The sequence below is a fragment of the Paraburkholderia sp. GAS333 genome, from assembly GCF_050435665.1.
In the GTDB taxonomy this organism is placed as follows: Bacteria; Pseudomonadota; Gammaproteobacteria; order Burkholderiales; family Burkholderiaceae; genus Paraburkholderia; species Paraburkholderia fungorum_A.
Genome location: NZ_JBNDKS010000010.1, coordinates 112,327 through 168,022 on the forward strand (window position 1 = coordinate 112,327; position 55,696 = coordinate 168,022).

Sequence of the window (55,696 nt, forward strand, 5' to 3'; positions counted from 1 at the left end):
CAACGCGACGCTTGTTTCGATTTGACCTCAAGTGACGTGGCTGATTCGAGGGGGCACGACTTGGTTGTGAGGCGTCAATTGTCGCTTTACGCTTTGTATTGAGCGTGCGACTACACGAACATCGGCCCATTGAAACCGCGCCCCGGCGCTACATCACACCGATGCGCCGCGAGCCTTCAGATAATCCAGCGCCCCTCTGCCTGCCACCAGGCCGCTAGCGAAACAGGCTGTCAGCAGATAGCCGCCCGTCGGCGCTTCCCAATCGAGCATCTCGCCCGCGCAAAACGCGCCGGGCAACTGCTCGATCATCATTCGCTCGTCCAGCGCCTCGAACGGAATACCACCTGCCGTGCTAATCGCCTCGGCGATTGGCCGCGTGCGCACGAGCTTCACCGGCAGCGCCTTGATCGCTTGCGCGAGAACGTCCACGTCCGAAAACGCTTCCTTCGACAAAATCTCGTGCAGCAACGCCAGTTTTACGCCGCCAATCCCGATTCGACCGTGCAGGTGACTCGACATCGAACGTGACCCGCGCGGACGCGTGACCTCGGCGATTACTCGCTCGAGAGCCAGGCCTGGCGCCAGATCCAGCGAAATCGTGACTTCGCCGTCGGCCAGAATCCGTTCGCGGATGAACGCCGACATCGCATAAATCAGGCTTCCTTCGAGGCCCGTTTCGGTCAGAAGTATTTCACCTTGTCGATTGTGGACTCTATTGTCTACATCGGTGACGGTGATAGCCATCGGCTTGACCGGCTGACCCGCGAAACGCTCGCGCAGATAAGGGCTCCAGTCCGCGTCGAAGCCGCAGTTCGCGGGGCGCAAGGGTGCGATGGGAATGTCGCGCGCGGTCATCAGCGGGACCCAGGCGGCGTCCGATCCAAGGCGCGGCCAGCTTGCACCGCCGAGCGCGAACACTACAGCGTCGCAAGTCACGGTTTGCACGCCTTCGGGCGTTTCAAAGGTGAGCGCGTGCGTGGTGGTGTCGTTGTCGCTGCGGGAAGAGGGCGATGTCCAACCGTTCCATCTGTGCCGCATGTGAAAGCGCACGCCGGCTTCCCTCAATCGATGCAGCCAGGCTCGCAACATCGGCGCTGCCTTCATGTCGGCGGGGAAAACCCGTCCCGAACTGCCGACGAATGTCTCGACACCCAACCCCTGCAACCAGGCCCGCAGCGCGTCGGGCCCGAAGGCGTCGAGTAGCGGCGCGATCTGCTCACGACGCGCGCCGTAGCGGCCGAGAAACGGCTCGAGCGGCTCCGAATGCGTGATGTTCATCCCGCCTTTGCCCGCCATCAGGAATTTCCGGCCGACGGACGGCATCGCGTCATAGACGTCGACCTGCAAGCCCGGACGGGCGAGTGCCTCGGCAGCCATCAAGCCAGCAGGACCGCCGCCAATGATGGCGACACGGACGAAATCGAACGAGGATGACATGCGGACCTGCGAGGTAAGCGGAAGAGGCGGCGCGTCGGCGGGATCGGATGATCAGGCGGCGCGGAGGGCGCTATTTTTACATCGCGGACAGCGCAGGGCAAACGGGTGGGCGGTTGGGCAAGCTGCAAAAGCGGTGATTTGCAGCGCGATCTAGCCGGTACGCTGCGCTGTGTCGTTGCGATTACGTTGCATTGGCGGCGGCCGCCGAGCCTTTGCTGGACTTGGCTATTACCCTACGCGACCTATACTTTTCAAACACCTTCCATCCGACGCGACTCGCGTATTTTCTCGCGCGTTAAGTTAAACCCGCCCGCCGTTTTTCTCGTTCGTCCAGCCTGAGTGGCTAATCGCCATCGTTTCCGCAAAGCCGTTGGCGGTTGCGTCCACGACTGCCGCAATAACTTGACGGACGATCCAGCGAAATCCGCGCGTCGCCCGTTCGCATGGAAATCCGATAGCTGCTCGATACCGATCAAGGAGACTGTCATGACCCGCAAATATATCGATTGCCGCGAGTTTCCGAGCGACACGAACTGCACCATCGCCTTATCCGCCGACACGGAGAGCGAGCTTCTCGACGCCGCCGTCCAGCACGCGGTGACCGTGCACAAACACACGGATTCGCCGGAACTGCGCGCGCAACTCAAGACGCTGTTTCACGACGGTACGCCGCCCGTCGAAGCACCGCGCGCCTGAAGCCGCCGCCAAAAACAACGCCGCGACCCGCGCAAGCGGTACGAAACCGCTTTTGCAAATCGCGGCGTTGTCGCCGTTTGATCTCTATCCGCATCGACGGAACTGCAAAACCAAAAAACTGGAACGAAACCTATCCAGGATAAGCCTCATCCACCTTCAACCCCGCCAGCTTGAAAATAACGCGCAGCGTTTGCGGCTTGATATCGCGCCGCGACGCGAGCGTCGTCATCACGAAATCGAGCACCTTCGCGTACTTGAGCATCGTCAGACACGTTTCCATATCGACGCTGCCATCGCGCATGACTTCCGCCAGACGAAGCATTTCCGTGGAGATGTCGCGCGCCATCTCCAGTTCCAACTGCTGCTTCTCCGACCAGGCCGGCGTCGCGATGAGCTTCGCCAGCATTTCCTGAAACTTCTGTTCTACGTTTCCGTTGGGTACCGTATCCATTGCCGCCTCATCTATCCGAGCGCGCGTCCGGTTAGTGTCTCGGCGCGCTGCTGGTTACGTAACGTTCGGCCCGTGTTCCGGGACCGCCCTCCCCACATGCATCCGGTTCGCGTGAACGTGTCACGGCCGCTAGCCTATTGTTATCAGCGACATGGCTTGTGCAAATTGACTTTGCCCGATGCGCAAGCTGTCTTCTGCTACTCCCCGGAACGGCCCGCGTAGTTCAAATCGAGCAGGAAGTGTTCCAGGTTGACGGCATTTCTTGCATGGTCAGCGCGGCTCCTTCGGTAAGCGCGCCGCACTTTGGGTAAACTGGCAGCAACTATTCCTTTTTTCCGTCATCTGTCGCACGTTCGTACTGCAATTGATGGCGGTCCCCCATGATGTCCAGCAAAACCCACGAAATCCGCCCGAATCAGTCCGTCGAACTCCTGAAGGAACTCCACATCCTCACGCGCGACGGCAAAATGAATCAGGACAGCCGCCGCAAGCTGAAACAGGTCTATCACCTGTTCCAGTTCATCGAGCCGCTGCTCAAAGACCTCAAGGAGAACCAGGGCAACCTGACCCTCGTCGATCACGGCGCGGGCAAGTCATACCTAGGTTTTATCCTCTACGATCTTTTCTTCAAGGAGTTTCAGGACGCTGCAGGTGGGGCTTCGCACATTTACGGCATTGAAACGCGCGAAGACCTCGTTACGAAGTCCGAAGAATTGGCCGCGCGACTCGGCTTCAAGGGGATGTCGTTCCTGAATCTGTCGGTGGCGGAGTCGATCACGTCGACGCGTCTGCCCGCCGAAATCGACATCGTGACGGCGCTGCACGCATGCAATACCGCCACCGACGACGCCATCCGCTTCGCGCTCGAAAAGAAGGCGAAGTACATCGTGGTCGTGCCCTGTTGTCAGGCTGAAGTGGCGGGGGTGTTACGGCAGAACAAGCAGAAGTCGCTCGCGAATGCGTTGACCGAAATCTGGCGGCATCCGCTGCATACGCGGGAATTTGGGAGCCAGATCACGAATGTGCTGCGCTGTTTGCAGCTCGAGGCGCATGGGTATCAGGTCAGCGTGACCGAACTCGTGGGCTGGGAGCATTCGATGAAGAATGAACTGATCATCGCGCAGTACAAGGATTTGCCGCGGCGCCGGCCGGCCGAACGGCTCAATGAAGTGATGGAAACGCTCGGAATCGGCGAGTTGAAGGAGCGGTTTTTCGTCGAAACGAGCGTCGCCTGATCTGCCGCGCCGGTTAGCGCTTCATCAACTCGTTCCAGCCCGCGAGGCCGATACGCCGTAGCGTTTCCTGATTGCGTTCGTAGATATCTTCCGCATCGGGGAACGCGTCGACGGCTCGCTCGATGCTGTCCTCGCGCAGCAAATGCAGAATCGGGTAGGGCGCGCGGTTCGTGTAGTTTTCGATGTCGTCCGGCTCGGTGTCTTCGAATTGATAAGCCGGATGAAAGCTGGCGATCTGAACAATCCCTTCCAGCCGAAGCTGCTTGAGCATTCGTTCGGCGAAGAACAGGCAGTCGTTGTAGTCGAGAAAATCGCTGAGCGTGCGCGGCAGGATCAGCAGTGTAGTGTCGATGGCGTTCGGATCGGCGGCGACCAGCGTCTGAAGCTCGGCTTCGAGATCGGTCAGGACGCCTTCCATGTCCACTGCGTCGCTGACGGCGTAGCGAATTTGCCCCTTTACGTGCACAGCCTTCGCGAACGGACACAGATTCAGGCCGATCACGGCCTCGGTCAGCCAGTGACGGGTGGCGGCGATAACGGCTTCGTGGGATTCGGCGGGCAACGACGACATGGCGGGGAAATGCTGGAGGAAAAGCGTCATTTTACCGGGCTAAATCAGGCGGCCCGCGTTACACGGTCTGCTGCGTCGCTCGTTCCCCGCAAGCCGCCGCGATCAACTGCGCAGCCACCTTCGGTGCGACCCGAATAGGTCCGCATCCCGGCCCATAGGTCTGACTCGCCGCGTACACCCCTTCGATCAGCAGCCCCAGCGCGTCGGCCAGCGCTGGCGGATCGTCGGCACTCGCGGCGGTCGTCAATTCAAGCAGCCGCGCCATCAAACGCTGCTTGTTGCCGAAGACGAACTGTCGCGCCGGATGCGCCGGGTCGGGAAACTCCACCGACACGTTCACGAACGGACATCCGCGATAGTCGTCAATCGACGCACGCTGTGCGAGGTCGTCGAAATACTGTTGAAGCTGTTTAGTTGGTTCGCCGGGATGTTGCGCGAAACTCTTCTCGACGTAGCCGAAGAACTGCTCGTCTTTCCGCTCCAGATACGCCATCACCAGTTCGTCTTTCGAAGAAAACTGGCGATACAAACTCATCTTGTTCACGCCAGCCCGCTCGACCACCGCATCGACGCCGACCGTGCGTACCCCTTCGCGATAGAACAGCTCGCCCGCAGCCCGCAACAAATTCTCCTGCGCCTGCGGCCCGGCCGTTTGCGCGCCGCGCGTGCGCCTTGCGCGGACCGGCTTGTCGGTTTCACTATCGGACATGGGACCACCTGAATTGAATTGACGCCTTGACATGTTACCGACCAGTAACTAAGATCGCAACCACAATTGTGACAGATCTGTCACAAGTCTCTTACTGAAGCAGTAACAATGGATGCGACGCGGCTGATCGGTCAGGCGTCGATGGGAGAACCGATGAACTGGGCAGCGAGATTGATTGGCGGGCGTTTCCACTACGGCTGGTTGACCGTCGCGGTGGTGTTTCTGGTGCTGCTGGCGGCCGCCGGCACGCGCGCCACGCCGAGCGTGATGATGGTGCCGCTGGAGCATCAATTCGGCTGGAGCCGCGCGACGATCTCGCTCGCCATCTCCGTGAACATCGCGCTTTACGGGCTGATGGGGCCGTTCGCGGCGGCGGCGATGCAGCGCTTCGGTATTCGTCCCACCTTGCTGGCCGCGCTCGGGACGATGGCGGCGGGTGTCGCGCTGTCGTCGCTGATGACGCATCCGTGGCAGATGGTGCTGATCTGGGGAGTGATGGTCGGCGGCTCGACCGGCGTGGCGGCGCTGTCGTTGTCGGCGACCGTGGTGACACGCTGGTTCACCACGCGCCGTGGTCTCGTCATGGGCATTCTCACGGCGAGTTCGGCCACCGGCCAACTCGTGTTCCTGCCGATGCTCGCCGCTATCGCCGAGCATTACGGTTGGCGTCAGGTCGTGTGGGTGGTCGCGCTCGCGGCGGCGGTGGTGATTCCGCTGGTCGCCTTTCTGCTGCCCGAACGTCCGGCCGATATGAAACTGCGTCCGTACGGCGAGCCGCACGACGCGCCGGAAGCCAGCGCCGTCAAGAAGCAGAATCCGTTGGCTATCGCTTTCGGCACATTGGCCATGGCGAGCAAAACGCGTGATTTCTGGCTGCTGTTCTTCAGCTTTTTTATCTGCGGCGCGAGCACCAACGGTTACGTCGGCACCCATCTGATCGCGATGTGCGGCGATTACGGCATGACGGAAGTGCAGGGCGCGTCGCTGCTCGCCGCGATGGGCATCTTCGATCTGTTCGGCACGACGTTGTCGGGCTGGCTGTCGGACCGCTTCAATAGCCGCGTGCTGCTGTTCTGGTACTACGGGCTGCGCGGCTTGTCGCTGATGTATCTGCCGCACGCCTTCGGGATCGACTTCTTCGGTTTGCCGCTGTTCGCCGTGTTCTACGGTCTCGACTGGATCGCGACCGTCCCGCCCACCGTGCGTCTCGCGACGGATGTGTACGGCAAGGAATCGGCGCCCGTAGTGTTCGGCTGGGTGGTCGCGGGTCACCAGCTCGGGGCAGCTTTCGCGGCGCTCGGTGCGGGCATGTTGCGCGCGAGCCTCGGCACGTACACGGTGGCGTCGATGATCTCCGGCGGTTTGTGCCTGGTCGCGGCGGTAATCGTGTTGCAGATCAACCGGCCGGCCAAGGTTCCTGAGACGCAGGCGGTGTAATACACGTGCTGTAAAAGAACGGAAAAGTCTGACGAATCGAACGGTCGACGGCCCTCTGTGCAGGGCCGTTTTTTTTCCACGCCGTGCGAAGACAAACTGCCCGCCAGTTGGACCACGAGCGCCGAAGCCCGGGTATGCTATGTGGCCCCGGGCGCCCGCCCGGCGATCATGAATTTCGACCGAGAGAAGCGCATGACCAACAAACCCGCCCCTACCGCAGTTGCCATCCACGAGCTGCTTGCAGGCCGCTGGAGCCCGCGCGCGTATTCGAGCGAGCCGGTGAGCCGCGAGAATCTGCGTGCCGTGCTCGAAGCGGCTCGCTGGGCACCGTCTTCGTATAACGCGCAACCCTGGCGTTTCCTCGTATTCGACCGCAGTGTCGATGAAGTTTCGTTCAAGCAGGCTTTTGCCACGCTGGTGCCGTTCAACCAGGGCTGGAATGCGCCCGCGCCGGTGCTGATCGCCGTGACCACGCACACGCTCAACAACAAGGGCGAAGTGAACCGCTGCGCACCGTACGACGCGGGTGCTGCGGCCATGGCTCTGGTGTTGCAGGCGCATGCGCTCGGTCTCGCTGCGCATCAGATGAGCGGGTTCGATCCGAACGCATTCCGCACGGCCTTCAATGTGCCGAACGACGTCGATGTGATCGCGATGATTTCGATCGGTCATTTCGGCGATGTCGACAAGCTCGACCCGGTGCTGCGTGAGCGTGAGAAGTCGGTGCGTCAGCGTTTGCCGCTGGCGGATATCGCGTTTGGTGGCGGCTGGAAGAAGGCGCTTTGAGCGGCTGGTTTATTTGAAGCAGGCGAAACGCGCGGCGCTGACCGCGCGTTTTTTTATTACGCGGCGTTCTCGCTGCGACCGTCACCATCGGTGACGCTCGACAACGGTGCCGCCACGTTTTCCAGCGACTTGCGCTCTGCGTCCACGCCCCAGATCGCCGCGACGATAGCGGCTGCGAGCATCAACCCCGAGCCGACCAGGTAGCCCGAGAACACCGCGCTGCGTTGATGCGTGTCGATCAGCCGTCCAAAAAATGCAGGTCCGACAATGCCGCCCAGCGCCGTTCCGAACGCGTAAAAAACCGCAATTGCCAGTGCGCGGATTTCGAGCGGAAACGATTCGCTGACCGTCAGATACGCCGAACTCGCCGCGGCCGACGCGAAGAAGAAAATCACCATCCACGCGATGGTCTGCGTGACGACGGTGAGCATCTGCTGCTCGAACAGATAGCCGCTGGCCGTCAGCAGAATCGCTGACAGGCCGTAGGTCGTCGCGATCATCTTGCGTCGCCCGATCACGTCGAACAGGCGGCCGAGCAGCAGCGGCCCAAGGAAATTGCCGAGCGCGAACGGCAGCAGATACCAGCCGATGTGATCGCCCGGCACGTGATAGAAATCGGTGAGCACCAGCGCATAGGTGAAAAAGATCGCGTTGTAGAAAAACGCCTGCGCGGTCATCAGCGTCAGGCCGACTAGCGCGCGTCGGCGGTGCACATTGAACAGCGTGTGGAAAACCTCTTTCAGCGGTGTGTGGCCGCGTGCGCGCAATCGCAGGCGGGTGAGATGCTCGTCGGAAAGCGCGTGGCCTTCCGCGCGAAAACGCGCTTCGATACCTTCGACAATCGAGCGTGCATCGCGCTCGTCGCCGTGCGTCAGAAGCCAGCGCGGACTTTCGGGCACCCAGATGCGCATCGGCAAAATCGCCAGCGCCAGCACCGCGCCGATGAAGAAGCACGCGCGCCAGCCCCAGTCGGTGGGCAGCAAATGAGGATCGAGCAGCACCAGCGACCCCGCCGCACCCAGCCCCGCGCCGACCCAGAACGTGCCGTTGATGCCGAGATCGGTCCAGCCGCGCACCCGCGCCGGCGTGAACTCCTGAATCGTCGAATTGATTGCCGTATATTCGCCGCCGATGCCTGCACCGGTCAGGAAGCGAAACAGCAGGAAACTCGCCAGATTCCACGACAGCGCGGTCGCGGCGGTTGCCGCCAGATACAGCGCGAGCGTGATGAAAAACAGTTTGCGTCGTCCGAGCCGGTCGGTCAGCCAGCCGAAACCGAGCGCCCCGAGCACCGCGCCCGCGATGTACGCACTGCCCGCGAGACCCACGTCGGCGTTGGTAAAGCGCAACGCCGGACTGGTTTTCAGCGCACTCGCCACAGCCCCCGCCAGCGTCACCTCCAAACCGTCGAGCAGCCACGTCACGCCTAGCGCTACGACGATCAGCGAGTGAAAGCGGCCCCACGGCAGACGGTCGAGCCGCGATGGCAAATCCGTTTCAATCAGGCCGGCATTTTTTTCGCGGACAACGGCGGTAGGCGGCGCCCTCATTGCTGGAGGTCTCCTGAATAAAGAAATTTGGCGGCGTATCCTGTCCGAAAGAGCAATATTCGTTCCGTTGAGCGCAGCTTTTGCGTTTTTCGCAGCTATCCGAGGGCGTTAGTTGATGCTGATCGAGCTTTCGTGTTACAAAGCCGCTCCCCTTTCTGTCCGCGCCAGCCGTGAGCGGCGATTCCTGCCATGAACTATTGCGCGATTGACTTCGGTACTTCCAACTCGGCCGTAGCCGTGCCTGATGGCGCGCAGCTCAAGCTCGCGCCGGTCGAAGGCGCCTACACGACGCTGCCCACCTCGGTCTTTTTCAACACTGACGAAGACACCCGCGAGTTCGGGCGGGCGGCGCTTGCGGCCTACATCGACGGTTTCGACGGCCGTCTGATGCGCTCGATGAAAAGCATTCTCGGCTCGCCGCTTGCCGAGAATTCCACCGATCTCGGCGACGGTACGGCGATCAAGTACACCGATATCATCGCGATCTTCGTCGATCATCTGAAGCGCTCGGCCGAAAAGAGCACGGGCGGCGCGATCAATCGCGCGGTGCTGGGCCGGCCAGTGTTTTTCGTCGACGACGACCCGCGCGCCGATCTGATGGCGCAGCAGCAGCTCGAAGCGGCGGCGCGCGCAGTCGGTTTGCGGGAAATCCACTTTCAGTATGAGCCGATCGCGGCCGCGTTCGACTACGAGTCGCATCTGACGGAAGAAGGGCTCGTACTGGTTGCCGACATCGGCGGCGGTACGTCGGACTTTTCGCTGGTGCGGGTGGGGCCGGAGCGGATGAAGCGTGTCGAGCGCAAGGACGACGTGTTGGCGCACCACGGCGTGCACGTCGCGGGCACGGACTTCGACCGTCGCGTCGAACTCGCGACGATTCTGCGCGAACTCGGCTATCAGTCGCTGGATTCGGAAGGACGTGAAATCCCGAACCGGATCTATTTTGATCTGGCGACGTGGCATCTGATCAACACGGTCTACGCGCCGAAACGCGTCAGCGAACTCACGCTGATGCGCCACCTGTTCACCGAGACGAAGCACCACGACCGGCTGATGCGCGTTGTGGACCGCCGTCTGGGTCACGCACTGGCCGCGCACGCGGAAGAAGCGAAGATCGGCGTGGCGGCGGGCGGTGAGACCGTGATCGATCTCGACGAAGTGGAAGACGACCTGCGCCTCGCGTTCGACGAAGCGCAACTGATTAAAGCCGGTCATGACGAAACGCTGCGCATTGTGCAAGCCGCACGCGACACGGTGCAGGCGGCAGGCGTCGCGACCCGCGCCGTCAGCGCGATTTATTTCACCGGTGGATCGACCGGCCTTTCGTTTCTATCGGGTGCATTGGCGGCGGCATTTCCGGACGCTAAAGCGGTATTCGGCGATCGACTCGCCAGCGTCGCAACGGGACTCGGTATTCACGCACGCCGTATCTTCGGATAAACCCGAACTTAATCAATCGCGTATCGCGAAGATAATCAGCTTATTCAATTGATTCAATTGAGCTGGATATAAAAAAACCCCGCCGAGGCGGGGTTTTTTTGCGTCCAGAAGGAAGCTTGTCTGCTTACCTGGCCACTTAAGCCGGCTTGATGTTAGCAGCTTGCTTGCCCTTCGGGCCCGTCTTGACTTCAAACGTGACCTTTTGGTTTTCTTGCAGCGTCTTGAAGCCTTCCGTGCGGATTTCCGAGAAATGCGCGAACAGATCTTCGCCACCGCCGTCCGGCGTGATGAAGCCAAAGCCCTTTGCGTCATTGAACCACTTGACGGTACCGGTTTCCATATTACTTGTTCCTAAAGATGGTAAATAAGGCCGAAGCCCAGAAAGTGCATGAAAATCAAGGAAGGGGGTAATGGGACAACCGGAGTACCGTTGATGGGCGACCTACGAAAGACCAATTCACTCGCCGCTTGAAATCCTGCCCGGACGTTATACGGCGATTTTGAGAGAAGGTCAACACTCTCCCTAAAACTTTACGAATATTTGACTAACGGGCGCGGAATTTGCTTACAAAGCTTGCTGCGTATCTCATAAATTTGCCAGGGAGAACCCTTAGTTTCGCTGCATCCATGCGGTGCAACCGTTAAACTACGCGCCGCGCGTCGGTTGCACCTGTCTAGAATGGAACCCGTCGCGCATGCATGCGCGTCACCCCGTCTCCAGCGCCCCAAGCGATGTCACGCGGTGCCGACATGGTTCTGAAACAGGAGAAGACGTGAAAAGTTCTATACAACGGAACATCGGGCCGTTCGCGCTGATGCTGACCGGCCTGGGTTCGATCATCGGATCGGGCTGGCTGTTCGGCGCGTGGAAGGCCGCAAAAATTGCAGGTCCGGCTTCCATTTGTGCGTGGATTATCGGCGCAGTCGTGATTCTCGCGATTGCGTTGACCTATGCCGAACTCGGCGCAATGTTCCCGGAGTCCGGCGGGATGGTGCGTTACGCGCGCTATTCGCATGGCGCGCTGGTTGGCTTTATCAGCGCGTGGGCCAACTGGATTGCCATTGTCTCGGTGATTCCAATCGAGGCTGAAGCATCCATTCAATATATGAGTACGTGGCCCTATCCATGGGCGCATGCGCTATTCGTGAATGGGTCATTAACGACCAACGGGTTATTACTGTCCGCGGGTCTCGTGATCATTTACTTCCTGCTGAACTACTGGGGCGTGAAGTTGTTCGCGCGCGCCAATTCGGCGATCACGATCTTCAAGTTCCTGATTCCTGGCGCAACGATCCTCGGCTTGATGCTGACGGGTTTCCACAAGGAAAACTTCGGTGAAGCGAGCAGCTTCGCGCCGTACGGCTGGTCGTCGGTATTCACCGCGGTTGCGACGAGCGGCATTGTGTTCGCGTTCAACGGTTTCCAGAGCCCGATCAACCTCGCGGGTGAAGCGCGCAATCCGGCCAAGAGCGTACCGTTCGCGGTGATCGGCTCGATTCTGCTGGCGTTGGTGATCTACGTGCTGTTGCAGATTGCCTATATCGGCGCGGTGAACCCGACCGACGTGATGAAGGGCTGGAGTCACTTCAACTTCGCGTCGCCGTTCGCGGAACTGGCGATTGCGCTGAACCTGAACTGGCTCGCGATCCTGCTGTATGTCGACGCATTCGTCAGCCCGAGCGGTACGGGTACCACGTACATGGCGACCACGACCCGCATGATCTACGCGATGGAGCGCAACAACACGATGCCGAAGATGTTCGGCAACGTGCACCCGTTCTACGGCGTGCCGCGTCAGGCGATGTGGTTCAACCTGCTGGTGTCGTTCATCTTCCTGTTCTTCTTCCGTGGATGGAGCTCGCTGGCGGCCGTGATTTCGGTCGCGACCGTGATCTCGTACCTGACGGGCCCGATCAGCCTGATGGCGTTGCGCCGCGCGGCAACGGACCTCGATCGTCCGCTGCACATCGTCGGCATGAAGGTGATTGCGCCGTTCGCGTTCACGTGCGCGTCGCTGATCCTGTACTGGGCTAAGTGGCCGCTCACCGGCGAAATCATTCTGCTGATGGTCGTCGCGTTGCCGGTGTACTTCTACTTCCAGGCGAAGTCGGGTTTTGCCGGCTGGGGCCGCGATCTGAAGGCGGCGTGGTGGCTGGTCGCGTATCTGCCGGTGATGGCGGTGTTGTCGCTGATCGGCAGCAAGGAGTTCGGCGGTTTCGGCATCCTGCCGTACGGCTGGGACATGGTGGTGGTGATCGCTTTCGCGCTGGTGTTCTACTACTGGGGCGTCCAGAGCGGCTACCGCTCGGAATACCTCGAAGAGCGTCAGACGCACGACGAAGTGCTCGAAGGCATGGGCGCGCATTAACTTTTTGCTGCGCCGAATGCTGGATACCGGCTCCTGATTAGAGTCGGCGGATAAAAAAGCCCCCCTGAGTTTGCGCTCAGGCGGGCTTTTTGTTTGCCGACGGCTCGCGCGGCGGCGTCGGTCAGGCGGTGCCGAACACGTAGTTCGTCATGGCCAGCGACCGCTGGAACGTGCCGAGCGACTGGATGCCGAGCGAATAATCGTCGTCGGCGGCACCTAGCGCAGCGAAAACGGGCAGCAGATGTTCGTCCGTCGGATGCATCAGCACCGCGTACGGAGCCTGGCGGCGGTAGTCCAGCAGCGCGTCGACGTCGTGCGCGGCGAGCCTGTCTTCGAACCAGTCGGTGAACTCCGTAACACGCGGATCGGCGTCTTCCGGACGCGCTGAAAAATCGGCGGCACGCAGATTGTGCGTGATCTGGCCGGAGCCGATCACCATCACGCCGTCGTCCTTCAGCGCACGCAACGCGCGGCCCACGTGGAAGTGGTGCGCGGCGTCCATGTGCGGCTGGATCGACAACTGGGCGACGGGCACGTCGGCGTGCGGGAACATCAGCAGCATCGGCACCCACGCGCCGTGGTCGAGCCCATGCGGCTGGACATCCGCGAGGATGCCGTTGTCGCCGAGCAGCGCGGCGGCGCGGCGCGCAACGTCGGGCGCCCCGGGAGCCGGATATTGGATCTCGTACAACTGACGCGGAAAGCCATAGAAGTCGTGAATGGTCTCTGGGGCCGTTGACGTGCTCGCCACGGGCTGCGCCGTGCCCCAGTGGGCCGACAGCATCAGGATGGACTCCGGGCGCGGCAACTGGGCGCTCAGCGAGCCGAATTCGGCGGACGGCATGGACGGATCGATCGGCAGCGTGGGCGCGCCGTGCGAAAGGAAAAGCGAAGGAAGGCGGTTCATGGCAGCAACGCAGCCGCGTGGATGCGGCGCAGAAGTGGGGTTGCTATCAATATAGGCCTGCACTGAGGTTTGATAAACGGGCGAAATCAGAATTGATTGTGTCGCCGTTGTTATTAATCGGCGCTCGCTGATTCCGACCAGAATCGGTCGGCCCGTTATTCCTGAGGACCGCGCAACCCCGCCCAGGCAGGCGACAACGCGGGTCCGAGTGCGAACAGATCCAGCACGCGTGCGACGGTGTGGTCGACCATCTGATCGATTGAGGTGGGCTGATTGTAGAAAGCAGGCAGGGGCGGGAAAATTACGCCACCCATTTCGGTCACCGCCGTCATATTCCGCAGATGCGCGAGGTTGAACGGCGTTTCGCGCACAAGCAGGACGAGCCGGCGGCGCTCTTTCAGCGTGACGTCGGCGGCGCGGGTGATCAGGTTGTCCGAAAAGCCATGTGCGACGCTTGCGAGCGTTCGCATGGAACAGGGGGCGACGACCATGCCGTCGGTGGCAAACGAGCCGGACGCGATGCTCGCGCCGACGTCGCGCACAGAATGGACGACATCCGCGAGCGGATGCACGTCTTCTTTGCTCAACTGGAGTTCGTGCTGGATATTGAGCCAGCCAGCGCTCGAAATCAGCAGATGGCTCTCCACGCCGCCGAGCCTGCGCAGCGTTTCAAGCAGCCGGATGCCGTAGATGGCGCCGGTTGCACCGGTGATCGCGACGATCAGCCGGCGGGGCGCCGCAGCGCGTGTTTCCATGGCTCGCGGCGCCTTATCGGGAAATGCGGGGGAACAAACGTCCGGACGAGGCCGATCAGGCCGCGGCGAACAGCTGCTGGAGTTCGCCCGATTCGTACATTTCCATCATGATGTCCGAGCCGCCGATGAACTCGCCCTTCACGTAGAGCTGCGGAATGGTCGGCCAGTTCGAGAACGTCTTGATGCCTTGACGGACTTCGTCGTCCTCGAGGACGTTGACGGTTTTGATTTCGCCGACGCCGCATGCCTTCAGGATCTGGATGGCACGGCCGGAAAAGCCGCACATCGGAAACTGGGCCGTGCCCTTCATGAAGAGGACGACGTTATTTTCGTCGACGATTTGCTTGATGCGTTGTTGCGTATCCATGACTGACCTTGCGGTTCCGTGATGTGTAGGGGTAGGGTAGCCCCCCTTCCTCGCGGAAGAGGGGCCCCCTAAGAACTGTACGTGCGAGTTTCCCCGCATACAGCTCAAGCCTACGGCAAATCCCTGCTTAACGCAGAGACGGTTTAGTTACTGCGATTTTACCAGCGTGTACCAGTTGGTGGCATTGGGGGTGAAGCAGTACCCGATTAGACAGCGCGTCTGACCCGCCATGCATCCGATATTCCAGATGATGGTCGTGCCAACCCGTTTCGTCCGTTAGGGCACAGTTGCAGTGCGCACACAACCCGCTCTGCGATAGATACAGCGTGGCCCACTGCTTTCGATAACGCATCGAATTCACCATGCGTTCCTGCCGCAGTTTCTCGCTGTATTGCTCCAACATTGGATCAAAGGGGTGGTAATCCCCTCGAATCTTCTTATGCCTTTTGATAACCGTACCGCTGATTTCGTACAGGTCAAAAAGCCCCTTACTGCCGTCTTCGCGAGTTATTGGAGCGGCGAACACCCAGTGTCGATCACCAATGGAGCAGAAGTATTTCTTCTTTATCCAACTGGTGCTCTTCTTAGGATGACGCCGCTTCGACCACCGCCAAAGCCTCTTGAAAATCAGATGCTCCATGCGGCTGTACGCTTGCTTGGCAACCACGGGACTGTGGTACTGCGCCCAGCCCCGTAGCATCGGATTGAGCAAACGAATCAGATCCGCCTGCTTCACCGTCTTGTTGCCACTGATCGTATCCGCCACCTTGCGATAGAACGTTTGCACGTTCTTTTTGCTCGGCTTGATGAGTAGCTTTCCCGAGTACTTCCGGAAGTTCCACCCAAGGAAATCAAAGCCTTGATCAATGTGAGTGATCCGCGTTTTCTCCTCCGACAGTTGCAGTCCTCGAGTTGCCAGGAATGCTTCCACCCAAGGCTTCACTTCGTTTTCCAGTATCTCTTTCGAGTCGCCGGTTATGACGAAGTCATCCGCGTATCGCACCACATTCACCTTCAGCTTCTTTGCTTTTGCGATCCCAAATTTCGCATCAAGATGCGCAATCAGTTCACGTTCAAGCCCGTTCAGCGTCACGTTCGCCAGCGTAGGGGAGATGATCCCGCCCTGTGGCGTACCGGCCTCAGTCGCCTGTAACTGTCCTTTGTAAATCAGGCCAGCCTTCAACCATTTTCGGAGGATTGCCCTGTCCATCGGGACATGGTTCTCCAGCCAGTCATGATTGATGTAGTCGAAGCAGCCCTTGATGTCCGCCTCCAGTACCCAGCGGGCCGAACCGTGCTGAGACATGGCGACGAAAATCTGGGACATTGCATCAGCCGTCGAGCGACTTAACCTGAACCCATAAGAGTTTGGGTCACTCATCGATTCCGACACCGGTTCCAAGGCCAGCAGATACAAAGCTTGCATCGCCCTGTCCCGCATGGTTGGGATGCCCAAAGGGCGCTCCTTCCCATTGGCCTTGGGGATAAAGATTCTCCGTAAAGGCAGAGGCTTGTATCCACGTCGCGTCAACCGGTTGACGGCCTGCCATCGACTTTCAGGTGAATTCCAAAGCTCGCGATCGACTCCCGCCGTTCGCGCACCCTGGTTTTGCGTAACACGTCGTACCGCGTGCAGCTTTGCGGACAACGTGCGGGTCAACATCCGTTGCAGGGCTTTCACCCTGCGCCAGTCGCGTTCCCGCGTCGCCTTCGCAATTCGAATCTGCATCCCTCTCACGTTCCGTTCAACGCGACGCCAATCGATGGCGTGCCAGTTGTCCGGCGCGTGGGAAAGCGCAGATCGATCCTCGCGGATAGATACTTTCATGCTGCTCTCCTGCTCGAAAAAAAAGTGAGACCCGAGCGAAGAACAGATCGCCCCTTGCGGGAGCTATCTGCTCCCGCAAGGGGGTTAAATACATACACTGACGGCTAGAGCAGCCGCCAACGATCACCAGTTTTTAGCGAAAGGTCCGTCAGCCGTCTTGCGACGGTAGACCAAACGGAAGTCTGCCCGCTTTCGCGTGGGGCAATGTCTCAGCCCCTATCCAAACCATTACAGTCTGGCGTTCGCTTTTTCCGTCCTCCCATACCCGCACAGTCAACAGCGTTCCTTGCGGTCCACCTGCCTGCAATGTTCCGCAGGCAACCATACGGGCTTACCACGTTCCCGATCCGTCACACGACTGATTTAGGTCCTGCCTCTTCCCCGGCGGCACCGATGACGACGTAACCCGTCCTACCAGCGAGTTAACCGGCCGCACACCTTTTGGTTGTTGCCTGTCAGCAGCTTTGGCAACGCCATTTTTACGAGGTTTATCAGCAGTTCACATATGTTGACCGTGTCAGTCAGCCAGCTCCTCAACCCCTTTTGCTGCTAGGAGTATCCAAGTGATCGCCTCACGGAGATCACTTGTCCGAGAACATCCGGAGGCTACTTTGTCAGAAGAGCTTCACACCCCACCGTTACCAGTGACGCATGTCTTCGTAGGCTACTGCTAGTCGTATAACAGGTTCTCTGCCACAGCCGTACCAGTCGATAAGAACTATCCGACAGGCAGACCGAGGTTGAACAATGACGGATCGAGCTTGTCGCTCGCATCGAAGTGAGTGCCCCTTCCAAAAGAAGGGGCAATTAGTAGACGCCACTCCGCTTTGTCAGCGGTTTGGTGCCGCTGACGAGGCGGAATCCGAGGATAATCGGATTAATACATAGCATGCGGCGTAAAAGCCGATGCACTCACGCAGAAAAATTAAGGACAAAAGTCCCCCAAACCCCCAGAGAAAAGTGGGTTTGATTGTCGATGCTCGTAACGTGAGCGAACGGTGCGTGTCGCACAATAGGCTGAAATGATAGCGGATTTCGCTTCGGCCGGCCGAGGGCCGGTTTGAGATCCGCCGGTTCTAGGCGGCAGCGCTCACGCGGCCGCCGCTGATCCGCTCGATTCCGGCGAGATCGCGCTCCGAGCGAACCTGCGCGAAGCATTGCGCCGTCAGCAGTTCGCGGACGGCTTTGGCCTGATCGTAACCGTGCTCGATCCACAGGACGCCGTTGGCGGCGAGCCGCGCGGTCGCACCAGCGACGATTTTGCGGATCGCGCTGAGGCCGTCGGCTTCGTCGGTAAGCGCGCCGCGCGGTTCGAAGCGCAGATCGCCTTCCGACAGATGCGGGTCGCCGTCCGCGATATACGGCGGATTGCTGACGATCACGTCGAAGCGCAACGCCGGATCGAGCGAGTCGTACCAGTCGCTCCGGCTCAACGCGACAGCGCTGCCCGGCCGTTTTGCATCCAGCAGACGGACGGCATTGCGCGTGGCAACCGCCAGCGCTTCGGCCGAACGGTCGAGCGCCCAGACTTGCGCGTCGGGCCGCATCGACGCAATCGCCACGGCAATTGCGCCCGTGCCAGTGCCGAGATCGAGCACGCGCGGACGCGAAATGCCGTCCATGGCAGCCAGCGCGGTTTCGACCAGCAATTCGGTTTCGGGACGCGGAATCAGCACGTCGCGCGTCACCTCGAAATCCAGTCCGAAAAACTCGCGTGCGCCGACCAGTTGCGCGACAGGCTCACCGGCCACGCGCCGCGCTTCGAGCGCGCGGAATTGCTCAACATTCGCGGCATCGAGCGCTTCGTCGCTGCGGGTAATCAACTGCGTGGGCCGCCAGCCGAGCACGTGTGTGAGCAGAATCCGCGCTTCGAGCGGCGGCAATGGCGAGCCGCGCAACAGCGCGGCGGGCGTGACCGGAGTGGCAGAAGTCATCGGCTTGCCGGTCAGTCCGCGTCGCCCAGCGAAGCCAGCAACTCGGCCTGATGCTCGCTGACGAGCGCTGCGATCAGTTCGTCCAGATCACCGTCCATGATCGCGTCGAGGCGATACAGCGTGAGGTTGATCCGGTGATCGGTCAGCCGTCCTTGCGGGAAGTTATACGTACGAATTCGCTCGGAACGGTCGCCCGAGCCGATCAGGCTCTTGCGCGTCGCGGCTTCCTTCGCCTGCTGCTCGTGCGACTGCTTGTCCTTGATGCGCGCGGCCAGCACCTTCAGCGCGCGATCCTTGTTCTTGTGCTGCGAGCGGTCGTCCTGACATTCGACGACGATCCCCGTCGGCAAGTGCGTGACGCGCACCGCCGAATCGGTCTTGTTGATGTGCTGACCGCCCGCGCCCGACGCGCGGAACGTGTCGATGCGCAGATCGGCCGGATTGATCTCGACCTCGCCGATTTCATCGGCTTCCGGCATGACAGCCACCGTGCACGCCGACGTGTGAATCCGGCCTTGGGTTTCGGTGGCGGGCACGCGCTGCACGCGATGTCCGCCGGATTCGAACTTCAGCTTCGAATAGGCGGCTTCGCCGGCGATCCGCACAATTACTTCCTTGTAGCCGCCGAGGTCTGATTCGCTCGCCGACATCATTTCGACCTGCCAGCGATTACGCTCGGCATAGCGCAAATACATCCGCAGCAGATCGCCCGCGAACAGCGCTGACTCGTCGCCGCCCGTACCCGCGCGGATTTCGACGAAGATATTGCGGTCGTCGTTCGGATCTTTCGGCAGCAGCATCTTCTGCAGCTCGGCACCGAGTTGCTCCATCCGGTCACGCGCCGCGCGAATCTCCTCTTCCGCGAAATCGCGCATCGACGCGTCCGTCAGCAGTTCCTGCGCGGTTTCCGCATCGTTCATCGCGTTGCGCCACAGCGCGTAATGCTCGACCACCGGCCCAAGCTCGGCGTGTTCGCGCGTCAGCTTGCGGTATTGGTCGAGATTCGAGGTGACGTCCTCGCGGCTCAACAGGTCGTTCAGTTCGGCCAGCCTTATGGTGAGCTGGTCGAGCTTGCGTTGCATGCTCGTTTTCATCGGACGGGTATCGGTATCGGAGCGGACTCCGCGGGACGGCGACTAGGGGAGTGGGCGGATGCCCTGTCAGAAGCACGTCGCGCGCCACTCGTGCGAGGCGCGGACAGCGCGGCGCAGGCTGCGCCGCTAACGCTCGGTGGAACCGGAGTGTTTGTAAAAACCGCTCATCAGTTCGATGAGCGTGTCACGGCTTTCGCTGCTCGCGTGATTGAGCGCATGCGTGGGACCGTGGATCAGCTTATTGGTGAGCGACTGCGACAACGCTTCGAGCACCGCAGCCGGATCTTCGCCACGCGCGAGCATTTTCTGCGCACGCTCGACTTCAGCGCGGCGCAGCACGTCGGCTTGCGTATGCATGTGGCGGATAACCGGCACGATGCTGCGCGCGTCGAGCCACTGCATGAAATTCTGCACGCGCGTTTCGATGATCGCTTCGGCCTGCGCGACCGCGGCTTGCCGCGAAGCATTGCCTTCGCGGACGATCGCACCGAGGTCGTCGACGGTATAAAGGAACACGTCTTCGAGCTGACCGGCTTCGGGCTCGATGTCGCGCGGAACGGCCAGGTCGACCATGAAAATGGGCCGGTGACGACGCGCCTTCACCGCGCGCTCGACCGCGCCGAGTCCGATGATCGGCAACGTGGACGCCGTGCACGACACGATGATGTCGAATTCATGCATGCGCGACGGCAGTTCCGACAGCGGAATAGCACGGCCGTTGAAGCGCTCAGCAAGCCGCGAACCGCGCTCGGCGGTACGGTTTGCGACCACCAGTTCACGCGGATGCTGCGCGGCAAAGTGGGTCGCGCACAACTCGATCATTTCGCCCGCGCCGATGAACAGCACGCGCTGATTCGAAATCTTGTCGAAGATGCGCTGTGCGAGCCGGACGGCCGCGGCCGCCATCGAAACCGACTGCGCGCCGATTTCCGTCGTGCTGCGTACTTCCTTCGCGACCGCGAAGGTACGCTGGAACAACTGGTTCAGATACGTACCGAGCGCGCCGGCTTCGGATGCGGTGCGCACCGCATCCTTCATTTGTCCGACGATTTGCGTTTCGCCGAGCACCATTGAATCGAGCCCCGACGCGACGCGGAACGCATGGCGCACCGCTTCAGACTGCGGCAGTGCGTAGACGTGCGGCGCGAGTTCGTCGATGGGGAGATTGTGGTACTTCGAAAACCACTGGATCGCGGCTTCGCGCGCGGCCTGGTCGTCGGTGACGCAGTAAAGCTCAGTGCGATTGCACGTGGAAAGAATTGCCGCTTCAGGCGCCGTGCGGGCGGTGCGGCCGAGCCAGACACCTTTGAACGTGTCCAGTGCAGGCTTGATCTGTTCGAGCGGAAACGCCACGCGTTCGCGCAGGGCGACAGGCGCAGTGTGGTGATTGATTCCGATCGTTAGAAGCTGCATTTGGGGGCACTATGGTTTAGCCCAATATTATAGCGTTTCCACGATTTCCACATCCTCGAGCCGTCACGCGGTCTCGGCGGGAGTCTCGAGCGGAACCGGGTCGAGTTGATAGCCGTAGCCGTAAAGCGGCGTCAGGCAATAGCCGAGCTCGACGCGCAACTGCAATTTGCTGCGTACGCGCGACACGTGGGTGTCGACGGTGCGCGACGGTACGTCGCGGCCACGTGTCCAGACGACTTCGAGGATATGCACGCGCGAAACGGGCCGCGCGAGATTGCTGAACAGCAGTAGCGCCAGCCGGAATTCCTTGGGCGTCAGGATAACCGTCTGGTCACGGAAGGCGACCGCGAAATGCGCGGCGTCGAACGAATAGCCGCCGATCACATCCCGCCGCCGGTTGGGCGGTCGCCGTAGCCCCGCGCGACGCATCAGCGCGTGGATGCGCGCCAGCATTTCCGGGCCGCGCACCGGTTTGTTCAGACAGTCGTCGGCGCCGGCGTGCAAGGCGGCGACAATCTGGCTTTCGCGCGGCGCGGCCATCAGCACCATGACCGGCAAATCCGGCAGGATTGCGCGGGCCAGCGGAATCACGTCTTCGGCGCAATGGTCGCCGGCCCAGTTTTCGGTGATGAGAAGATCGAAGAAGTCGGTCTGCGCGCTTTGCAGAAATGGAGCGCTTGCGGTGAAGTGCTGGCACACATGGCCGCCGGCAAAGACCAGCCGGTCGATCGCTCGGGCATGCTGCACGTCGGGTTCGATTAGAGCGATTCGCATGGCGCGGTGTCAGCCTGGCAATGACCGGGGAAGGCTTGGCCGAAAGGCTGACGGCTTGCCTAACATCACCCCGACCCCTAAACTCAACCGCTATGCGGAAAGCGCCGTGCCGAACTTCTATAGTTAATGAGACAAAAATGCTAGACGTCTTGGCCCTCTGCGCCCATGAGACAAATCTGAAACTGCGCGAGGCTGACCGCTAATGGGATGGCCCGGCATCGTTGTACTCGGCGTCGTCATTGGTCTCGCCGGCTGGTGGTTGCATCCGCTGCGCCGGTCGAGCCGTGCCCATTGGTGGCTCGCGCTGCTGGCCGGCGTTCTGGGCGCGGCCGTCGCGCGCATGGCCGGCAATGTGACCGGTCTTTTCCATGATGGTGATACGCTCGAATGGCCGGTCTGCGCTGCCGTTGCGTTGTTCGCCGTTGCCGTGACGGTCGGCTTGCTTTCCCGTCGATGAATACTTGCAGGTGACTCCCATGAATGCCCGACTCCCCGAAACTTCCTCCATCCCCGAACGTTTGACGACTTTGCGCGACGCCATGGCGCGCGAGGGCGTGGCCGCCTATCTGGTGCCGTCCGCCGACCCGCATCTGTCTGAGTATCTGCCGGGGCGCTGGCAGGGCCGGCAATGGCTGTCGGGCTTCACCGGTTCGGCTGGCACGCTGGTCGTCACCGCCGATTTCGCAGGCGTCTGGACCGACAGCCGCTACTGGGAGCAGGCCAACGCGCAGCTCGCCGGAACCGGCGTCCAGCTCATGAAGATGACAGGCGGCCAGCAAACCGCGCCGCACTTCGACTGGCTCGCGCAAAACGTGGCGGAGGGCGGCACGGTGGGTGTCGACGGAGCGGTGCTCGGCGTGGCGGCGGCGCGGGCATTGACCCAGGCGCTGAACGCGCGCGGCGTGAAGCTGCGCACCGACGTCGATCTGTTCGACGCAATCTGGCCGCAGCGTCCGTCGTTGCCTGCTGAGGCCGTGTTCGAACACGCGGCGCCGCATGCCAGCGTCGCGCGTTCGGAAAAACTGGCGCAGATTCGTCGCGCGATGGCCGACAAAGGCGCGCAGTGGCACTTCATTTCCACGCTCGACGACCTCGCGTGGCTGCTGAATCTGCGCGGCGCCGACGTCAGCTATAACCCGGTGTTCGTTGCGCATGCGCTGATCGGCGTCGACGGTGCGTCGCTGTTTGTCGCAAACGGCAAGGTCTCGCCGGAACTGGCCGCAGCGCTCGCGCGTGATGGCATCAGCGTCGAACCGTATGCGAAGGCGGCCGAGGCGCTCGCCGCGCTGCCCGCCGGCGGTACCTTGCTGATCGACCCGCGCCGCATCACTTATGGCTCGCTGCAATCGGTGCCGTCGACGGTGAAGGTGGTCGAGGCCGTCAATCCCTCCACGTTCTTCAAGGCGTGCAAGACCAGCGCCGAAGCCGCCCACGTGCGCGCGACGATGGAGCAGGACGGCGCGGCGCTGGCCGAATTCTTCGCGTGGTTTGAAAGCGCGCTGGGCCGCGAGACGATCACCGAATTGACTATCGACGAAAAGCTGACGGCGGCGCGAGCGCGTCGTCCGGGCTTTGTCTCGTTAAGTTTTGCGACGATCGCCGGTTTCAACGCGAACGGCGCGATGCCGCATTACCGCGCGACCGAAGAATCGCATTCGGTGGTCGAAGGCGATGGACTGCTGCTGATCGATTCCGGCGCGCAATACCTGAGCGGCACGACCGACATCACGCGCGTCGTGCCGGTCGGCACCCCGAGCGAAGCGCAGCGGCGCGATTTCACGATCGTGCTGAAGGGCACGATGGCGTTGTCGCGTGCGCAATTCCCGCGCGGCATCCGCTCGCCGATGCTCGACGCCATCGCCCGCGCGCCGATCTGGGAAGCGGGCGCGGATTACGGCCACGGCACCGGCCACGGCGTCGGCTATTTCCTGAACGTGCACGAAGGCCCGCAGGTGATCTCGCACTACGCGCCCGCTGAACCGTGGACCGCGATGGAAGAAGGCATGATCACGTCTGTTGAGCCGGGTATTTACCGGCCGGGCAAGTGGGGCGTGCGGATCGAAAACCTCGTGCTGAATGTGGCGGCCGGGAAAACCGAATTCGGCGATTTTCTCAAGTTCGAAACGTTGACGCTTTGCCCGATCGACACGCGCTGTCTCGACCTGTCGCTGCTGCGCGACGATGAGCGTGCGTGGCTGAACGCGTATCACGAAACGGTGCGCACACGTCTGTCGCCGCATGTGTCGGGCGACGCGCTGGCGTGGCTGGAGTTGCGCACGCAACCCATCTGAATCTGAACCCGATCCGCTCGCGGTGGGGCGGCGGCTGGCAGGCAACTGACTTTACGGAGAGCGCATGGCCATTAAGGCAGTCGTGTTCGATTTCGGCGGCGTGCTGATCGACTGGAGTCCCGAGTATCTGTACCGCGAGCTGATTCCCGACGAAACGGAGCGCCGCTGGTTTCTCACTCACGTCTGCTCGATGGACTGGGTGATCCGCCAGGACGGCGGTCAGCCGATTGTCGAAGCCACCGACGAGCTGATCGCGAAGTTTCCCGATCACGAACCCTTGATCCGCGCTTTCTATGAACGCTGGCATGAGATGGTGGCGGGCGTGCTGGAAGAGGGCGTCGCGATCATGGAAAAGCTCGAGGCCGCCGATGTGCCGCTGTTCGGGCTGACCAACTGGTCGGCCGAGACTTTTCCGTATGCGTGGGAGCACTACCCGGTGTTGCGGCGGTTTCGCGACATTGTCGTGTCGGGGCGGGTAAAGCTGGTGAAACCCGATCCGGCGATTTTCGCGGAGATGCGTCAGCGGATCGAGTTGCAGATGCCGGGCATCCAGTCCGCCGAACTGGTTTTCATCGACGACAATCTGAAGAACGCGCAAGCCGCGACCGCGCTTGGCTGGCACGGCGTGCATCACACGAATGCCGCGCAGACCGAAGCGAAGCTGCGGGAGCTGGGGCTGCCGGTTTGAGCGCGCAATTGACGTAAGAGGCGTCGGCCAGGCAATCTCACTGCCCGGCCGCCTCGACAACTGACAATCGTCACTGTCCCAGCAAATTTTTCAACGCGTTCCCCAAACCCTTCACCGTTTCGCCAGCGCCTTTCGCCACACCTTCCACGCTCACGCCCAACTCCTTCGCGAAGCCGGCGCCGAGTCGTTTCATGATGCCTTCGCGCACCGAGAATTTCGGATCGCGCAAATCTCCGTCCAGCACGAAATGCAGCGTGATGTCGCCGTTGTGCGACTTCAGGGCGGCAACGGCGGCTTTGGTCGGGATCGACATGAACGTGTCGAGCGGATTGTCGCTGTCGGCGAGTTGCAGGTTGTGGACCGTCACGCTGCCGGGCGCGTGCAACTGATAGTTGCGCACCGTCGACTCGACCGTCAGATCGACCGTGCCGCCGTTGATTTGCGCCTTGGCCCCGGCCTTTTTCAGCAGATACGGATCGAGCATCACGATATCGATGCCGCGCAGTTTGCTGGTGGTCTGCGAATCCTTGCTGGCGATCCTGATCCAGCCGCCGAACGACACCGTGCCCGTATGCGTCGGCCCTTTGATCGAGCCGCTGACGTCGACGGTGGTCTGCTCGGTGAGTTCAGGCAAATGGATATTGCCGACGGTCGCATTCGCATTGCTAACCGTCACCTTGAACGCGGGCGGCCCGACTGTCATGTCGTAGAAATGGAAGTTGCCCTGCTCGAAACGGATCTGGTCGATCTGCTTTTCGCGCGGAGTGGACGGTTCCGCGCCGCTGGCGCCGTTCGTTTCCTGATCCGATTTGTTGACCGATTCGCGCAGATTCGGCAGCAGATTCAGCGAGCCGTCTTTCGTGCGCAGCACGGCCATGTCGAAACCGCGCACCACCACGCTGCGGATGTGGATGCGCCGCGCGAGCAGATCGCGGATATCGGGGGTGAGGGTGATTTCGTCCGCCCGCAGCGGATCGCCGGCCGGCCAGCCGGACGGCGGTTTGAGAAGCACGTTCGTGAGATGAACCGAGGTCAGGCCGACGTCGATGTTCTCGGCGCTGCCGAGCGGGCCGAGGGCAGCGATCACGCGTTCCTTGACTTCCCGCTGTGCGAACTGGAGCGCGCCGAGCACCCCGACAACCAGCACCAGCAGGACGCCGCCCACGGCGATCAACCAGCGCTTGCCCTTCGACATCGCCATGTTTTCTCCTCGTCATCACGTTGTGCGTGGTGTGGCTCTGGCCGGTTTTGCGGCGTTTTAGTTCTCGCGGAATACGGCGTTCCGCGAGCATCACGACATGTATCACGCGGTGGCACGCAATGCATGTGCCCTGGCACCCATTGCCGCCATTCCGTTGAGGCAAGCCGCAATGATGGCCCGATGAGTCCAATACAAAACGGGCCGTCTCTCACGGTCCATGTCGACCACCAGATTCAGCCCGCAAAACTACTTGAGCGAAGCGGCCCGCCCAAACTCGGGCAGGGCCGCCAGCCCTACAATCAACGCGCGATTGGCTTGTAACGCAGACGCTTCGGACGCGCAGCCTCTTCGCCGAGACGCGCGCGCTTGTCCGCTTCATATTCCTGGTAGTTGCCGTCGAAGAACGTCACTTGCGAATCGCCTTCGAACGCGAGGATGTGCGTCGCGATCCGGTCGAGGAACCAGCGATCGTGCGAAATCACCAGCACCGAGCCCGCGAATTCGAGCAGCGCGTCTTCGAGCGCGCGCAGCGTTTCGACGTCGAGGTCGTTCGACGGTTCGTCCAGCAGCAGTACGTTGCCGCCCGCGATCAGCGTCTTCGCGAGATGCAAACGGCCGCGCTCACCGCCCGACAGGTTACCGACGATCTTCTGCTGGTCGCCGCCCTTGAAGTTGAAGCGGCCGATGTATGCGCGCGACGGCGTTTCGTACTTGCCGACCGTCAGCACGTCCGCACCGCCGGAGATTTCTTCGAACACGGTCTTCGAGCCGTCCAGCGCGTCGCGGCTCTGGTCCACGTAAGCGAGCTTGACGGTCGGACCTTGCACGATCTCGCCCGAATCCGGCTGTTCACGGCCGGTCAGCATGCGGAACAGCGTCGATTTACCCGCGCCGTTCGGCCCGATAATGCCGACGATCGCGCCAGCCGGAATCTTGAAGCTGACGTCGTCGAGCAGCAGACGGTCGCCATACGACTTGCTGACGTTCTTGAACTCGATCACTTCATTGCCCAGACGGTCGCCGACCGGGATGAAGATTTCCTGCGTTTCGTTGCGCTTCTGGTAGTCCTGGCTGTTCAGTTCCTCGAAGCGGGCGATACGCGCCTTCGATTTCGCCTGACGGCCCTTCGGGTTCTGGCGCACCCACTCCAGTTCCTTCTTGATCGCCTTCTGACGCGCCGATTCCGACGACTCTTCCTGCTTCAGGCGCTCTTCCTTCTGATCGAGCCAGCTGCTGTAGTTGCCTTTCCACGGAATGCCGTGGCCGCGGTCGAGTTCGAGAATCCACTCGGCGGCGTTATCGAGGAAGTAGCGATCGTGGGTCACGGCGACGACCGTACCCGGGAAGCGGGTCAGAAACTGTTCGAGCCAGTCGACCGATTCCGCGTCCAGGTGGTTGGTCGGTTCGTCGAGCAGCAGCATGTCGGGCTTTTCGAGCAGCAGCTTGCACAGTGCGACGCGGCGCTTTTCGCCGCCCGACAGATGCTCGATCTTCGCGTCCCAGGCCGGCAGGCGCAGTGCGTCGGCGGCGATTTCGATCTGCTGTTCGGCGTTGCCGTCCGACGTCGCCAGAATCGCTTCGTACTTCGCCTGTTCGGCCGCGAGCGCGTCGAAGTCGGCGTCTTCCTCGGCGTAGGCGGCGTAGATTTCGTCGAGCTTCTTCTGCGCGTTGAACACGTCGCCGAGACCTTCCTCGACCGCTTCACGCACCGTCTGGTTCGGGTCGAGCTGCGGTTCCTGCGGCAGATAGCCGATGTTCAGGTTCGGCATCGGCGTGGCTTCGCCTTCGATGTCCTTGTCCACACCGGCCATGATGCGGATCAGCGTCGACTTGCCCGAGCCGTTCAGGCCGAGCAGGCCGATCTTCGCGCCGGGGAAAAACGACAGCGAGATGTCTTTCAGGATTTGACGCTTGGGCGGCACGATTTTGCCGACCCGGTTCATGGTAAAGACGTATTGGGCCATTTGCTTGCAATAGACGTTGACGACGCCGGCCGCGCGGGGGCGGGCAGTCGTGGGGTGGATGGGTAATCGGTATTAGCGGTGCTCAAGCCAGGCGGAGTGCCTGGCGCCGGCCGGCGCGGTATCGAGCGCGGCGTCGGACTCAGCGACGCCCCGCGCGCGGGCGGGTGGTTCAGCTGGCATTGTACTTCGGGGTGAGGGTGGGGCGGCAGGGGCTTCGGTTTTGTGGCGGGCTTCGGGGTTTCGAAGCTCAAAGCTCAAAGCTCAAAGCTCAAAGCCAGTCCGCGACGCCGCCGTGCCGGGAGCATGTACCGCTGCGGTGTCGGCTGAAGCTGTAGGTGCCGTCGCGACAGCGCGCGGTTGCACCTTCCGGCGCTTTGCCGGACAGCGAGCGGGCCGGCGCGTGGACGGTGTTCCCGTCGCGGTTGGTGTATGTGTTGTGATTGCTGAGGTCGGCTTCGCCGGAATCCGAGCCGGGGGCCGGCGCGGCGTACGCAAACGCGGCCCCGGACGACACGCCGAATAGCATCGCCAAAGCAGCGGCGCAGCAGAAGCGGACGGTTTTGGCGGCGATATTTTTCATTGTTATGGATGACGTTGTTGTTCTGATTTTTTCTGGCTTACGCGCTTAGCGAAACCTCAATTCGCCCGCCGTCCCGTCGACGGATCGAAGAAATGCAGATGCGCTGCGGGCAGTGCTACCTGCAACGCGTCGCCCGTTTTAGGCCGATGCGCATGCGGCAATCTCACTGTCACATCGTGCTTGCCCCAGCGGCCATGCGCGAGGTTGTCCGCGCCGAGCAGCTCGCACGAATCGACGGTGAGGGTCGCGTGGGCCACGTTCGCCTGACCCGGACTCATGTGTTCGGGACGGATGCCGAGCGTCCATTCGCGGCCTCGGGCGACTTCGTTGCCGATCGCGGCCGCACCCGTCAGCGGAAGTTTCGGACCGTTGCCGGCGACATCGAATGTCGCGCCGTCGTCCGATACGCGGCCTTCCAGCAGATTCATTCCAGGTGAGCCGATAAAGCTCGCGACAAACACCGTGGCCGGCCGCTCGTAGACGTCGGTCGGTGCGCCGATCTGTTCCGCGTGACCCTTGTTCATCACGATCACGCGTTGCGCCAGTGTCATCGCTTCGATCTGATCGTGCGTGACGTACAGGCTCGTCGTCGCGAGCCGCGCATGCAGGCGCTGGATTTCGAGGCGCATCTGCACGCGCAGACGCGCGTCGAGATTCGACAACGGTTCGTCGAACAGAAACACCGCCGGCTCGCGGACGATCGCGCGGCCCATCGCCACGCGCTGCCGTTGTCCGCCGGACAGCTCGCGCGGCTTGCGCTGCAACAGCGCTTCGAGTTCGAGAATCTGCGCGGCGTTCTGCACGCGCTTCGCGATCTGCGCTTTTTCGACGCCGGCGATTTTCAGCGCGTAGCCCATGTTCTCAGCCACGCTCATATGCGGATAAAGCGCGTAGTTCTGGAACACCATCGCAATGTTGCGGTCCTTCGGCTCCAGCTCGTTGACCACCTTTCCGGCGATGGAAATGCTGCCTTCGGAGATGCGTTCGAGTCCCGCGACCATCCGCAGCAATGTGGATTTGCCGCATCCGGACGGCCCGACCATCACGACGAATTCGCCGTCGGCGACGTCCACGTCGATGCCGTGCAGCACGAACTGTTTGCCGTCGTAGGTTTTCTTAACGCGTTGCAGAGTCAGTGCAGCCATGCGGTTTTAGCCTTTGTTTGCTTGGTTCCCGGCTCGGTGCGCATCACGAGCCCGTCGCCGCCAGTCACTTTTCCGAATCCACCAGCCCGCGCATGAACCAGCGCTGCATCGTCAACACGACCGCGAGCGGCGGCAGCATCGCGAGCAAGGTCGCGGTCATCACCAGATGCCATTCAGTCGCCGTGTCGCCGGAAGCGATCATGCTGCGGATGCCGACCACGGCCGTCATCAGCGACTGCTGGCTCGTGATCAGGATCGGCCACAAATATTGATTCCAGCCGTAAATGAACGTGATCACGAACAGCGCGGCCATGTTCGTTTTCGACAGCGGCAGCACCACGTCCCAGAAAAAGCGCATCGCCCCCGCGCCGTCGATGCGCGCCGCTTCCATCAATTCGTCCGGCAGCGTCATGAAGAACTGGCGGAACAGAAATGTCGCGGTGGCCGACGCGATCAGCGGCAGCGTCAAACCGCTGTACGTGTTGCTCAGATGCATCGACGAAACGACTTGAACGGTCGGGAAAATCCGCACTTCGACCGGCAGCATCAGCGTGACGAAGATCAGCCAGAACGCGAGATTGCGGAACGGAAAACGGAAGTAGACGATTGCGTACGCGGAGATCATCGAGACCGCGATCTTGCCGATCGAGATCACCAGCGCCATCACGAGGCTGTTGAGCAGCATGCGGCCGAACGGCGCCGCCGCGTTGCCGCTGCCGTGCGTCCACACGGTCGCGATGTTCTCGAACAGATGCGTGCCCGGCACCAGCGACAGCGGCACGCTGAACACCTCGTGCTCGCTCATCGTGGCCGCGCAGAACGCCACGTACACGGGAAACACCACCAGCACGACGCCGACAAGCAGCACCGCGTGGCAGAAGAGGTCGAAGCCGCGCCGGTTCTCGATCATGAGTATTGAACCCTGCGTTCGATAAAGCGGAATTGCACGACTGTCAGCGCGACGACGATCACCATCAACACCACCGACTGCGCGCCTGAACTGCCGATGTCGAGTCCCTGGAAGCCTTCGGCGAAGATCTTGTAGATCAGCGTGCGGGTTGCCTGAGCGGGGCCGCCGCTGGTAGCTGCATCGATGACGGGGAACGTATCGAAAAACGCATACGTGATGTTGATGACGAGCAGGAAGAAACTTGTCGGCGAAAGCAGCGGCAAAGCGATACCGAAGAATCTGCGCACCGGACCCGCGCCGTCGATTGCAGCCGCTTCGATCAGCGAACGCGGAATGGCCTGCAAACCGGCGTAGAAGAACAGGAAGTTATAGCTGACCTGTTTCCAGACCGACGCGAGCACCACCAGGAACATCGCCTGACCTGCATTCAGCGCGTGATTCCACACGATCCCGTATTTCGCCAGCGTATAGGTGACCAGGCCGATGCTCGGATTGAACAGGAACGACCACAGCACGGCGGCAATCGCGGGCGCGACTGCGTAAGGCCAGATCAGCAGCGTCTGATAGATGCGCGCGCCGCGCGTCACGCGATCGGCGCATACCGCGAGCAGCAGCGAGATGGCCAGTCCCGACACGGTCACGAGCGTGCAGAAGATCAGCGTCGTATAGAACGACGACAGATAAAGCGGATCGGCGAAGAGTTGCCTGAAGTTGGCCAGCCCGACAAACTCGCTCGACGTGCCGAATGCGTCCTGCGTTTGCGTGGACTGCCAGAGCGCCTCGCCTGCGGGCCACAAGAAAAACAGCAGCGTGATCGCGAGTTGCGGCGCGACGAGCAGGTAGGGCAGCAGGCTGGTGCCGAAGCTGGAGCGCTTTTCCATTTTTGTTGGGAACTCCCAGGGAATGCAGCGACCTTGATCGGGGCGCGGCGCAGATGAGTGCGCCGCGCCTCGTGCAGGCGAGCGCCTGGCTAGTTACCCGCTTTTTCGAAGCGGCGCAGCAAGTCGTCACCGCGTGCCACGGCCGAGTCGAGCGCCTGTTGCGGCGTCTTCTTCTGCGCCCACACCTGTTCGAGCTCCTCGTCGATGACCGTGCGAATCTGCGGCATGTTACCCAGACGCAGACCCTTCGTGTACGGCAGCGGCGGCTTGTTGAGCATCTGACGGATGGCGGTGTCGCTGCCGGGGTTCTTGTCGTAGAAGCCCTGTTGCCGGGTCATGTCGTACGCGGCGGTGGTGACCGGCAGATAGCCCGTGTCCTGGTGCCACTTCGCGGCCACCGGCGCCGACGACAGATACGCGAGGAATTTCGCCACGCCTTTATAGACGGCAGGGTCCTTGCCCGACAGCACCCACAAACTCGCCCCGCCGATAATCGCGTTCTGCGGCGCACCCTTCACGCTTGCGTCGTACGGCATCATGCCGGTGCCGAAACTGAACTTCGCAAACTTCCTGATCGTGGCAAGCGAACCCGACGAGTTCGTGATGATCCCGCAATCGCCGCTATAGAACTTCGAGACCGGTTCGTCCTTGCGGCCGACGTAGGTGAACGTGCCTTCCTTCGCCATGTTCTGCAGGAACTGGATGTGCGCGACCTGTAGCGGCTTGTTGAATTCGAGTTGCGCGTCGAGGCCGTCGAACCCATTGTTCTTCGACGCGAACGGCGCGGCGTGCCATGCGCTGTAGTTCTCCAGTTGAATCCAGCTTTGCCAGCCCGACGAATAACCGCACGACATACCCGACGCCTTCAGCTTCTGCGCGTCGACCTGTAACTCGGCCCAGGTTTTGGGCGGCTGGTTCGGATCGAGCCCGGCCTTTTTGAACGCATCCTTGTTGTAGTAGAGCACCGGCGTCGAGCTATTGAACGGCATCGAGATCAGCTCGCCGGTTTTCGAGTCGCTGTAATAGCTGGCGATGGTCGGCACGAAGGCCTTCTGATCTAGCGGCACGCCTGCCTGTTTGAACACTTCGGTGACCGGAATGACGGCTTTCTTCGCCTGCATCATCGTGGCGGTGCCGACTTCGTAGACCTGCAGAATGGCCGGCGCGTTGCCGCTGCGATAAGCGGCGATACCTGCGGCGAGAGTCTGGTCGTACGTGCCTTTGAAGACCGGGACGATCTTGTAGTCACTCTGCGATGCGTTGAACGCGTTGGCAATGTCGTTCAGACGTTCGCCCAACGCGGCTTCCATGCCGTGCCAGAACTGGATTTCGGTCGCGGCATGAGCCGCCTGGCTGATGCCGAAGCTCAACACGGCAGCGACGGAAAGCGAACGGAACAGCGGCTTGCAACTCATCGTTGTGTCTCCTGATCGGAACGGGCGCGAATGCGGATCGCGCGATTCTATTTATGCTCGATGACAGTACGACGGCGGTCATCGGAAGCCGCAATGTAGCATCGGCTATCAGGAAACGGAAATCTTCCGGAATGCGCGGGCGCTGCGCCGAAAATGAAAAAAGCCCGCTATAAAAGCGGGCTTTCTGAACGCACAATTTGCTGCGACGACCCGTTGGCCGTCGCGCAATCACGCGGCTTAGACGTTGAACAGGAAGTTCATCACGTCGCCGTCGTGAACGACGTATTCCTTGCCTTCCGCGCGCATCTTGCCCGCTTCCTTCGCGCCTTGTTCACCCTTGTAGGTGATGAAGTCGTTGAACGCGATGGTCTGCGCGCGAATGAAGCCGCGCTCGAAGTCGGTGTGAATCGCGCCGGCCGCCTGCGGTGCCGTGTCGCCGATATGGATCGTCCATGCGCGCACTTCCTTCACGCCTGCAGTGAAGTAGGTTTGCAGGCCCAGCAGCTTGAAGCCCGCGCGGATCACGCGGTTCAAGCCCGGCTCTTCCATGCCCATGTCGGCGAGGAACACTTCCATGTCGGCTTCGTCGAGGTCGGCGATTTCGGCTTCGATCGCCGCGCACACGGCCACGACCGGCGCGCCTTCGGCGGCTGCGAATTTCGTCACGGCGTCGAGGTGCGGGTTGTTTTCGAAACCGTCGTCCTTGACGTTCGCCACGTACATGGTCGGCTTCGCGGTGATCAGGCAGAACGGCTTGAGCGTGGCTTTTTCTTCATCCGACAGATCGAGCGCGCGTACCGGCTTGGCCTGGTCGAGTTGCGCGCGGACCTTTTCCAGCACGGCGGCGTTCTTCGCGGCTTCCTTGTCGTTGCCCGACTTGGCGGCCTTCGAGTAGCGCGTCAAAGCCTTTTCGACGGTGGCGAGGTCGGCCAGCGCGAGTTCGGTGTTGATGACTTCGATGTCCGACAGCGGATCGACCTTGTTCGCGACGTGAATCACGTTGTCGTCTTCGAAGCAGCGCACCACGTGCGTGATCGCATCCGTTTCACGGATGTTCGCGAGGAACTGGTTGCCGAGCCCTTCGCCCTTGCTCGCGCCCGCCACCAGACCGGCGATGTCGACGAATTCCACCACGGCCGGCAGGATGCGCTCCGGCTTGACGATTTCGGCGAGCGCCTTCAGACGCGCGTCCGGCACTTCGACGATGCCGACATTCGGCTCGATCGTGCAGAACGGATAGTTTTCGGCGGCGATGCCCGCCTTGGTCAGCGCATTGAACAGGGTGGACTTGCCGACGTTAGGCAGGCCGACGATGCCGCATTTGAGGCTCATGGAAATCCTTCGATGAATCAGTAAGTTGCGTGATGTGCTCGACGCTGTGTGCGGGATTCGAAAAGCCTTCGCGGTGGCGTGGCGGCGGCAAACGCAGCGGAGCGGGACAAGTCACCGAATCGGGGCGTTGGCTCAACGATTGAGTGCGAGTTTTGTCACGGAAAGCGCAATTGTAACCCGTTCGGATCGGCTGGCCGGTGCCCGGCGAGGAACTCGCGCGCATTGCGCCCGAATGGGCGCGAACCGGCGGCGGGGCGCAGCGCCGGCAAGGCCGCCCGGATCGTCGCCGGAACCTTATTGCATCCTTCTGACGATTTCGTGCGACCCCTGTAGAATCGCCGAACCGGGGCCGCCAGAGCCCTTTACAGGGGGCGCAGCGTGAAAATCATCGGATGGGTGGGGGTTGGTTTGGCCGTCGTGATAGTCGCCAGCGCGGCCGCGACGTGGCTGTCGACGGGCTTCGACGAGGCCCAGGCGAATTCGGACCGGCAAACGGTCGATTGCCTGACAGGCCGTCTGACGAAAGAAGATCGGGCGACCATCGCCCAATCCGCCGACAGGAACGATCTCGACACGCTGTGGCATGTCTACGACCGCTATTTCCCTGACTGCGCCGTGCGGGGCGATCAGCGCGATCGCAAAACCGAACTCGAAGCGAGCGCCTGGCGCACCTTGCAAGCCGATCCCGATTTCGCGAGGCTGCGCGAATCGAATGCAGCGATGGCAGCGGGCTCGCATTAGCGGCCGTTGCGGGACCTCGCCGCAAGTCCCGCATTTAAAGGCTCCGTTGCACGCCCACACGCCATTTGCGAACGCGCAAATGGCGTGTGGGTCGATCCGTCCCTCGCACCCCCCGCAGCTATAATGCGCGGATGAACGCACATCACCAGACCTTTGATGCCGCCGTGATCGGCGGCGGGCTCGTCGGCAAGACCGCGGCGCTGGCGCTCACGCAAGGCGGACTGCGCGTGGCGCTGCTCGCGCAAGCTTGCGCACCGTTGCCCGCCGGCGCGTCTTTCGATTCGCGGGTCTACGCGTTGTCGTCGAGTTCGCAGGCGTTGCTCGAACGCTTGCGGGTCTGGCAGGCGCTCGATCTGCCACGGCTCGGCCCGGTCTACGACATGCGCGTCTACGGCGACGCGCACGCCGAACTGCATTTTTCCGCCTTTCAGGCTTCAGTGCCGCAACTCGCGTGGATCGTCGAGTCGTCGGTAATCGAACGCGCGCTCGACGCCGCGCTGCGCTTTCAGCCGAATCTCACCTGGATCGACACCCGCGCTCAGGCGCTCGAATTCACGCCGGAAAGCGCGAGCGTCGGCCTCGCCAACGGCAGCGTGATCGAAGCTGATCTGCTGGTCGGCGCGGACGGCGCCCATTCGTGGGTGCGCGCGCAAATCGGCTCGAAGATGGATCGGCGCGACTATAAGCAAACCGGCGTGGTCGCCAATTTCAAGGCGAGCAGGCCGCACGGCGAAACCGCCTACCAATGGTTCAAGGACGGCGAGATCATCGCGTTGCTGCCTATGCCGGACGGCCATCTGTCGCTGGTCTGGTCGGCGCGTACCGGGCACGCCGAGCAACTGCTCGCGCTCGATCCCGCGCAGCTTGCCGCCGAGGTGGAACGCGTGACCGGCGAGCAGTTCGGCGCGCTCGAATGCGTGACGCCCGCGCAAGGTTTCCCGCTCGCGTTGCAAACGGTGGACAGGCTGGTCGCGCCGCGTGTCGCGCTGGTCGGCGATGCCGCGCATCTGATTCATCCGCTGGCGGGGCAAGGCATGAACCTCGGTTTGCGCGATGTCGCCGCGCTTGCCGAAACGGTCGCGGGCAAGGAGTCGTTCCGCGATCTCGGCGACACGGTGCTGCTGCGCCGCTACGAACGCGCGCGCCGCGAAGACATTCGCGCGCTGATGGTCGCCACCGACGGTCTGCAAAAACTCTTCTCCGTCCCCGGACCGTTTGCGAAGGTTCTGCGCAACACGGGCATGGCCTTCGTCGGCGCGCAGCCGTTCATCAAGCGCTGGCTGGTGTCGGCTGCGTTGGGATAAACCAGAGGCGCGTCAGTCGCGGCTGGCGACACAGGTATCATGAACGGATCGACGCCGTTCCGGTCAGATCGGAAACGTCTGAAAACGCGTAATTCACGCGATTGAACTCAGGAATTCAGCATGAAAAAGACCTTCCGCATGGTAGCCGCCGCGCTGGCGATCGCTGCCGTCACGCTGGGCTGCTCCGCCCAGGCCGACCAGGCCACCGACAAGCTCAAAGCCACGCTGCAAACGCGTTTGTCTGACGTGACGATCAAGAGCATCACGAAGTCGCCGATTGCCGGATTGTATGAAGTGAACCTCGGCACGCAAATCGTCTATAGCGACGCCAACGGCGATTACCTGCTGCTCGGCGACATGGTCGACGCGAAGACCCGCAAGAATCTGACCGAAGCGCGTCTGTCGGAAACCAACCGCATCGACTTCGCGAGCCTGCCGTTCGCGAATGCGGTGAAAGTAGTGAAGGGCAACGGCGCGCGCAAGATCGCCGTGTTCTCCGATCCGAACTGCCCGTATTGCAAGCAGCTCGAAACGTCGCTGAAATCGCTCGATAACGTGACGGTCTACACGTTCCTGTACCCGGTTCTGTCGCCGGATTCGACCGCCAAGTCGAAGTCGATCTGGTGCTCGACGGATCGCGCGAAGGCGTGGGAATCGTGGATGCAGGACCATCAGGCGCCGACCGCCGCCGGCACGTGCGATACCGCCGCGATCGACAAAAACCTGGCGCTCGGCCACGCGATGAACGTCGACGGCACGCCGACCGTGTTCCTCGCCGATGGCCGCCGTCTGCCGGGCGCGGTGCCGGCCGACCGTCTGGACAAGGAAATGTCCGCGGTGCATTGAGCACGCGGTACATAGTGAAGGACAAGGAGGCGCGCAGGGCGCCTCCTTTCGCATCAAGCCTCCGAATCTCCCCGCCTCAAGTCAATCTCTCAACATCCAATTCCGCCGCCGATGAAGCCGATCCGCTACACCATCGTTCCGAAGCAACCCGCCGCCCATCTGTTCGAAGTCACCGTGACAGTCGCCGATCCCGATCCGGCCGGTCAGCGTTTCATGCTGCCGGTGTGGATTCCGGGCAGCTACATGGTGCGCGAGTTCGCGCGCAACATCGTCACGCTGCGCGCGACCAACGAAGCGGGCCGCAAGGTGCGCGTCGAAAAGACCGATAAGCACACGTGGCAGGCCGCGCCGGTCAAAGGCGCGCTGACGTTGCGCTACGAGGTGTATGCGTGGGATATGTCGGTGCGTGCCGCGCATCTCGACGATACGACCGGCTTTTTCAACGGCACGAGCGTGTTTCTGTCGCCGCTCGGTCATGAAGAGGCGCAGTGCGTCGTAGATATTCAGAAGCCGGAAGGTGCGGCGTATCGCGGCTGGCGCGTGGCGACCGCATTGCCGGAAGCGCGCGGCACGAAGCGCTACGGCTTCGGCGAATATCGCGCGCAGAACTATGACGAACTGATCGACCATCCGGTGACGCTCGGCGAATTCGCTCTGGCGACGTTCAGCGCGCATGGTGTGCCGCACGATATCGTGATCGCCGGACGGGTGGTCGGACTGGATCTGGCGCGCTTGTCCGCCGACCTGAAGCGTATTTGCGAAGCGCAAATTGCGCTGTTCGAACCGAAGACGAAGAAAGCGCCGGTCGACCGCTATGTGTTCATGACGCAAGCCGTGACCGATGGGTACGGCGGGCTGGAGCATCGCGCATCCACCGCGCTGATCTGCAATCGCGGCGACCTGCCGGTGCAGGGCCGCGACGCCGCCAGCGAAGGCTACCGGACTTACCTCGGCCTGTGCAGCCACGAATACTTCCACACGTGGAACGTGAAGCGCATCAAGCCCGCCGTGTTCGCGCCATACGACCTGAGCGTCGAAAACTATACGTCGCTGCTGTGGCTGTTCGAAGGCTTCACGTCTTATTACGACGACCTGATCCTCGTGCGTAGCGGCCTGATCTCGCAGGACGACTATTTCGGCCTGCTCGGCAAGGTGGTGGGCGGCGTGCAGCGCGGCAGCGGCCGTCTGAAGCAGACCGTCGCCGAAAGCTCGTTCGACGCGTGGGTCAAATACTATCGGCAGGATGAAAACGCGCCGAACGCGATCGTCAGCTATTACACGAAAGGCTCGCTGGTCGCGCTCGCATTCGATCTGACGATTCGCGCGCAAACCAACAACCGCAAATCGCTCGATGACGTGATGCGTCTGCTGTGGCAGCGCTTCGGCCGCGACTTCTACCGTGGCAAGCCGGTCGGCGTCGAAGAAAGCGAGATCGAGGCGCTGTTCGCCGAAGCAACCGGCGCGGAGCTCGGCGAACTGTTCGCCGAAGGCGTGCACGGCACGCGCGATCTGCCGCTCGACACATTGCTCGCGCCGCTCGGCGTTTCGCTGACGCCTGAGTTCGACAAGAGCGGCAAGCCGACGCTCGGCGCGCGTCTGCGCGGCGGCGCGGATTGCACGCTGGCCGCTGTCCACGAAGGCAGCGCCGCACAAAAAGCCGGACTATCGGCGGGCGACGTGCTGATCGCACTCGACGGCCTGCGCGTGACCGGCTCGAATCTTGACGGGCTGCTGTCGCGTTATCAGCCGGGTGCGAAAGTGGAGATTCACGCGTTCCGCCGCGACGAGCTGCGTACCGCACAAGTCAAGCTGGACGGGCCTGAAGTACAGCGCTACAAGCTCGCCGTCAGCGACAAACGGGCGGCGGCGCGCAAGGCTCGCGACGCGTGGCTGGCAAGCTGACCGTCATTCCGGCCGCTATTCATTAGCGGCGACGGCGGCGGATTGTCCTACCAGTGCAACAATCCGTCGCCGCCGGATGGCTTTTTCCCGGATCGGTAAAAAAACACAATGGCTCCACTCGCGCAACACTGCGCGCCCCACTCTGGAGTCAACCATGACCACGATCCTGCAAATCAACTCGGCAGCCCGCTCGCAAGGCGCGAACTCGACGCTGCTCGTCAACGAGCTGACCGCAAAGCTGCAACAATCGAATCCGGGCGCGCAAGTCGTCGTCCGCAATCTGCAAGCTGAGCCGCTGCCGCATCTGGACGACGCCGTGCTCGGCGCGTTCTTCACGCCGGCAGACCAGCGCACGGCCGAACAGGCTGCGATCGCTGCCCGCAGCGAAGCGCTGATCGCCGAACTGCAAGCCGCCGACATCGTCGTGATCGGCGCACCGATGTACAACTTCGGCATCTCGTCGCAACTGAAGACGTACTTCGACTTCATCGCGCGTGCCGGCATCACGTTCCAGTACACGGCGAACGGCCCGGAAGGTCTCGTGAAGGGCAAGAAGGTCTACGTCGTGTCGGCACGCGGTGGCAAGTATCTCGGCACGCCGAACGACAGCCAGACGCCGTATCTGAAGAGCTTCCTCGGCTTCCTCGGCATGACCGATGTGAACTTCATCTACGCTGAAGGCCTGAACATGGGCCCGGACGCTGCTGGCGCCGCTCTGGCTGCCGCGCGTGAAGCGATCGCCGCCGCGTAAGTTCTGAGTCGCTCTCCGGCGCTTCGATGCGGCGGATGGCGCTCGATTTGCGGTTGAATGAAAAAACGCCACGAATGTGAATTCGTGGCGTTTTGTTTTGGCGGCGCGATGGATGCCGGACTGGGTTTCGCGCAGGTGCCGTTACGCGAGCATTTGCGCTTCGTCGGGCAGACGCCAGTCGATTGGCTGACGGCCATGCTCGACGAGATAGTCGTTAGCCTTCACAAAATGCCCGCAGCCGAGAAAGCCTCGGTGCGCCGACAGCGGCGACGGATGCGGCGCCTCCAGCACGTAATGCGATTTCCCGCCGAGCAGCGCGCGCTTGGCCTGCGCATGCGCGCCCCACAGCATGAACACGAGGCCGTCGTGACGCATCGCCAGTTCGTGGATCAGCGTGTCCGTGCATTTTTCCCAGCCGCGTTTCGCGTGACTCGCCGCGCTATCGCGTTCGACGGTCAGCACCGTGTTCAGCAGCAGCACGCCCTGTTTGGCCCACGTGTCGAGACAGCCGTGGCGCGGCGTTTCGTGGCCGAGACTCGCGGCGATTTCCTTGAAGATGTTGCGCAGCGACGGCGGCGTGCGCACGTTCGGCGCAACGGAAAACGCGAGTCCGTGCGCTTGCGGCGTGCCGCGATCTTCGCCGTGATACGGGTCCTGGCCGAGGATCACCACTTTCACTTCGTCGGGGCTGGTCAGGCGCAGCGCGCGGAAAACATCGGCGGGATAAACGGTTTTGCCGGCCGCGCGCTCACCGTCGACGAAACGGCACAGCGGCGCGTACGCATCGCTGTCGATGAACGGCTTCAGATGCGCGCGCCAAGCGGGCGGCAGCGCGGCGAATTGGGCTTCGAGCGTGGGCGGCGGCGAACCATCGGCCACAGGCGACTGCGGTTGCGCGTCTGAATTGGCCGGCGCGACGGAGGCGTCGTCGAACAAGGAAGCTTGCGACGAACTGGAGCGGGTACGGGAGGCGGAGGTCATGGCGGGGGAGTGTCGCAGCAAACGCGGTCCGGCTCAACCGGCCCGCAACTGATACCCGCGCTGCGCCTTGCTGACGTTGTCGGGCGCGAGGCCGGTTATTTGTTTGCCGAGTTCCGCTGCGAGCGAGTGGAGTGCGGCTTCGTCGCCGGACTTCAGTTCCAGTTCGACTTCCGAAATCGGCGCGCGACGGTTTTCGCCGTTCACTTCGGCAAGGACGTCGCCCTGGTCGATCGCGGCTTCGATTTCCGAGCCGTCGAATTCGACATGCCACAGCGTCCGCGTGAAATTCGTGCGGAACAATTCGATCAACGCGGGGGCCGCCTGACGCAACGCGTCAGCGGCAGCGGGTTCGTCGCATTCGCGCAGCAACGCGTCGATCTCCAGCTTTTGACCGGCGACCGGCATTTCCCATTCGTGCCGGCTATGCAAACCGTCTTTCGCCTGACCCACGGTTTTGAAAGTTTGTAACCAGCCGTCCGGCGTCTGACGCAGACGCAGCGCGCTTTTCGAGCTCGCCAGCGTGAGCTGCGGCGTGTCGAAGTAAATGTTCACCAGCTTGACCGGCTGCCCATCGACTTTTGTCCGCGCGACGAACCATTGCGCTGCCGATTGCACCTGCTCAACCGGCAATGCCAGTTTGATTTCGCGTTCCATGCCCATGTACTGCTCCGCTGCGTTCGCTGTTCGCTAAACCGTGATCAGAAAAACATCCGCGCAAGTTCCACGCCCGGCTCGTCCGCGCGCATGAACGCCTCGCCGACGAGGAACGTGTGCACGTTCATCGCACGCAAACGCTCGACATCGGCGCGCGCCAGAATGCCCGATTCCGTGACGACGATCCGGTCGTCGGGAATCGATTCGAGCATGCCGATGGTCGTGTCGATCGACGTTTCGAACGTGCGCAGATTACGGTTGTTGATGCCGATCAGCGGCGTTTTGAGCGTGAGCGCTTCCTGCAGTTCGCGGCTGTCGTGCACTTCGACCAGCACGGCCAGGCCCAGCGAATGAGCAAGCGCTTCGAGGTCCTGCATCTGCGAGGTTTCGAGCGCGGCGGCGATCAGCAGGATCGCGTCGGCGCCCATCGCGCGGGCTTCGACGATCTGATACGGATCGACGATAAAGTCCTTGCGCAGCACCGGCAGATTGCAAGCCGCGCGCGCTTCCTGCAGATACGCGACGCTGCCCTGGAAGAATTGCACGTCGGTCAGCACGGACAGACAGGCTGCGCCGTGCTTCTCGTACGAACGCGCGATCTCGGCCGGCACGAAGTTTTCGCGCAACACACCTTTCGACGGGCTTGCCTTCTTCACTTCGGAAATCACCGCGGCCAGGCCGGCGGCGTGTTTGGCGCGCAATGCGCCGACGAAATCGCGGATATCGCGCGACGACGCTTCGAGGCGCAGTTCTTCAAGCGGCGCGCTCTGTTCGGCCGCGCGAACTTCTTCGCGTTTGACCGCGATGATGCGGTCGAGGATGTCGCTCATAATGGTCTCGCTACGTTGATGACTGGTGGATCACTTCTTGAATTGCTGGCTGAAGCGGACCAACTCGTCGACTTTCGCGCGAGCCTTGCCGCTCGCGATCGCTTCGCGCGCCAACTGGATGCCGTCCGCAATCGACGACGCCACGTTCGCCGAATACAGCGCCGTGCCCGCGTTCAGCGTGACGATTTCGCGCGCGACGCCCGGTTTGTTGTCGAGCGCGTCGAGCAGCATCGCTTTCGATTCGCTCGCGTCGGCCACTTTCAGCGAACGGTTCGACACCATCTGCATGCCGAAATCTTCCGGGTGAATCTCGTACTCGAAAATCTCGCCGTCGCGCAATTCGCCGACCTGCGTAGCCGCGCCGAGCGACACCTCATCCATGCCGTCCATGCCGTACACCACCAGCACGTGCTTCGCGCCGAGGCGCTGCATCACGCGAACCTGAATGCCGACGAGGTCGCCGTGGAACACGCCCATCAACTGGTTCGGCGCGCCAGCCGGGTTGGTCAGCGGGCCGAGAATGTTGAAGATGGTCCGCACGCCGAGTTCGCGGCGCACCGGTGCGATGTTTTTCATCGCGGGGTGATGGTTCGGCGCGAACATGAAGCCCATGCCGGTTTCCGCAATCGACGCCGCCACCTGGTCCGGTTGCAGGTCGATATTCACGCCGAGTTCTTCGAGCACGTCGGCGCTGCCCGACTTGCTCGACACGCTGCGCCCGCCGTGCTTCGCGACTTTCGCGCCAGCCGCGGCCGTGACAAACATCGTCGCCGTGGAAATGTTGAAGGTATGCGCGCCGTCGCCACCGGTGCCGACGATATCGACGAAATTCGAGTTGTCCTGCACCTCGACGTGGCGCGCGAATTCTCGCATGACCGTGGCCGCGGCCGTGATCTCGCCGATCGTCTCTTTCTTCACGCGCAAACCGGTGATGATCGCCGCCGACATCACGGGCGAAAGCTCGCCGCGCATGAGGAGCCGCATCAGATGCAGCATTTCGTCGTGGAAAATCTCGCGGTGTTCGATGGTCCGTTGCAGCGCTTCCTGGGGCGTAATCGACATGATTTCGTCTCTCTTCATCAAGCGTTGCGGTTCGATTGAGCCGCCATCTGGCTGCTCGCGAGCTTCGACTGTTTGACGAAATTTTCGAGCAACGCGTGGCCGTGTTCGGACAGGATCGATTCCGGGTGGAACTGCACGCCTTCAACCGCCAGTTCCTTGTGACGCACGCCCATGATCTCGCCATCTTCGGTCCACGCGGACACTTCGAGACAATCGGGCAGCGATTCACGTTCGATCGCGAGCGAGTGATAGCGGGTCACGACGAAATGCTTCGGCAGATCGGCGAACACGCCCTTGCAGTCGGTTTCGATCGTGCTGACCTTGCCGTGCATGATGGTCTGCGCGCGCACCACGCGTCCGCCGAATGCTTCGCCGATCGCCTGATGGCCGAGGCACACGCCGAGAATCGGCGTCTTGCCGGCGAATTCGCGCAGCACGTCGAGGGTAATGCCCGCGTGTTGCGGGTTGCTCGGACCGGGCGACAGGCAGATGCGCTCGGGGTTGAGCTTCGCGATGTCGTCCAGCGTGATTTCGTCGTTCCGGTAGGTGCGGACGTCTTCGCCGAGTTCGCCGAAGTATTGCACCAGGTTGTAGGTGAACGAGTCGTAATTGTCGATCATGAGCAGCATGGTGTATCTCCGGTCAGAAGTCGCTATCGAGGCCGTCTTGAACCTGTTCGGCGGCGCGCAACACGGCGCGTGCCTTGTTCTCGGTCTCTTGCCATTCGGATTCGGGCACCGAATCCGCGACTACGCCAGCAGCCGCCTGCACATACAGATTGCCGTTCGCGATCACGCCGGTGCGGATCGTGATGGCGAGATCCATTTCGCCAGTGAACGACAGGTAGCCGACTGCTCCGCCGTACAGACCGCGCTTCACCGGTTCCAGTTCGTCGATCAGTTCCATCGCGCGAACCTTCGGCGCGCCGGACAGCGTGCCGGCGGGGAAGGTCGCGCGCAGCACGTCGAAATTGGTGGTGCCGGGCTTCAGCTTGCCTTCGACCGAACTCACGATGTGCTGAACATGCGAGTACTTCTCGATCACCATCTTGTCGGTCACGACCACCGAACCGATTTGCGCGATACGGCCCACGTCGTTGCGCGCAAGGTCGATCAGCATTACGTGTTCGGCGATTTCCTTCGGGTCGTTCAGCAGTTCGGTCGCGAGTTCCGCGTCACGTTCCGGCGTATTGCCGCGCGGACGCGTGCCTGCCAGCGGCCGGATCGTGACGATACGATCCTCACCGCGCTTTTCCTGACGCACCAGAATTTCCGGCGACGCCCCGACCACATGGAAATCGCCGAAATTGTAGAAATACATATACGGCGACGGATTCAGCGAGCGCAGCGCGCGATACAGCGACAGCGGATTGTCGCGATACGGCTTGGTCAGACGCTGGCCGACCTGAACCTGCATCAGTTCGCCGGCTGCGATGTATTCCTTCGCCTTGCGCACGGCTGCCAGATAGTCGTCTTTGGCGAATTCGCGGTAAGTTTCGGTGCGCACGCTGGCCGACGTGACCGGCGGCTGCACGGTCGTCCGCAAGCGCTGACGCAATTCACGCAGACGCTGTTTGGCCTTCGCGTACGCCTCGGGCTGCGCCGGATCGGCGTAGACCACCAAATAAAGTTTGCCCGCGAGGTTGTCGATCACCGCGACTTCTTCGGTGAGCAGCAACTGGATGTCCGGCAGGTTCAGATCGTCTTTCGGCGCGCTGTTCGCGAGCTTTTTCTCGATATAACGCACTGCGTCGTAGCCGAAATATCCGGCGAGACCGCCTGCGAATCGCGGCAAACCCGGGCGCTGCGCCACTTTGAAGCGCCCCTGGAATTGCTGGATGAACTCGAGCGGATCGCCCTCGTGCGTTTCGACGACCTTGCCGTCGCGCACCACTTCCGACACGCCGTTGCGGGTGCGCAGCAACGTGCGCGCCGGCAGTCCGATAAACGAGTAGCGGCCGAAACGTTCGCCACCCACCACCGATTCCAGCAGAAACGAGTTCGCGCCGTTGCGCTCGGTTTGCGCCAGCTTCAGATACAGCGAAAGCGGCGTTTCGAGGTCGGCCAGCGCTTCGGCGATCAGCGGGATGCGGTTGAAACCCTCGTTGGCGAGGGACTGGAATTCGAGTTCGGTCATGTTCCGATCCTGTACGGTGGTCCGGCAGCAGGGTGCGTCGGACAAAGCGGGGCGTAGCGCAACCGGTCAGGGTGTTCGTGGACTACTCAACACGATGATGATACCGACCGGCGCGAGTTTCCCATCGACGCGTGCAAAGGGTTTCAGCGCACAGATGTACTTTGCGGGCACATGCAGGCCGAATCAACCGATGCAGCGAAACAAGATGATGGAAAAAACGCGTGAGCGCAGCGAAGTAAAAAACGGTTGCCGAAGACGAGCTTCAGCGTACCTCAGGCGAGGTTAGCGCGACCAGCGACGCCAGGGCCAGGCTCCCCGGTCGATGCTAATCAGACTCCGTTTTTTATTCAGAAACATGAGGTTGAAGGACTTTTCAAGTCGTGGAATGGTGCGCTGCGATCGCCTTGGCGGCATCGGACAGCGAGGCAACTATACCATCGGATTTTATTGTTTGTATAGCTTGGCCGTGGTTGTAGCCGTACGGCACGGTGAGCGTCGCCATACCCGCCGCGCGGCCCGCCAGCGCGTCGTTTTCCGAATCGCCGATGGCCACCGTAGCCTGCGGTTCGACGCCCAGTTGCGCCGCAGCGGTAAGCATGGGCAACGGGTCCGGTTTCTTTTTCGGCAGACTGTCGCCACCGATCACGACGCTGAAATATTGGGCAAGCCCGTACTGTTCAAGCAATTCGACCGCGAACCGATGCGGCTTGTTGGTCACGCAGGCGAGCTTGAGGCCGGCGTCGCGCATGGCTCGCAAACCAGCCTCGACATCGGGGTAAAGCCGTGTGTGCAGGCCGTTGATCTTCGCGTATTCGGCCTGATAGATCGCGAGCGCCTCGTCGAAGCGGTCTTGCGCGTGCTCCGTCTCGAAGCGCGGCGCGAGCACGCTGCGGATCAGATGCTCCGAGCCCTTGCCGACATAACCGACCACCTCTTCGCGCGACGTTTCCGTCGCGTCGAGTTGCGCGAGCATGCCGTTCAGGCCGGCTGTGAAGTCGTCGGCGGTATCGATCATCGTGCCGTCGAGGTCGATGATCGCGGCTTGCAGGCGCGGGCCGGTGAAGGTCGGGGCAGGGAACGGAGCGGTCATATTGCGTGCGGGTAATCAGTGCTGAACGTTGGCGAGCGCGGCGCGCATCTTGTCGATCACGACCTTGTGATCGGGCTGGCCGAAGATTGCAGAACCTGCCACGAATGTGTCCGCGCCAGCCGCCGCAATTTCCGCGATGTTGTCGACTTTCACGCCACCGTCCACTTCCAGATGGATCTCGCGGCCCGTGCGTTCCTTGTAGGCATCGATCCGCTTGCGGGCTTCGCGCAGCTTGACCAAGGCCTCGGGAATGAACGACTGGCCGCCGAAGCCCGGATTCACCGACATGATCAGCACGAGGTCGACCTTGTCCATTACGTAATCCAGATGGCTGAGCGACGTGGCCGGGTTGAACACCAGGCCGGCCTTACAGCCGTGATCGCGGATCAGCGAGAGCGTGCGGTCGATATGGTCCGAGCCTTCCGGGTGAAAGCTGATGATATTGGCGCCGGCCTTCGCGAAGTCCGGCACGATGCGGTCGACCGGGCGCACCATCAGGTGCACGTCGATCGGCACGTCAACGTGCGGGCGGATAGCCTCGCAGACGAGCGGGCCGATGGTCAGGTTCGGCACGTAATGGTTGTCCATCACGTCGAAGTGAATCCAGTCGGCGCCGGCGGCGACGACGTTGCGGACTTCTTCGCCCAGGCGGGAGAAATCAGCGGACAGAATGCTGGGAGAAATGCGGAATTGCGTCATGGTGGGGGAGGATGCAAGCGGGAAAGCGTCATTTTACCGTTTTGTTCGCCTCAGAACCGCCTGGCCAAAGGTTATAAGCCCGCGCCTCAAGTTCTTGCGACGAAATCACAAATCGCCTTAATGGCCTTTGGCTCGAGGATTTGTCCGGTTGCGGGCATCCCGCGCATCAAGCAGAATGCCAATCCATACGCGCCGCATCGCCGGTACGCCGCAAACCATTGGCGTTCGGGCTTTCCCGCGATTTTCCATAGCAGTTTGATCAGACCGGAATCAGGATGAGCCAGTACGAATTCAGCGTGTCGGCGCAGGTGCAGTTTCTGCCCGAAGAGTCGGACCCGGAGCGCCGCCAGTATGCGTTCGCATACACGCTGACCATTCGTAACACCGGTCAGGTGCCTGCGCAGTTAATCGCGCGTCATTGGGTGATTACCGACAGCGATAACAATGTTCAGGAAGTGAAGGGCTTGGGCGTGGTAGGGCATCAGCCGCTGCTTAAACCAGGCGAGCACTTTGAGTACACGAGTTGGGCGGTGATTGCCACGCCGGTCGGTACCATGCGTGGCGCTTATTTTTGCGTGGCAGAAGACGGCGAGCGTTTTGATGCGCCTGTGTCGGAGTTCATTTTGCGCATGCCGCGTACGTTGCATTGAACCGGGGCGTTGGTCCGCGGTCTTTAAAACGGTTGAACGAGCGGTTGATTCACTATTAAGCGTGAAGTAGAGCGCCTTGCGTCACTGTGGTTTTTGCTGCTTCTGCTGTTCATTGGCTTTGGCGCGCGCCGTTTTCTTTTTGCCGGACGACGTCCATACGACGATGAAGACGAGCAGGAAGAGCGCGATGAGCGACTCCAGCGCGAAGATGAGCATCGGGTATTCGTCGAACAGATCAGACATGGCGGTTTCCATCAAGAACGAACATTGTATGCGTTTTGTCCGCACGGCCGGAGCATGGCTCGGCGCGCTTTCGGTAGCGGTAATGCTGGCGTCCTGCGGGGGCGGCGGCGCGGTCCGGTCGACGGTTTCGCCACCCACGGGCGCCGCGATCATTCCTGGCCAGATTGCCGCCACGCGGCTCACGGCCGTTGCCTGGCAACAGGTGCCGGGTTGGCAGGATGACTCGCTGATCGGCGCGACGGCTGCGTTGCGGCAAAACTGCGTGAGGCTGGCGCGTCAACCTAACTGGTCCCGCGCGTGTGCTGCAGCCGCGCAAATCGACGACCTCGACGTCACCAGTGCGCGGGCTTTCTTCGAAGCCTATTTCACCCCGTTCCAACTGGCCAATACCGACGGCACGCTCGACGGACTCGTCACAGGCTACTACGAGCCGTTGCTGCGCGGATCGCGCACGCGGCATGGCGTGTATCAGACGGCGTTGTATCGCTGGCCGTCCGGTTATCGCGCAGGCGCGGCGATGCCGGCGCGTGCTCAGCTTGAGCGTGCAGGTGTGCTCACCGGCAACGAACTTGTCTGGGTCGACGATCCGATTGAGGCGTTTTTCCTGCAGGTGCAGGGATCTGGCCGGGTCGTGATGGAAGACGGCAGCGTGATGCGCGTCGGTTTTGGTGGCACGAACAATCAGCCGTACAAGTCGATCGGACGCTGGCTGCTTGATCGAGGCGAACTGACGCCTTCGCAGGCGACCATGCAAGGCATCAAGGCATGGGCGCGCGCGAATCCGACGCGTGTCGATATGCTGCTCGATACGAATCCGCGATTCGTGTTTTTCCGCGAGATGCCGGCTGGTGAGAGTGTGCCGAGTGGTGGCGCCGATGGTCCGATCGGCGCACTCGGCGTGCCGTTGACGCCGGAACGGTCGATCGCGGTCGATCCGAGTTCGATTCCGCTTGGTACACCGGTGTTTTTGCAGACCACGCGTCCGTTGACGAACTCGCCGATGAATCGCCTGGTGTTCGCGCAGGACACGGGTTCGGCGATCAAGGGTGGCGTGCGTGCCGATTACTTCTGGGGCTTGGGCGACGATGCGGGCGATCTTGCCGGGAAGATGAAGCAGGGTGGCCGGATGTGGTTGTTGCTGCCGAATTCGTGAAGGCCTGGTGAGGCGGCTGCTTTCCGTACTTCTGTTAATTTCGAAGTCGAAGTGGCCGCCATGCGATTTGCGGATTTATAGATTTGCAAAGCACAGTTAGCGGCAAAGCCGGGTTTGACCGCCAGCCTGTGGCACCTCAGAGGAATAGCTGAAATGAAAAAACGGCGTCACGTGTGGATTTAAATCCACACGTGACGCCGTTTTACTTTTTACGCGTAGTTAAAGGCCCGATCTACGCTTGTCCACCACACGTCGCGCCTTACCCACCGAACGCTCGATTCCGTTCACGCCCAACACGTTCACTACCGCGCTCACGCCGATCAGCGCCTTGATGTCATAGGCAAGCGCCTGCTTTGCGGTGTTCAATGCGCCTGAATCCGGTGCGCTTTCCGGACATGGTTCGACGTTCAGCGTCAATACGTCGAGCGGGCCTTCCTTGGTCAGCACGATCTGATAGTGAGGCGCGAGCGCGCGCTGCTTGAGCAGCAGTTCTTCAATCTGCGTCGGGAACACGTTCACGCCGCGCACGATCATCATGTCGTCCGAACGGCCGGTGATCTTTTCCATCCGGCGCATGGTGCGCGCGCTGCCGGGCAACAGACGCGTGAGATCGCGCGTGCGGTAGCGGACGATGGGCAGCGCCTCCTTGGTCAGCGACGTGAACACCAGTTCGCCAAGTTCGCCGTCCGGCAGTACTTCACCTGTGTCCGGGTCGATGATCTCGGGATAGAAGTGGTCTTCCCAGATGGTCGGGCCGTCTTTCGTCTCCACACATTCAGACGCCACGCCGGGGCCCATCACTTCGGACAGTCCATAAATGTCGACCGCATTGATGCCCATGCGCTTTTCGATTGCCTGACGCATGTCGTTGGTCCACGGCTCCGCGCCGAAAATGCCGAGGCGCAGCGAGCAACTGGCCGGATCAATGCCTTGCCGCTCGAGTTCGTCCGCAATCGAGAGCATGTAGCTCGGCGTGACCATGATGATGTCCGGCTTGAAATCCTGGATGAGTTGCACCTGCTTTTCGGTCTGGCCACCGCCGAACGGAATCACGGTCAGCCCTGCGCGCTCGGCACCGTAGTGCGCACCGAGGCCGCCGGTGAAAAGCCCATAGCCATAGCTCACGTGGACCTTGTCGCCGCGCTTCGCACCGGCGGCGCGGATCGAGCGCGCAACGAGATTTGCCCACGTGTCGATATCGCGCGCGGTGTAGCCCACGACGGTCGGCTTACCCGTCGTGCCGGACGACGCGTGAATCCGCGAAACCTGTTCCTGCGGGACGGCGAACATGCCGAACGGGTAGCTATCGCGCAAATCCTTCTTCGTGGTGAACGGAAAGCGCGCGAGGTCGGCAAGAGTTTTCACCTCGCTTGGATGAACACCGGCTTCGTCGAACTTGCGTCGGTAGACCGGCGAATTTTCATAAGCGTGTGTCAGCGACCATTTGAGCCGTTCAAGTTGAAGCGCGACAAGTTCGTCGCGGCTGGCGGTCTCGATCGGGTCGAGCGGAAGGTCGGTGGTCATCGAATGTCTCCTTGCTGGCTCAATGCTTGTGTCTGATATACGGTGCGCTTGTACGCAAAACCGGGGACTGTCTGCAATTTTTGCGTGATGCCGTTGAGGCGCCACTGCGTTTTCACCACGGCGTTGTTGCGACATTCGTCGCTGTATCGCCGTAGGCCTGCATATATATGTGTGCTGCGCTCGCTGCTTTACTGGCGGTCAGTCGCCGGTGGGAATCAGGTTGCCTTTGATCTGTGCCGATTTGCCACGAAACATCGCGACGGTTTCCCCCGCGCGGTTCGTGACGCGAATATCGTAAATGCCGGTGCGCCCACTCAGCGTCTGTTCCATGGCTTCAGCTGTCAGCACTTCGTCGCGCGGTACCGGCTTCAGGAACTCGATCGAGCATCCTGCCGCAACCGTGTTGATGTTGTAGGTATTGCAGGCGAACGCGAACGTCGAATCGGCGAGCGTGAAAATTAGGCCGCCGTGGCAAATCTGATGGCCGTTCAGGAAGTCGTCGCGGACGGCCATGCGCAAACGCGCGTAGCCGGCGCGTACTTCGAGGATTTCCAGGCCGAGCGCCCGGCTGCAAGCGTCGTTCTCATACATTGCCGCGGCGGTTGCGCGGGCGAGTTCGTCGGGCGTCATCTGGGTGGCGTGGTTAGTTTGGGTGGACATATCAGCGACCTTCGAAGCGCGGCGCGCGTTTTTCCACGAACGCCTGTACACCTTCGGCGTAGTCGTGAGACGCACCGAGTTGGCGTTGCAAATCGCGTTCGAAATCGAGTTGATGGTCGAGCGTCTGCGTGACGCCGGCACGCATTGCCTGCTTGATCGCGGCGATCGCGCGGGTGGGTTGCTGCGCGAGTTGGGCCGCGAGCTTGGCTACGGTGGGCGCGAGTTCCGCGTCGTCGAGCGCTTGCCAGATCAAGCCCCAGCTTTCGGCTTTTTCCGCGCTGAGTTTGTCGCCGGTAATGGCGAGTCCCAACGCGCGCGCCATGCCAACACGCTGCGGCAGGAACCAGGTGCCACCGGAGTCCGGCACGAGGCCGATTTTCACGAACGCCTGGATGAAACTGGCGCTTCGAGCCGCGAGCACGAGGTCGCAAGCGAGCGCGAGATTGGCGCCGGCGCCCGCAGCCGTACCGTTGACCGCCGCAATGACCGGAAGAGGCAGCGCTTGCAGCCGGCGAATCAGCGGATTGAAGTGCTCGTCGATCAGATCGCCAAGATCGGTCATGTCGCCCGGCGTGAAATCGAGGTCGGCGAGATCCTGTCCTGCACAAAATCCGCGACCGGCACCGGTCAGCACGAGTGCTCGGACACTGGACGCTTCGACCTGATCGAGCGCTGCGCTCAGTTCCTGATGCATCGCGCGCGTAAAGCTGTTGAGCTTATCCGGACGGTTCAGTGTGATAGTCGCCACATGGCTCGATGGATCGATGTCCAGGCGAATCGCTTCATATGACATTGGGTGTCTCCTCAAAGTCTCATCTGGCCGAAAGGCGCGCCAGCGTTGCTGTCAGATCCGCTCTATGACCAACGCAATACCCTGACCCACGCCGATACACATCGTGCAAAGCGCGAAACGGCCGTTGATTCGTTCCAACTGGTACAACGCGGTCGTAATCAGACGCGCCCCCGATGCACCAAGAGGATGGCCAAGCGCGATGGCGCCGCCATTCGGATTCACTCGCGGATCGTCATCGCGCAGACCGAGTGTGCGCAGCACGGCCAACCCTTGCGATGCGAATGCCTCGTTCAGTTCGATCACGTCGAATTGTTCGAGCGTCATGCCGAGTTGCTTCAGAAGTTTTTGCGTTGCTGGCGCGGGACCAATTCCCATGATGCGCGGCTCGACGCCCGCTGTCGCCATGCCGACAACTCGTGCACGGCGACGCAGGCCGTATTGATCAGCCGCCTGTTGATTCGCGAGCAGCAGCGCGCAGGCACCGTCGTTCACACCGGACGCATTGCCCGCCGTTACGCTGCCGTCCGGACGAACCACGCCCTTGAGTTTCCCCAAGCTTTCGATCGACGTTTCCCGCAGGTGTTCGTCGAGAGTGACTCGCACCGGGTCGCCTTTCTTCTGAGCGATTTCTACGCCGACAATTTCGTGGGCCAAGGTACCGTCGCGCTGTGCGCGGGCCGCTTTCTGCTGACTCGCGAGCGCGAACAGATCTTGATCTGCGCGGCTGATACCGAACTCTACTGCGACGTTTTCTGCTGTTTCCGGCATCGAGTCGACACCGTACTGACGTTTCATCAACGGATTGATGAAGCGCCAGCCAATAGTCGTGTCGTAAATGTCAGCCTGACGCGAAAACGCGCTGGCCGCCTTGCCCATGACGAACGGTGCGCGCGTCATGCTTTCGACGCCACCCGCAATCATGAGGCGCGCCTCGCCCGACTTGATCGCACGCGCGGCCGTGCCGACCGCGTCCATGCCCGAGCCGCACAGGCGGTTGATGGTTGCACCCGGTGCGTCGGTGGGCAGGCCTGCCAGCAACGCGGACATGCGCGCTACGTTGCGGTTGTCGTCGCCGGCCTGATTGGCGCAGCCGTAGATCACGTCGTCGAGCGCTCGCCAGTCCACGCCGGGATTGCGCTCGATCAGCGCACGGATTGGAACGGCGCCGAGATCGTCCGCGCGGACGTCCTTCAGGGCGCCGCCATAGCGGCCGATTGGAGTGCGAATCGCATCGCAAATGAAGGCGTCGTTCATTGGAGTTCCCGCTAAAAACGGATCAGCGAGCAATGCCGATCCGATGTCTCATGTTAGTTGGGGTGCACGGCCCGGTCCATTCGGCCAAATGGCATAGGACGAAGCCGTGCTTTGTCTTATGACGTTCAGCCAGCTACCGCTGGGGCTGCTTTCGGTTCAACATGAATGCGGCTTTGCACTACGCGGAAACGGTTTGCGACGAAGGCCGCATCGGCCAGCGCGGCATTGGCAGCCGGGTTGGCGCCCGTGCCGTGGAAATCGGAGAATGCAGCGGACTGGTTGACGAATACCCCGCCAGTCAGATTGACGGAGAGCGCTACGCCGCCGCGAATCGACGCTTCGTGTGCTTCTTCGAGCACAGCTTCATCGGTGCTGTAGACCGACAACGTCAGCGCACCGTGCTCGGCGGCGATTGCGCCCGCAAGGTTGAGTGACTGCGCAGTCGAATCTGTCGCGATGACGAAAGAGATCGGGCCGAACCATTCGCGGGTGAACTGTGCGTGGTCGTTAGCGGCATCGAGTTGCAGAACGAGCGGCGTGCGCACACGAGCATTGGCAAAGGCAGGGTGCTCAAGCGTCTGGCTTTCGACGAGAACGCGACCGAGCTTCGCGGCTTCGTCAATGCGCTGCGTGACGCCTTCGTTCTGAATCGCGCCCAGCAGTTCCACCGCGCGGGCCGGGTCGGCCACGAGTTTTTGCACGGCGCCGGCAATGGCCTGAGCGACTTCGTCGAAACCGAGCGTGCCGTCAGTCGTGCGGATGCCGTCGCGCGGCACGTAAATATTTTGCGGAGCGGTACACATCTGGCCCGAGTACAACGCGAGCGAAAAGGCAATGTTGCGGGCAGCAGCTTTGATGTCGTCGACCGAGTCGATCACGATCTGGTTGACGCCGGCTTTCTCGGTATAAACCTGTGCCTGGTGCGCGTGGCGCTCGAGCCAGGTGCCGTTCTGCGTGCTGCCCGTGAAGTCGATGAGTTTGATTTCCGGCCGCAAAGCCAGGTCCTGAACGAGTGCGCCGTCGTTCGGTTCGGTGGCGAGCAGCGTGACGACGTTCGGATCGAAGCCGGCTTCGCGCAATACGTCGCGTGCAATTCGCACCGTCAACGCGAGCGGAAGAATCGCGCCCGGGTGCGGTTTAACGATGACTGTGTTGCCGGTGGCCAGGTCGGCGAAGAGGCCGGGGTAGCCATTCCATGTCGGGAACGTGCAGCAGCCGAGTACAAGACCGGTTCCTCGCGGCACCACCGTGTAGCGCTTGCGCATGGCGAGCGGCGGGTTTTTGCCTTGGGGCTTTTCCCAGTGAGCGTCGGCCGGGATTCGTCGCAACTGGTCCCATGCATAGACGACTGCTTCAAGCGCCCGGTCCTGAGCATGCGGGCCGCCGGCTTGAAAGGCCATCATGAATGCCTGGCCGGTCGTATGCATGACGCTGTAGCCAATTTCAAAGCTGGCTCGATTTACTCGCGTGAGAATCTCGAGACTCACGCCGATCCACGCCTGCGGGCCGGCGGCGCGCCAGTCGCGCTGGGCGGCAGCGGCGGCTGCGATTAGCGCGTCGGGGTCGGCTTTCGGGTAGCGAATGCCGAGCGGGAAGCCGAACGGCGAGACTTCGGCGCCGATCGTTTCCCCGGTCGATGGTTGATCCAGATCGAATGTCGTGTTGAGAAGCGCTTTGAATGCGGCTTCACCGTCCGCGTTAGCTGTTTCCCCGTACACTTTTGGACTGGGCATCTCAGCGAACGGGCTCCAGTAACCTCGCGTTTCGACCGCGGTGAGTGCCTTTTGCAGCGTGTCTTCGTGCTTGGTGAATAGCTGATGTGTCATAGCAGAGGGGCTTGGCTGTACGTTGGGGAAAAGCCTGTCTAATAATTGACCGACCGGTTGGTTGGTGAATGGTAGCATCATTAATCGAGCCACGCGAAGCGTTTTCGCGTGTGATTAACCATTAGGAAGGAGGCGGCATGGCGTACGAGAACATTCTGGTTGAGACGCGAGGGCGGGTTGGATTGGTCACATTGAATCGTCCGAAAGCGCTGAACGCGCTGAACGACGCGCTGATGGACGAGTTGGGCGCCGCGCTGCGCGAGTTCGACGCGGACGACGCGATCGGTGCGATCGTCGTGACCGGCAGCGAAAAGGCGTTTGCCGCCGGGGCCGACATCGGCATGATGGCGACGTACTCCTATATGGATGTCTACAAGGGCGACTACATCACCCGCAACTGGGAGGCAGTGCGTTCCATCCGTAAGCCGATCATTGCC

Annotated in this window: 53 protein-coding genes (1 of these 53 cut by a window edge); 17 read left to right on the forward strand and 36 right to left on the reverse strand. The window is 61.7% G+C overall.

From position 1 onward, the window contains the following. Positions 1-153: 153 nt before the first annotated feature. Positions 154-1,437, reverse strand: a complete 1,284-nt coding sequence (locus ABH945_RS33135) for a TIGR03862 family flavoprotein (RefSeq protein WP_429253434.1) — start codon at positions 1,435-1,437, stop codon at positions 154-156. Positions 1,438-1,923: 486 nt separating this feature from the next. On the opposite strand from ABH945_RS33135, the gene ABH945_RS33140 reads away from it, so the two are divergent. Further along, a complete protein-coding gene (locus ABH945_RS33140; protein ID WP_074766016.1) occupies positions 1,924-2,133 on the forward strand; it encodes a DUF1059 domain-containing protein in 210 nt (69 codons plus the stop codon). A 130-nt stretch (positions 2,134-2,263) separates the two neighbouring features. On the opposite strand, the gene ABH945_RS33145 is transcribed toward ABH945_RS33140, so the two are convergent. Then, positions 2,264-2,584 (reverse strand): hypothetical protein, encoded by a 321-nt coding sequence (locus ABH945_RS33145; RefSeq protein ID WP_012434486.1) that lies wholly within the window; start codon positions 2,582-2,584, stop codon positions 2,264-2,266. Positions 2,585-2,967: 383 nt separating this feature from the next. On the opposite strand from ABH945_RS33145, the gene ABH945_RS33150 reads away from it, so the two are divergent. Beyond that, on the forward strand, positions 2,968-3,819 hold the full coding sequence (locus ABH945_RS33150; protein WP_074766590.1) for a class I SAM-dependent methyltransferase: 852 nt from the start codon (positions 2,968-2,970) through the stop codon (positions 3,817-3,819). A 13-nt stretch (positions 3,820-3,832) separates the two neighbouring features. On the opposite strand, the gene ABH945_RS33155 is transcribed toward ABH945_RS33150, so the two are convergent. After that, positions 3,833-4,420 carry a DUF1415 domain-containing protein gene (locus ABH945_RS33155; protein WP_429253435.1) on the reverse strand — a complete coding sequence of 196 codons (588 nt, stop codon included), beginning with the start codon at positions 4,418-4,420 and terminating at the stop codon, positions 3,833-3,835. 28 nt (positions 4,421-4,448) lie between these two features. Beyond that, entirely contained in the window at positions 4,449-5,099 is a 651-nt protein-coding gene (locus tag ABH945_RS33160) for a TetR/AcrR family transcriptional regulator (protein WP_429253436.1), read from the reverse strand. A gap of 153 nt (positions 5,100-5,252) precedes the next feature. Here ABH945_RS33160 and ABH945_RS33165 point away from each other — a divergent pair, with 153 nt between their 5' ends. Next, a complete protein-coding gene (locus ABH945_RS33165) occupies positions 5,253-6,536 on the forward strand; it encodes an MFS transporter (protein ID WP_429253462.1) in 1,284 nt (427 codons plus the stop codon). Between the two features lie 192 nt (positions 6,537-6,728). Next, the gene (locus ABH945_RS33170; protein WP_171910235.1) at positions 6,729-7,322 is read left to right on the forward strand and encodes a nitroreductase family protein; all 594 of its coding nucleotides are present in this window, start codon (positions 6,729-6,731) and stop codon (positions 7,320-7,322) included. Positions 7,323-7,378: 56 nt separating this feature from the next. Here the strand turns inward: ABH945_RS33170 and ABH945_RS33175 are convergent, their stop codons facing one another. Beyond that, positions 7,379-8,872 carry an MFS transporter gene (locus ABH945_RS33175; RefSeq protein ID WP_429253437.1) on the reverse strand — a complete coding sequence of 498 codons (1,494 nt, stop codon included), beginning with the start codon at positions 8,870-8,872 and terminating at the stop codon, positions 7,379-7,381. A gap of 189 nt (positions 8,873-9,061) precedes the next feature. Here ABH945_RS33175 and ABH945_RS33180 point away from each other — a divergent pair, with 189 nt between their 5' ends. Further along, positions 9,062-10,312, forward strand: coding sequence for an Hsp70 family protein (locus ABH945_RS33180; RefSeq protein ID WP_429253438.1), 1,251 nt, complete (start codon positions 9,062-9,064; stop codon positions 10,310-10,312). A 136-nt stretch (positions 10,313-10,448) separates the two neighbouring features. On the opposite strand, the gene ABH945_RS33185 is transcribed toward ABH945_RS33180, so the two are convergent. Further along, positions 10,449-10,652: a cold-shock protein gene (locus ABH945_RS33185; RefSeq protein WP_060858913.1), complete on the reverse strand. Its 204-nt coding sequence runs from the start codon at positions 10,650-10,652 to the stop codon at positions 10,449-10,451. A 433-nt stretch (positions 10,653-11,085) separates the two neighbouring features. Between ABH945_RS33185 and ABH945_RS33190 the strand changes: the two genes are divergently transcribed. Next, positions 11,086-12,681 carry an APC family permease gene (locus ABH945_RS33190; protein ID WP_074766006.1) on the forward strand — a complete coding sequence of 532 codons (1,596 nt, stop codon included), beginning with the start codon at positions 11,086-11,088 and terminating at the stop codon, positions 12,679-12,681. Positions 12,682-12,802: 121 nt separating this feature from the next. On the opposite strand, the gene ABH945_RS33195 is transcribed toward ABH945_RS33190, so the two are convergent. From ABH945_RS33195 to ABH945_RS33230, 8 genes are all read right to left on the reverse strand, one after another. Then, the gene (locus ABH945_RS33195; RefSeq protein WP_429253439.1) at positions 12,803-13,588 is read right to left on the reverse strand and encodes a DODA-type extradiol aromatic ring-opening family dioxygenase; all 786 of its coding nucleotides are present in this window, start codon (positions 13,586-13,588) and stop codon (positions 12,803-12,805) included. Between the two features lie 155 nt (positions 13,589-13,743). After that, positions 13,744-14,343: a UbiX family flavin prenyltransferase gene (locus ABH945_RS33200; RefSeq protein WP_074766002.1), complete on the reverse strand. Its 600-nt coding sequence runs from the start codon at positions 14,341-14,343 to the stop codon at positions 13,744-13,746. Between the two features lie 55 nt (positions 14,344-14,398). After that, positions 14,399-14,710: a Grx4 family monothiol glutaredoxin gene (gene grxD / locus ABH945_RS33205; protein ID WP_074766000.1), complete on the reverse strand. Its 312-nt coding sequence runs from the start codon at positions 14,708-14,710 to the stop codon at positions 14,399-14,401. Positions 14,711-14,837: 127 nt separating this feature from the next. Next, positions 14,838-16,538, reverse strand: coding sequence for a group II intron reverse transcriptase/maturase (gene ltrA, locus ABH945_RS33210; RefSeq protein WP_062128502.1), 1,701 nt, complete (start codon positions 16,536-16,538; stop codon positions 14,838-14,840). A 1,076-nt stretch (positions 16,539-17,614) separates the two neighbouring features. After that, the gene (prmC, locus tag ABH945_RS33215) at positions 17,615-18,472 is read right to left on the reverse strand and encodes a peptide chain release factor N(5)-glutamine methyltransferase (protein WP_429253440.1); all 858 of its coding nucleotides are present in this window, start codon (positions 18,470-18,472) and stop codon (positions 17,615-17,617) included. Between the two features lie 11 nt (positions 18,473-18,483). After that, the gene (gene prfA / locus ABH945_RS33220) at positions 18,484-19,566 is read right to left on the reverse strand and encodes a peptide chain release factor 1 (protein WP_074765995.1); all 1,083 of its coding nucleotides are present in this window, start codon (positions 19,564-19,566) and stop codon (positions 18,484-18,486) included. 126 nt (positions 19,567-19,692) lie between these two features. Then, a complete protein-coding gene (gene hemA, locus ABH945_RS33225; RefSeq protein ID WP_074765992.1) occupies positions 19,693-20,979 on the reverse strand; it encodes a glutamyl-tRNA reductase in 1,287 nt (428 codons plus the stop codon). Between the two features lie 63 nt (positions 20,980-21,042). After that, positions 21,043-21,753, reverse strand: coding sequence for a response regulator transcription factor (locus ABH945_RS33230; RefSeq protein WP_074765990.1), 711 nt, complete (start codon positions 21,751-21,753; stop codon positions 21,043-21,045). Between the two features lie 202 nt (positions 21,754-21,955). On the opposite strand from ABH945_RS33230, the gene ABH945_RS33235 reads away from it, so the two are divergent. From ABH945_RS33235 to ABH945_RS33245, 3 genes are all read left to right on the forward strand, one after another. Then, the gene (locus ABH945_RS33235) at positions 21,956-22,210 is read left to right on the forward strand and encodes a hypothetical protein (RefSeq protein ID WP_074765988.1); all 255 of its coding nucleotides are present in this window, start codon (positions 21,956-21,958) and stop codon (positions 22,208-22,210) included. A gap of 19 nt (positions 22,211-22,229) precedes the next feature. Further along, complete coding sequence (locus ABH945_RS33240; RefSeq protein WP_429253441.1) at positions 22,230-24,044, forward strand: aminopeptidase P family protein; 1,815 nt, start codon at positions 22,230-22,232, stop codon at positions 24,042-24,044. Between the two features lie 64 nt (positions 24,045-24,108). Then, positions 24,109-24,732 carry an HAD family hydrolase gene (locus ABH945_RS33245; protein ID WP_429253442.1) on the forward strand — a complete coding sequence of 208 codons (624 nt, stop codon included), beginning with the start codon at positions 24,109-24,111 and terminating at the stop codon, positions 24,730-24,732. Between the two features lie 70 nt (positions 24,733-24,802). Here the strand turns inward: ABH945_RS33245 and ABH945_RS33250 are convergent, their stop codons facing one another. The 8 genes from ABH945_RS33250 to ychF form a co-directional block, all read right to left on the reverse strand. Then, positions 24,803-25,933: a DUF748 domain-containing protein gene (locus ABH945_RS33250; protein WP_429253443.1), complete on the reverse strand. Its 1,131-nt coding sequence runs from the start codon at positions 25,931-25,933 to the stop codon at positions 24,803-24,805. Positions 25,934-26,232: 299 nt separating this feature from the next. Beyond that, positions 26,233-27,897 (reverse strand): energy-dependent translational throttle protein EttA, encoded by a 1,665-nt coding sequence (gene ettA / locus ABH945_RS33255; protein WP_429253444.1) that lies wholly within the window; start codon positions 27,895-27,897, stop codon positions 26,233-26,235. A 268-nt stretch (positions 27,898-28,165) separates the two neighbouring features. Beyond that, on the reverse strand, positions 28,166-28,477 hold the full coding sequence (locus ABH945_RS33260) for a DUF3761 domain-containing protein (protein WP_429253445.1): 312 nt from the start codon (positions 28,475-28,477) through the stop codon (positions 28,166-28,168). 56 nt (positions 28,478-28,533) lie between these two features. Continuing rightward, positions 28,534-29,622 (reverse strand): sn-glycerol-3-phosphate import ATP-binding protein UgpC, encoded by a 1,089-nt coding sequence (locus ABH945_RS33265; protein ID WP_429253446.1) that lies wholly within the window; start codon positions 29,620-29,622, stop codon positions 28,534-28,536. A gap of 64 nt (positions 29,623-29,686) precedes the next feature. Further along, positions 29,687-30,532 carry a sn-glycerol-3-phosphate ABC transporter permease UgpE gene (gene ugpE, locus ABH945_RS33270; protein ID WP_429253447.1) on the reverse strand — a complete coding sequence of 282 codons (846 nt, stop codon included), beginning with the start codon at positions 30,530-30,532 and terminating at the stop codon, positions 29,687-29,689. After that, on the reverse strand, positions 30,529-31,413 hold the full coding sequence (gene ugpA / locus ABH945_RS33275; protein ID WP_074765972.1) for a sn-glycerol-3-phosphate ABC transporter permease UgpA: 885 nt from the start codon (positions 31,411-31,413) through the stop codon (positions 30,529-30,531). The genes ugpE and ugpA overlap by 4 nt, the downstream gene beginning before the upstream one ends. A gap of 89 nt (positions 31,414-31,502) precedes the next feature. After that, the gene (gene ugpB / locus ABH945_RS33280) at positions 31,503-32,828 is read right to left on the reverse strand and encodes a sn-glycerol-3-phosphate ABC transporter substrate-binding protein UgpB (RefSeq protein ID WP_429253448.1); all 1,326 of its coding nucleotides are present in this window, start codon (positions 32,826-32,828) and stop codon (positions 31,503-31,505) included. Positions 32,829-33,065: 237 nt separating this feature from the next. Further along, positions 33,066-34,160: a redox-regulated ATPase YchF gene (gene ychF, locus ABH945_RS33285; protein ID WP_046567635.1), complete on the reverse strand. Its 1,095-nt coding sequence runs from the start codon at positions 34,158-34,160 to the stop codon at positions 33,066-33,068. Positions 34,161-34,538: 378 nt separating this feature from the next. Here ychF and ABH945_RS33290 point away from each other — a divergent pair, with 378 nt between their 5' ends. The 5 genes from ABH945_RS33290 to ABH945_RS33310 all read left to right on the forward strand — a co-directional run bounded on the left by ABH945_RS33290 (position 34,539) and on the right by ABH945_RS33310 (position 39,704). Further along, a complete protein-coding gene (locus ABH945_RS33290) occupies positions 34,539-34,901 on the forward strand; it encodes a hypothetical protein (protein WP_074765968.1) in 363 nt (120 codons plus the stop codon). 131 nt (positions 34,902-35,032) lie between these two features. Next, on the forward strand, positions 35,033-36,205 hold the full coding sequence (locus ABH945_RS33295; protein WP_429253449.1) for a UbiH/UbiF family hydroxylase: 1,173 nt from the start codon (positions 35,033-35,035) through the stop codon (positions 36,203-36,205). A 120-nt stretch (positions 36,206-36,325) separates the two neighbouring features. Continuing rightward, positions 36,326-37,051: a DsbC family protein gene (locus ABH945_RS33300; protein WP_074765964.1), complete on the forward strand. Its 726-nt coding sequence runs from the start codon at positions 36,326-36,328 to the stop codon at positions 37,049-37,051. Between the two features lie 111 nt (positions 37,052-37,162). Next, a complete protein-coding gene (locus ABH945_RS33305) occupies positions 37,163-38,953 on the forward strand; it encodes a M61 family metallopeptidase (RefSeq protein WP_429253450.1) in 1,791 nt (596 codons plus the stop codon). A gap of 154 nt (positions 38,954-39,107) precedes the next feature. Next, positions 39,108-39,704, forward strand: a complete 597-nt coding sequence (locus tag ABH945_RS33310) for an FMN-dependent NADH-azoreductase (protein WP_429253451.1) — start codon at positions 39,108-39,110, stop codon at positions 39,702-39,704. 141 nt (positions 39,705-39,845) lie between these two features. Here ABH945_RS33310 and ABH945_RS33315 read toward each other — a convergent pair whose 3' ends face one another. The 8 genes from ABH945_RS33315 to rpe all read right to left on the reverse strand — a co-directional run bounded on the left by ABH945_RS33315 (position 39,846) and on the right by rpe (position 47,156). Beyond that, the gene (locus tag ABH945_RS33315; protein WP_429253452.1) at positions 39,846-40,685 is read right to left on the reverse strand and encodes a uracil-DNA glycosylase; all 840 of its coding nucleotides are present in this window, start codon (positions 40,683-40,685) and stop codon (positions 39,846-39,848) included. A 33-nt stretch (positions 40,686-40,718) separates the two neighbouring features. Then, entirely contained in the window at positions 40,719-41,345 is a 627-nt protein-coding gene (locus ABH945_RS33320; protein WP_429253453.1) for a CYTH domain-containing protein, read from the reverse strand. 38 nt (positions 41,346-41,383) lie between these two features. Next, positions 41,384-42,169 carry an indole-3-glycerol phosphate synthase TrpC gene (gene trpC, locus ABH945_RS33325; protein WP_429253454.1) on the reverse strand — a complete coding sequence of 262 codons (786 nt, stop codon included), beginning with the start codon at positions 42,167-42,169 and terminating at the stop codon, positions 41,384-41,386. A gap of 30 nt (positions 42,170-42,199) precedes the next feature. Beyond that, positions 42,200-43,231 (reverse strand): anthranilate phosphoribosyltransferase, encoded by a 1,032-nt coding sequence (gene trpD / locus ABH945_RS33330; RefSeq protein WP_074766585.1) that lies wholly within the window; start codon positions 43,229-43,231, stop codon positions 42,200-42,202. Positions 43,232-43,248: 17 nt separating this feature from the next. After that, positions 43,249-43,860: an aminodeoxychorismate/anthranilate synthase component II gene (locus ABH945_RS33335; RefSeq protein WP_074765951.1), complete on the reverse strand. Its 612-nt coding sequence runs from the start codon at positions 43,858-43,860 to the stop codon at positions 43,249-43,251. 13 nt (positions 43,861-43,873) lie between these two features. Continuing rightward, positions 43,874-45,367, reverse strand: coding sequence for an anthranilate synthase component I (gene trpE / locus ABH945_RS33340; RefSeq protein WP_074765949.1), 1,494 nt, complete (start codon positions 45,365-45,367; stop codon positions 43,874-43,876). 373 nt (positions 45,368-45,740) lie between these two features. Next, entirely contained in the window at positions 45,741-46,457 is a 717-nt protein-coding gene (locus ABH945_RS33345) for a phosphoglycolate phosphatase (RefSeq protein ID WP_429253455.1), read from the reverse strand. Between the two features lie 15 nt (positions 46,458-46,472). Continuing rightward, complete coding sequence (rpe, locus tag ABH945_RS33350) at positions 46,473-47,156, reverse strand: ribulose-phosphate 3-epimerase (RefSeq protein ID WP_074765945.1); 684 nt, start codon at positions 47,154-47,156, stop codon at positions 46,473-46,475. Between the two features lie 275 nt (positions 47,157-47,431). Between rpe and apaG the strand changes: the two genes are divergently transcribed. Beyond that, the gene (gene apaG, locus ABH945_RS33355; protein ID WP_074765943.1) at positions 47,432-47,806 is read left to right on the forward strand and encodes a Co2+/Mg2+ efflux protein ApaG; all 375 of its coding nucleotides are present in this window, start codon (positions 47,432-47,434) and stop codon (positions 47,804-47,806) included. A gap of 81 nt (positions 47,807-47,887) precedes the next feature. On the opposite strand, the gene ABH945_RS33360 is transcribed toward apaG, so the two are convergent. After that, positions 47,888-48,049, reverse strand: coding sequence for a hypothetical protein (locus ABH945_RS33360; protein ID WP_429253456.1), 162 nt, complete (start codon positions 48,047-48,049; stop codon positions 47,888-47,890). Between the two features lie 28 nt (positions 48,050-48,077). On the opposite strand from ABH945_RS33360, the gene mltA reads away from it, so the two are divergent. Continuing rightward, a complete protein-coding gene (gene mltA / locus ABH945_RS33365; RefSeq protein ID WP_074766582.1) occupies positions 48,078-49,202 on the forward strand; it encodes a murein transglycosylase A in 1,125 nt (374 codons plus the stop codon). 219 nt (positions 49,203-49,421) lie between these two features. Here mltA and paaK read toward each other — a convergent pair whose 3' ends face one another. The 5 genes from paaK to paaN all read right to left on the reverse strand — a co-directional run bounded on the left by paaK (position 49,422) and on the right by paaN (position 55,259). Further along, positions 49,422-50,726: a phenylacetate--CoA ligase PaaK gene (gene paaK / locus ABH945_RS33370; RefSeq protein WP_074765941.1), complete on the reverse strand. Its 1,305-nt coding sequence runs from the start codon at positions 50,724-50,726 to the stop codon at positions 49,422-49,424. A gap of 198 nt (positions 50,727-50,924) precedes the next feature. Further along, positions 50,925-51,386: a hydroxyphenylacetyl-CoA thioesterase PaaI gene (gene paaI, locus ABH945_RS33375; protein ID WP_074765939.1), complete on the reverse strand. Its 462-nt coding sequence runs from the start codon at positions 51,384-51,386 to the stop codon at positions 50,925-50,927. 1 nt (position 51,387) lies between these two features. Continuing rightward, a complete protein-coding gene (gene paaG, locus ABH945_RS33380) occupies positions 51,388-52,179 on the reverse strand; it encodes a 2-(1,2-epoxy-1,2-dihydrophenyl)acetyl-CoA isomerase PaaG (RefSeq protein WP_429253457.1) in 792 nt (263 codons plus the stop codon). A gap of 51 nt (positions 52,180-52,230) precedes the next feature. Further along, positions 52,231-53,433, reverse strand: a complete 1,203-nt coding sequence (gene pcaF / locus ABH945_RS33385) for a 3-oxoadipyl-CoA thiolase (RefSeq protein ID WP_074765935.1) — start codon at positions 53,431-53,433, stop codon at positions 52,231-52,233. 125 nt (positions 53,434-53,558) lie between these two features. Then, on the reverse strand, positions 53,559-55,259 hold the full coding sequence (gene paaN / locus ABH945_RS33390; protein ID WP_429253458.1) for a phenylacetic acid degradation protein PaaN: 1,701 nt from the start codon (positions 55,257-55,259) through the stop codon (positions 53,559-53,561). A gap of 137 nt (positions 55,260-55,396) precedes the next feature. On the opposite strand from paaN, the gene ABH945_RS33395 reads away from it, so the two are divergent. Continuing rightward, on the forward strand, positions 55,397-55,696 hold the beginning of the coding sequence (locus tag ABH945_RS33395; protein WP_429253459.1) for an enoyl-CoA hydratase. The gene runs 477 nt beyond the window's last position; the window shows 300 of its 777 coding nt (coding positions 1-300); it begins with the start codon at positions 55,397-55,399; its stop codon lies beyond the right edge, outside the window.

What these genes read in the sequence shown, in the direction of transcription:
- ABH945_RS33135 (WP_429253434.1), bottom strand. Translation starts at nt 1,437, where the DNA reads ATGTCATCCTCGTTCGATTTCGTCCGTGTCGCCATCATTGGCGGCGGT.
- ABH945_RS33140 (WP_074766016.1), top strand. Translation starts at nt 1,924, where the DNA reads ATGACCCGCAAATATATCGATTGCCGCGAGTTTCCGAGCGACACGAAC.
- ABH945_RS33145 (WP_012434486.1), bottom strand. Translation starts at nt 2,584, where the DNA reads ATGGATACGGTACCCAACGGAAACGTAGAACAGAAGTTTCAGGAAATG.
- ABH945_RS33150 (WP_074766590.1), top strand. Translation starts at nt 2,968, where the DNA reads ATGTCCAGCAAAACCCACGAAATCCGCCCGAATCAGTCCGTCGAACTC.
- ABH945_RS33155 (WP_429253435.1), bottom strand. Translation starts at nt 4,420, where the DNA reads ATGACGCTTTTCCTCCAGCATTTCCCCGCCATGTCGTCGTTGCCCGCC.
- ABH945_RS33160 (WP_429253436.1), bottom strand. Translation starts at nt 5,099, where the DNA reads ATGTCCGATAGTGAAACCGACAAGCCGGTCCGCGCAAGGCGCACGCGC.
- ABH945_RS33165 (WP_429253462.1), top strand. Translation starts at nt 5,253, where the DNA reads ATGAACTGGGCAGCGAGATTGATTGGCGGGCGTTTCCACTACGGCTGG.
- ABH945_RS33170 (WP_171910235.1), top strand. Translation starts at nt 6,729, where the DNA reads ATGACCAACAAACCCGCCCCTACCGCAGTTGCCATCCACGAGCTGCTT.
- ABH945_RS33175 (WP_429253437.1), bottom strand. Translation starts at nt 8,872, where the DNA reads ATGAGGGCGCCGCCTACCGCCGTTGTCCGCGAAAAAAATGCCGGCCTG.
- ABH945_RS33180 (WP_429253438.1), top strand. Translation starts at nt 9,062, where the DNA reads ATGAACTATTGCGCGATTGACTTCGGTACTTCCAACTCGGCCGTAGCC.
- ABH945_RS33185 (WP_060858913.1), bottom strand. Translation starts at nt 10,652, where the DNA reads ATGGAAACCGGTACCGTCAAGTGGTTCAATGACGCAAAGGGCTTTGGC.
- ABH945_RS33195 (WP_429253439.1), bottom strand. Translation starts at nt 13,588, where the DNA reads ATGAACCGCCTTCCTTCGCTTTTCCTTTCGCACGGCGCGCCCACGCTG.
- ABH945_RS33200 (WP_074766002.1), bottom strand. Translation starts at nt 14,343, where the DNA reads ATGGAAACACGCGCTGCGGCGCCCCGCCGGCTGATCGTCGCGATCACC.
- grxD (WP_074766000.1), bottom strand. Translation starts at nt 14,710, where the DNA reads ATGGATACGCAACAACGCATCAAGCAAATCGTCGACGAAAATAACGTC.
- ltrA (WP_062128502.1), bottom strand. Translation starts at nt 16,538, where the DNA reads ATGAAAGTATCTATCCGCGAGGATCGATCTGCGCTTTCCCACGCGCCG.
- prmC (WP_429253440.1), bottom strand. Translation starts at nt 18,472, where the DNA reads ATGACTTCTGCCACTCCGGTCACGCCCGCCGCGCTGTTGCGCGGCTCG.
- prfA (WP_074765995.1), bottom strand. Translation starts at nt 19,566, where the DNA reads ATGAAAACGAGCATGCAACGCAAGCTCGACCAGCTCACCATAAGGCTG.
- hemA (WP_074765992.1), bottom strand. Translation starts at nt 20,979, where the DNA reads ATGCAGCTTCTAACGATCGGAATCAATCACCACACTGCGCCTGTCGCC.
- ABH945_RS33230 (WP_074765990.1), bottom strand. Translation starts at nt 21,753, where the DNA reads ATGCGAATCGCTCTAATCGAACCCGACGTGCAGCATGCCCGAGCGATC.
- ABH945_RS33235 (WP_074765988.1), top strand. Translation starts at nt 21,956, where the DNA reads ATGGGATGGCCCGGCATCGTTGTACTCGGCGTCGTCATTGGTCTCGCC.
- ABH945_RS33240 (WP_429253441.1), top strand. Translation starts at nt 22,230, where the DNA reads ATGAATGCCCGACTCCCCGAAACTTCCTCCATCCCCGAACGTTTGACG.
- ABH945_RS33245 (WP_429253442.1), top strand. Translation starts at nt 24,109, where the DNA reads ATGGCCATTAAGGCAGTCGTGTTCGATTTCGGCGGCGTGCTGATCGAC.
- ABH945_RS33250 (WP_429253443.1), bottom strand. Translation starts at nt 25,933, where the DNA reads ATGGCGATGTCGAAGGGCAAGCGCTGGTTGATCGCCGTGGGCGGCGTC.
- ettA (WP_429253444.1), bottom strand. Translation starts at nt 27,897, where the DNA reads ATGGCCCAATACGTCTTTACCATGAACCGGGTCGGCAAAATCGTGCCG.
- ABH945_RS33260 (WP_429253445.1), bottom strand. Translation starts at nt 28,477, where the DNA reads ATGAAAAATATCGCCGCCAAAACCGTCCGCTTCTGCTGCGCCGCTGCT.
- ABH945_RS33265 (WP_429253446.1), bottom strand. Translation starts at nt 29,622, where the DNA reads ATGGCTGCACTGACTCTGCAACGCGTTAAGAAAACCTACGACGGCAAA.
- ugpE (WP_429253447.1), bottom strand. Translation starts at nt 30,532, where the DNA reads ATGATCGAGAACCGGCGCGGCTTCGACCTCTTCTGCCACGCGGTGCTG.
- ugpA (WP_074765972.1), bottom strand. Translation starts at nt 31,413, where the DNA reads ATGGAAAAGCGCTCCAGCTTCGGCACCAGCCTGCTGCCCTACCTGCTC.
- ugpB (WP_429253448.1), bottom strand. Translation starts at nt 32,828, where the DNA reads ATGAGTTGCAAGCCGCTGTTCCGTTCGCTTTCCGTCGCTGCCGTGTTG.
- ychF (WP_046567635.1), bottom strand. Translation starts at nt 34,160, where the DNA reads ATGAGCCTCAAATGCGGCATCGTCGGCCTGCCTAACGTCGGCAAGTCC.
- ABH945_RS33295 (WP_429253449.1), top strand. Translation starts at nt 35,033, where the DNA reads ATGAACGCACATCACCAGACCTTTGATGCCGCCGTGATCGGCGGCGGG.
- ABH945_RS33300 (WP_074765964.1), top strand. Translation starts at nt 36,326, where the DNA reads ATGAAAAAGACCTTCCGCATGGTAGCCGCCGCGCTGGCGATCGCTGCC.
- ABH945_RS33305 (WP_429253450.1), top strand. Translation starts at nt 37,163, where the DNA reads ATGAAGCCGATCCGCTACACCATCGTTCCGAAGCAACCCGCCGCCCAT.
- ABH945_RS33310 (WP_429253451.1), top strand. Translation starts at nt 39,108, where the DNA reads ATGACCACGATCCTGCAAATCAACTCGGCAGCCCGCTCGCAAGGCGCG.
- ABH945_RS33315 (WP_429253452.1), bottom strand. Translation starts at nt 40,685, where the DNA reads ATGACCTCCGCCTCCCGTACCCGCTCCAGTTCGTCGCAAGCTTCCTTG.
- ABH945_RS33320 (WP_429253453.1), bottom strand. Translation starts at nt 41,345, where the DNA reads ATGGGCATGGAACGCGAAATCAAACTGGCATTGCCGGTTGAGCAGGTG.
- trpC (WP_429253454.1), bottom strand. Translation starts at nt 42,169, where the DNA reads ATGAGCGACATCCTCGACCGCATCATCGCGGTCAAACGCGAAGAAGTT.
- trpD (WP_074766585.1), bottom strand. Translation starts at nt 43,231, where the DNA reads ATGTCGATTACGCCCCAGGAAGCGCTGCAACGGACCATCGAACACCGC.
- ABH945_RS33335 (WP_074765951.1), bottom strand. Translation starts at nt 43,860, where the DNA reads ATGCTGCTCATGATCGACAATTACGACTCGTTCACCTACAACCTGGTG.
- trpE (WP_074765949.1), bottom strand. Translation starts at nt 45,367, where the DNA reads ATGACCGAACTCGAATTCCAGTCCCTCGCCAACGAGGGTTTCAACCGC.
- ABH945_RS33345 (WP_429253455.1), bottom strand. Translation starts at nt 46,457, where the DNA reads ATGACCGCTCCGTTCCCTGCCCCGACCTTCACCGGCCCGCGCCTGCAA.
- rpe (WP_074765945.1), bottom strand. Translation starts at nt 47,156, where the DNA reads ATGACGCAATTCCGCATTTCTCCCAGCATTCTGTCCGCTGATTTCTCC.
- apaG (WP_074765943.1), top strand. Translation starts at nt 47,432, where the DNA reads ATGAGCCAGTACGAATTCAGCGTGTCGGCGCAGGTGCAGTTTCTGCCC.
- ABH945_RS33360 (WP_429253456.1), bottom strand. Translation starts at nt 48,049, where the DNA reads ATGTCTGATCTGTTCGACGAATACCCGATGCTCATCTTCGCGCTGGAG.
- mltA (WP_074766582.1), top strand. Translation starts at nt 48,078, where the DNA reads ATGCGTTTTGTCCGCACGGCCGGAGCATGGCTCGGCGCGCTTTCGGTA.
- paaK (WP_074765941.1), bottom strand. Translation starts at nt 50,726, where the DNA reads ATGACCACCGACCTTCCGCTCGACCCGATCGAGACCGCCAGCCGCGAC.
- paaI (WP_074765939.1), bottom strand. Translation starts at nt 51,386, where the DNA reads ATGTCCACCCAAACTAACCACGCCACCCAGATGACGCCCGACGAACTC.
- paaG (WP_429253457.1), bottom strand. Translation starts at nt 52,179, where the DNA reads ATGTCATATGAAGCGATTCGCCTGGACATCGATCCATCGAGCCATGTG.
- pcaF (WP_074765935.1), bottom strand. Translation starts at nt 53,433, where the DNA reads ATGAACGACGCCTTCATTTGCGATGCGATTCGCACTCCAATCGGCCGC.
- paaN (WP_429253458.1), bottom strand. Translation starts at nt 55,259, where the DNA reads ATGACACATCAGCTATTCACCAAGCACGAAGACACGCTGCAAAAGGCA.